At 55.5% G+C, this 56058-nt stretch carries 52 protein-coding genes, 1 tRNA gene and 1 riboswitch (2 of these 54 running past the window's edge); of the genes, 31 read left to right on the top strand and 22 right to left on the bottom strand.

What is annotated here, in order from left to right; genetic code table 11:
- The 5 genes from ELY25_RS15940 to ureG form a co-directional block, all read left to right on the top strand.
- Nucleotides 1-206, top strand: partial view of an urease subunit beta gene (locus ELY25_RS15940; protein WP_126952248.1) — the 3' portion only. 115 nt of this gene lie to the left of the window's left edge; the window shows 206 of its 321 coding nt (coding positions 116-321); its start codon lies off the left edge, out of view; it ends in the stop codon at nucleotides 204-206.
- Nucleotides 203-1918, top strand: a complete 1716-nt coding sequence (gene ureC, locus ELY25_RS15935) for an urease subunit alpha (RefSeq protein ID WP_126952247.1) — start codon at nucleotides 203-205, stop codon at nucleotides 1916-1918. Before ELY25_RS15940 ends, ureC begins: the two co-directional genes overlap by 4 nt.
- Nucleotides 1919-2097: 179 nt before the next feature.
- A complete protein-coding gene (gene ureE, locus ELY25_RS15930) occupies nucleotides 2098-2646 on the top strand; it encodes an urease accessory protein UreE (protein WP_126952246.1) in 549 nt (182 codons plus the stop codon).
- Nucleotides 2636-3325, top strand: coding sequence for an urease accessory protein UreF (locus tag ELY25_RS15925; protein WP_126952245.1), 690 nt, complete (start codon nucleotides 2636-2638; stop codon nucleotides 3323-3325). Before ureE ends, ELY25_RS15925 begins: the two co-directional genes overlap by 11 nt.
- A gap of 12 nt (nucleotides 3326-3337) precedes the next feature.
- Nucleotides 3338-3973 (top strand): urease accessory protein UreG, encoded by a 636-nt coding sequence (gene ureG, locus ELY25_RS15920; protein ID WP_126952244.1) that lies wholly within the window; start codon nucleotides 3338-3340, stop codon nucleotides 3971-3973.
- Nucleotides 3974-4377: 404 nt separating this feature from the next.
- On the opposite strand, the gene ELY25_RS15915 is transcribed toward ureG, so the two are convergent.
- From ELY25_RS15915 to ELY25_RS15895, 5 genes are read right to left on the bottom strand one after another with little or no spacing between them, the layout of a single operon-like run.
- Nucleotides 4378-4629: a formate dehydrogenase subunit delta gene (locus tag ELY25_RS15915; protein WP_126952243.1), complete on the bottom strand. Its 252-nt coding sequence runs from the start codon at nucleotides 4627-4629 to the stop codon at nucleotides 4378-4380.
- An 11-nt stretch (nucleotides 4630-4640) separates the two neighbouring features.
- Nucleotides 4641-5480 carry a formate dehydrogenase accessory sulfurtransferase FdhD gene (fdhD, locus tag ELY25_RS15910; RefSeq protein WP_126952242.1) on the bottom strand — a complete coding sequence of 280 codons (840 nt, stop codon included), beginning with the start codon at nucleotides 5478-5480 and terminating at the stop codon, nucleotides 4641-4643.
- On the bottom strand, nucleotides 5477-8368 hold the full coding sequence (gene fdhF, locus ELY25_RS15905; RefSeq protein WP_126952241.1) for a formate dehydrogenase subunit alpha: 2892 nt from the start codon (nucleotides 8366-8368) through the stop codon (nucleotides 5477-5479). Before fdhF ends, fdhD begins: the two co-directional genes overlap by 4 nt.
- Nucleotides 8365-9921 carry a formate dehydrogenase beta subunit gene (locus tag ELY25_RS15900; RefSeq protein ID WP_126952240.1) on the bottom strand — a complete coding sequence of 519 codons (1557 nt, stop codon included), beginning with the start codon at nucleotides 9919-9921 and terminating at the stop codon, nucleotides 8365-8367. Before ELY25_RS15900 ends, fdhF begins: the two co-directional genes overlap by 4 nt.
- Nucleotides 9918-10412 carry a formate dehydrogenase subunit gamma gene (locus tag ELY25_RS15895; protein WP_126952239.1) on the bottom strand — a complete coding sequence of 165 codons (495 nt, stop codon included), beginning with the start codon at nucleotides 10410-10412 and terminating at the stop codon, nucleotides 9918-9920. The genes ELY25_RS15900 and ELY25_RS15895 overlap by 4 nt, the downstream gene beginning before the upstream one ends.
- Nucleotides 10413-10567: 155 nt before the next feature.
- Here ELY25_RS15895 and ELY25_RS15890 point away from each other — a divergent pair, with 155 nt between their 5' ends.
- Nucleotides 10568-11623: a substrate-binding domain-containing protein gene (locus ELY25_RS15890; protein WP_126952238.1), complete on the top strand. Its 1056-nt coding sequence runs from the start codon at nucleotides 10568-10570 to the stop codon at nucleotides 11621-11623.
- 82 nt (nucleotides 11624-11705) lie between these two features.
- Here ELY25_RS15890 and ELY25_RS15885 read toward each other — a convergent pair whose 3' ends face one another.
- Genes ELY25_RS15885 through ELY25_RS15875 form a run of 3 tightly spaced genes read right to left on the bottom strand, consistent with a single transcriptional unit; the run spans nucleotide 11706 to nucleotide 14476 of the window.
- Nucleotides 11706-12968 carry a TRAP transporter large permease gene (locus ELY25_RS15885; RefSeq protein ID WP_126952237.1) on the bottom strand — a complete coding sequence of 421 codons (1263 nt, stop codon included), beginning with the start codon at nucleotides 12966-12968 and terminating at the stop codon, nucleotides 11706-11708.
- Nucleotides 12965-13492 (bottom strand): TRAP transporter small permease, encoded by a 528-nt coding sequence (locus tag ELY25_RS15880; protein WP_126952236.1) that lies wholly within the window; start codon nucleotides 13490-13492, stop codon nucleotides 12965-12967. The genes ELY25_RS15885 and ELY25_RS15880 overlap by 4 nt, the downstream gene beginning before the upstream one ends.
- Nucleotides 13493-14476, bottom strand: coding sequence for a TRAP transporter substrate-binding protein (locus ELY25_RS15875; RefSeq protein WP_236995765.1), 984 nt, complete (start codon nucleotides 14474-14476; stop codon nucleotides 13493-13495).
- A gap of 302 nt (nucleotides 14477-14778) precedes the next feature.
- Here ELY25_RS15875 and ELY25_RS15870 point away from each other — a divergent pair, with 302 nt between their 5' ends.
- Entirely contained in the window at nucleotides 14779-16164 is a 1386-nt protein-coding gene (locus ELY25_RS15870) for an FAD-binding oxidoreductase (RefSeq protein WP_126952234.1), read from the top strand.
- A 78-nt stretch (nucleotides 16165-16242) separates the two neighbouring features.
- Here the strand turns inward: ELY25_RS15870 and ELY25_RS15865 are convergent, their stop codons facing one another.
- Entirely contained in the window at nucleotides 16243-17241 is a 999-nt protein-coding gene (locus tag ELY25_RS15865; protein WP_126952233.1) for a TRAP transporter substrate-binding protein, read from the bottom strand.
- 141 nt (nucleotides 17242-17382) lie between these two features.
- Between ELY25_RS15865 and ELY25_RS15860 the strand changes: the two genes are divergently transcribed.
- Nucleotides 17383-17459, top strand: a tRNA-Arg gene (locus tag ELY25_RS15860).
- Between the two features lie 156 nt (nucleotides 17460-17615).
- Here ELY25_RS15860 and ELY25_RS17850 read toward each other — a convergent pair.
- Nucleotides 17616-17822, bottom strand: coding sequence for a hypothetical protein (locus ELY25_RS17850; protein ID WP_148113528.1), 207 nt, complete (start codon nucleotides 17820-17822; stop codon nucleotides 17616-17618).
- Nucleotides 17823-18028: 206 nt separating this feature from the next.
- Nucleotides 18029-18811, bottom strand: a complete 783-nt coding sequence (locus ELY25_RS15855) for an alpha/beta fold hydrolase (RefSeq protein ID WP_185856132.1) — start codon at nucleotides 18809-18811, stop codon at nucleotides 18029-18031.
- 313 nt (nucleotides 18812-19124) lie between these two features.
- On the opposite strand from ELY25_RS15855, the gene ELY25_RS18200 reads away from it, so the two are divergent.
- From ELY25_RS18200 to ELY25_RS15840, 3 genes are all read left to right on the top strand, one after another.
- Nucleotides 19125-19340: a S4 domain-containing protein gene (locus tag ELY25_RS18200; RefSeq protein WP_126952589.1), complete on the top strand. Its 216-nt coding sequence runs from the start codon at nucleotides 19125-19127 to the stop codon at nucleotides 19338-19340.
- 124 nt (nucleotides 19341-19464) lie between these two features.
- Nucleotides 19465-19692, top strand: coding sequence for a transposase domain-containing protein (locus ELY25_RS18120; RefSeq protein ID WP_221885426.1), 228 nt, complete (start codon nucleotides 19465-19467; stop codon nucleotides 19690-19692).
- A gap of 336 nt (nucleotides 19693-20028) precedes the next feature.
- Nucleotides 20029-20223, top strand: coding sequence for a hypothetical protein (locus ELY25_RS15840; protein ID WP_126952231.1), 195 nt, complete (start codon nucleotides 20029-20031; stop codon nucleotides 20221-20223).
- Nucleotides 20224-20551: 328 nt separating this feature from the next.
- Here ELY25_RS15840 and ELY25_RS15835 read toward each other — a convergent pair whose 3' ends face one another.
- Nucleotides 20552-20980 (bottom strand): pyrimidine dimer DNA glycosylase/endonuclease V, encoded by a 429-nt coding sequence (locus ELY25_RS15835; protein ID WP_126952230.1) that lies wholly within the window; start codon nucleotides 20978-20980, stop codon nucleotides 20552-20554.
- A gap of 836 nt (nucleotides 20981-21816) precedes the next feature.
- Between ELY25_RS15835 and ELY25_RS15830 the strand changes: the two genes are divergently transcribed.
- Complete coding sequence (locus ELY25_RS15830) at nucleotides 21817-22023, top strand: cold-shock protein (RefSeq protein WP_126952229.1); 207 nt, start codon at nucleotides 21817-21819, stop codon at nucleotides 22021-22023.
- A gap of 810 nt (nucleotides 22024-22833) precedes the next feature.
- On the opposite strand, the gene ELY25_RS15825 is transcribed toward ELY25_RS15830, so the two are convergent.
- Complete coding sequence (locus ELY25_RS15825) at nucleotides 22834-23574, bottom strand: SDR family oxidoreductase (protein ID WP_126952228.1); 741 nt, start codon at nucleotides 23572-23574, stop codon at nucleotides 22834-22836.
- 225 nt (nucleotides 23575-23799) lie between these two features.
- Here ELY25_RS15825 and ELY25_RS15820 point away from each other — a divergent pair, with 225 nt between their 5' ends.
- On the top strand, nucleotides 23800-24744 hold the full coding sequence (locus ELY25_RS15820) for an AraC family transcriptional regulator (RefSeq protein ID WP_126952227.1): 945 nt from the start codon (nucleotides 23800-23802) through the stop codon (nucleotides 24742-24744).
- Nucleotides 24745-24967: 223 nt separating this feature from the next.
- On the opposite strand, the gene ELY25_RS15815 is transcribed toward ELY25_RS15820, so the two are convergent.
- Nucleotides 24968-25888: a YihY/virulence factor BrkB family protein gene (locus ELY25_RS15815; RefSeq protein ID WP_126952226.1), complete on the bottom strand. Its 921-nt coding sequence runs from the start codon at nucleotides 25886-25888 to the stop codon at nucleotides 24968-24970.
- A gap of 178 nt (nucleotides 25889-26066) precedes the next feature.
- On the opposite strand from ELY25_RS15815, the gene ELY25_RS18060 reads away from it, so the two are divergent.
- Nucleotides 26067-26360, top strand: coding sequence for a PepSY domain-containing protein (locus tag ELY25_RS18060; protein ID WP_236995755.1), 294 nt, complete (start codon nucleotides 26067-26069; stop codon nucleotides 26358-26360).
- 405 nt (nucleotides 26361-26765) lie between these two features.
- On the opposite strand, the gene ELY25_RS15805 is transcribed toward ELY25_RS18060, so the two are convergent.
- Entirely contained in the window at nucleotides 26766-27149 is a 384-nt protein-coding gene (locus ELY25_RS15805; protein WP_126952225.1) for a winged helix-turn-helix transcriptional regulator, read from the bottom strand.
- A gap of 151 nt (nucleotides 27150-27300) precedes the next feature.
- Between ELY25_RS15805 and ELY25_RS15800 the strand changes: the two genes are divergently transcribed.
- From ELY25_RS15800 to ELY25_RS15770, 7 genes are all read left to right on the top strand, one after another.
- Nucleotides 27301-27912 (top strand): NAD(P)-dependent oxidoreductase, encoded by a 612-nt coding sequence (locus ELY25_RS15800; RefSeq protein WP_126952224.1) that lies wholly within the window; start codon nucleotides 27301-27303, stop codon nucleotides 27910-27912.
- 27 nt (nucleotides 27913-27939) lie between these two features.
- Nucleotides 27940-28407, top strand: coding sequence for a nuclear transport factor 2 family protein (locus tag ELY25_RS15795; RefSeq protein ID WP_126952223.1), 468 nt, complete (start codon nucleotides 27940-27942; stop codon nucleotides 28405-28407).
- Between the two features lie 177 nt (nucleotides 28408-28584).
- Entirely contained in the window at nucleotides 28585-29187 is a 603-nt protein-coding gene (locus ELY25_RS15790; RefSeq protein WP_185856126.1) for a TetR/AcrR family transcriptional regulator, read from the top strand.
- Nucleotides 29180-30409 (top strand): multidrug effflux MFS transporter, encoded by a 1230-nt coding sequence (locus tag ELY25_RS15785; protein WP_126952221.1) that lies wholly within the window; start codon nucleotides 29180-29182, stop codon nucleotides 30407-30409. The genes ELY25_RS15790 and ELY25_RS15785 overlap by 8 nt, the downstream gene beginning before the upstream one ends.
- A 489-nt stretch (nucleotides 30410-30898) precedes the next feature.
- On the top strand, nucleotides 30899-32008 hold the full coding sequence (locus tag ELY25_RS15780; protein ID WP_126952220.1) for a patatin-like phospholipase family protein: 1110 nt from the start codon (nucleotides 30899-30901) through the stop codon (nucleotides 32006-32008).
- 440 nt (nucleotides 32009-32448) lie between these two features.
- The gene (locus tag ELY25_RS15775; RefSeq protein ID WP_126952219.1) at nucleotides 32449-34188 is read left to right on the top strand and encodes a sensor domain-containing protein; all 1740 of its coding nucleotides are present in this window, start codon (nucleotides 32449-32451) and stop codon (nucleotides 34186-34188) included.
- Nucleotides 34189-34211: 23 nt separating this feature from the next.
- Nucleotides 34212-35021: an alpha/beta fold hydrolase gene (locus tag ELY25_RS15770; RefSeq protein ID WP_126952218.1), complete on the top strand. Its 810-nt coding sequence runs from the start codon at nucleotides 34212-34214 to the stop codon at nucleotides 35019-35021.
- Nucleotides 35022-35097: 76 nt separating this feature from the next.
- Here the strand turns inward: ELY25_RS15770 and ELY25_RS15765 are convergent, their stop codons facing one another.
- Nucleotides 35098-36111: an ABC transporter substrate-binding protein gene (locus ELY25_RS15765; protein ID WP_127041027.1), complete on the bottom strand. Its 1014-nt coding sequence runs from the start codon at nucleotides 36109-36111 to the stop codon at nucleotides 35098-35100.
- A gap of 63 nt (nucleotides 36112-36174) precedes the next feature.
- Nucleotides 36175-36367, bottom strand: a riboswitch (cobalamin riboswitch).
- A 250-nt stretch (nucleotides 36368-36617) separates the two neighbouring features.
- On the opposite strand from ELY25_RS15765, the gene ELY25_RS15760 reads away from it, so the two are divergent.
- Together ELY25_RS15760 and ELY25_RS15755 are read left to right on the top strand one after the other, a co-directional pair.
- Complete coding sequence (locus ELY25_RS15760) at nucleotides 36618-37082, top strand: DUF2243 domain-containing protein (RefSeq protein WP_126952217.1); 465 nt, start codon at nucleotides 36618-36620, stop codon at nucleotides 37080-37082.
- Nucleotides 37083-37084: 2 nt separating this feature from the next.
- Entirely contained in the window at nucleotides 37085-37924 is an 840-nt protein-coding gene (locus ELY25_RS15755; RefSeq protein ID WP_126952216.1) for a cytochrome c oxidase assembly protein, read from the top strand.
- 15 nt (nucleotides 37925-37939) lie between these two features.
- Here ELY25_RS15755 and speB read toward each other — a convergent pair whose 3' ends face one another.
- Entirely contained in the window at nucleotides 37940-38842 is a 903-nt protein-coding gene (speB, locus tag ELY25_RS15750) for an agmatinase (protein WP_126952586.1), read from the bottom strand.
- Nucleotides 38843-39024: 182 nt separating this feature from the next.
- Between speB and ELY25_RS15745 the strand changes: the two genes are divergently transcribed.
- Nucleotides 39025-39969 (top strand): LysR family transcriptional regulator, encoded by a 945-nt coding sequence (locus ELY25_RS15745; RefSeq protein ID WP_126952215.1) that lies wholly within the window; start codon nucleotides 39025-39027, stop codon nucleotides 39967-39969.
- Between the two features lie 165 nt (nucleotides 39970-40134).
- A complete protein-coding gene (gene hpxO / locus ELY25_RS15740; RefSeq protein WP_126952214.1) occupies nucleotides 40135-41337 on the top strand; it encodes an FAD-dependent urate hydroxylase HpxO in 1203 nt (400 codons plus the stop codon).
- A 131-nt stretch (nucleotides 41338-41468) separates the two neighbouring features.
- Here hpxO and ELY25_RS15735 read toward each other — a convergent pair whose 3' ends face one another.
- Complete coding sequence (locus ELY25_RS15735) at nucleotides 41469-42785, bottom strand: NRAMP family divalent metal transporter (protein ID WP_126952213.1); 1317 nt, start codon at nucleotides 42783-42785, stop codon at nucleotides 41469-41471.
- A gap of 332 nt (nucleotides 42786-43117) precedes the next feature.
- Between ELY25_RS15735 and ELY25_RS15730 the strand changes: the two genes are divergently transcribed.
- A complete protein-coding gene (locus ELY25_RS15730) occupies nucleotides 43118-43768 on the top strand; it encodes a hypothetical protein (RefSeq protein WP_126952212.1) in 651 nt (216 codons plus the stop codon).
- Nucleotides 43769-43772: 4 nt separating this feature from the next.
- Here the strand turns inward: ELY25_RS15730 and ELY25_RS15725 are convergent, their stop codons facing one another.
- Both ELY25_RS15725 and fabF read right to left on the bottom strand, forming a co-directional pair.
- Nucleotides 43773-45182, bottom strand: coding sequence for an aminotransferase-like domain-containing protein (locus ELY25_RS15725; RefSeq protein WP_126952211.1), 1410 nt, complete (start codon nucleotides 45180-45182; stop codon nucleotides 43773-43775).
- A 102-nt stretch (nucleotides 45183-45284) separates the two neighbouring features.
- On the bottom strand, nucleotides 45285-46550 hold the full coding sequence (gene fabF / locus ELY25_RS15720; RefSeq protein WP_126952210.1) for a beta-ketoacyl-ACP synthase II: 1266 nt from the start codon (nucleotides 46548-46550) through the stop codon (nucleotides 45285-45287).
- 103 nt (nucleotides 46551-46653) lie between these two features.
- On the opposite strand from fabF, the gene ELY25_RS15715 reads away from it, so the two are divergent.
- The 5 genes from ELY25_RS15715 to katG all read left to right on the top strand — a co-directional run bounded on the left by ELY25_RS15715 (nucleotide 46654) and on the right by katG (nucleotide 53475).
- The gene (locus ELY25_RS15715) at nucleotides 46654-47304 is read left to right on the top strand and encodes a TetR/AcrR family transcriptional regulator (protein WP_126952209.1); all 651 of its coding nucleotides are present in this window, start codon (nucleotides 46654-46656) and stop codon (nucleotides 47302-47304) included.
- Between the two features lie 176 nt (nucleotides 47305-47480).
- Nucleotides 47481-47753, top strand: coding sequence for a DUF2798 domain-containing protein (locus ELY25_RS15710; protein WP_126952208.1), 273 nt, complete (start codon nucleotides 47481-47483; stop codon nucleotides 47751-47753).
- 239 nt (nucleotides 47754-47992) lie between these two features.
- On the top strand, nucleotides 47993-49564 hold the full coding sequence (locus ELY25_RS15705; RefSeq protein ID WP_126952207.1) for a Re/Si-specific NAD(P)(+) transhydrogenase subunit alpha: 1572 nt from the start codon (nucleotides 47993-47995) through the stop codon (nucleotides 49562-49564).
- A 16-nt stretch (nucleotides 49565-49580) separates the two neighbouring features.
- A complete protein-coding gene (locus ELY25_RS15700; protein ID WP_126952206.1) occupies nucleotides 49581-51023 on the top strand; it encodes an NAD(P)(+) transhydrogenase (Re/Si-specific) subunit beta in 1443 nt (480 codons plus the stop codon).
- Nucleotides 51024-51324: 301 nt separating this feature from the next.
- Nucleotides 51325-53475, top strand: coding sequence for a catalase/peroxidase HPI (katG, locus tag ELY25_RS15695; RefSeq protein ID WP_126952205.1), 2151 nt, complete (start codon nucleotides 51325-51327; stop codon nucleotides 53473-53475).
- 103 nt (nucleotides 53476-53578) lie between these two features.
- Here katG and ELY25_RS15690 read toward each other — a convergent pair whose 3' ends face one another.
- Nucleotides 53579-55561: a methyl-accepting chemotaxis protein gene (locus ELY25_RS15690; protein WP_126952204.1), complete on the bottom strand. Its 1983-nt coding sequence runs from the start codon at nucleotides 55559-55561 to the stop codon at nucleotides 53579-53581.
- Nucleotides 55562-55793: 232 nt separating this feature from the next.
- Nucleotides 55794-56058, bottom strand: the end of a protein-coding gene (locus ELY25_RS15685; protein ID WP_126952203.1) for an XdhC family protein. 689 nt of this gene lie beyond the right edge of the window; 265 of the gene's 954 nt are visible here — the last part of the coding sequence; its start codon lies beyond the right edge, outside the window; its stop codon occupies nucleotides 55794-55796.

Genomic DNA, 56058 nt, shown 5'->3' with positions numbered 1-56058 from the left:
ACTACCACTTTGCCGAAGCCAACCCCGCGTTGGTGTTCGACCGCGCCAAGACGCGGGGCTACCGGCTTGACGTGGCCGCAGGCACCGCCATCCGCTTTGAACCCGGCCAGACCCGCGAGGTGACATTGATCCCGTTTGTGGGCAAGCGCGAAATCTACGGGTTTCGTGGCGAAGTAATGGGCGCACTGGAGGGAGACACACAATGAAACCGGTGAATAAGATCAGTCGGCAAGCCTATGCCGATATGTACGGCCCCACGGTAGGCGACCGGGTACGCCTGGGTGATACCGAGCTTTGGATCGAAGTTGAAAAAGACGCCACCCACTATGGTGATGAGGTCAAATTCGGCGGCGGAAAGGTCATCCGCGACGGCATGGGCCAGAGCCAGCGCAATGACGACACGGTAATGGATACCGTGATTACCAACGCCTTGATCCTCGATTGGTGGGGCATCGTTAAAGCCGATGTAGGCCTGCAAGGTGGACGCATTGCCGCCATTGGTAAAGCGGGCAACCCCGACGTACAGCCTGATGTAGATATTGTGATTGGCCCCGGCACCGAAATCATCTCAGGCGAAGGCAAGATCCTGACTGCAGGCGGCATTGATGCGCATATTCACTTTATCTGCCCCCAGCAGGTAGAAGAGGCGCTAATGAGCGGCGTGACCACCATGCTGGGTGGCGGCACTGGCCCTGCCACCGGCTCTAACGCCACGACCTGTACGCCCGGTGCCTGGCATATCGGCAAAATGCTCCAGGCCGTCGACGACCTGCCCATGAACATTGGCCTGCTGGGCAAAGGTAACGCCAGCCTGCCGGAAGCGCTGGAAGCCCAGCTAGACGCAGGCGCCATGGGCCTAAAGCTGCACGAGGATTGGGGCACGACGCCTGCCTCGATTGATACTTGCCTAAGCGTTGCCGAAAAATACGATGTGCAGATTGCCATCCACACCGATACGCTCAACGAGTCAGGCTTTGTAGAGGATACGCTGGCAGCATTTAAAGAGCGTGGCATTCACACTTATCACACCGAAGGGGCGGGTGGCGGTCACGCGCCGGATATCCTCACCGCGTGCTCCAAAGAGTATGTACTGCCTTCTTCTACCAACCCCACGCGGCCCTACACGGTGAACACCATCGACGAGCATTTGGATATGCTGATGGTCTGCCACCACCTGGACCCTAATATTCCGGAAGATGTCGCCTTTGCCGATTCGCGCATACGCCGCGAGACCATCGCCGCTGAAGATATCCTGCACGACTTGGGCGTGATCTCCATGATTGCCTCGGACTCCCAAGCCATGGGCCGGGTGGGCGAAGTGGTCTGCCGCACCTGGCAAACCGCGCATAAAATGAAAACCCAGCGCGGTCTGCTGCCGGAAGACGAAGCACTCGGCGCGGATAACCTGCGCGCCAAGCGCTATATTGCCAAGTACACCATCAACCCGGCAATTACGCACGGTATCGCCCATGAAGTAGGCTCCATTGAGGTGGGCAAGCTGGCAGACCTGGTGCTCTGGAAGCCCGCGTTTTTTGGTGTGAAGCCCTCGCTGATTTTGAAAGGCGGTATGATTGCGGCAGCGCCCATGGGCGATCCCAACGCCTCGATCCCCACCCCCCAGCCGGTGCACTACCGCCATATGTTTGGCGCCTTTGGCCGTGCGGCCAGCCAAACCCGACTTAACTTTGTCAGCCAGGCGGCGATTGATGGGGGCATTAAAGAGCGCTTGGGCCTGCAAAGCACCTTAGTAGCGTGCAAGAACGTGCGAGGCGTACGCAAAAAAGATATGAAGCTCAACGACGCCTGCCCAGAACTGACCGTGGACCCGCAAACCTACGAAGTACGCTGCGACGGCGAACTTTTAACCTGCGAGCCCGCCACCGAGCTACCGTTGGCCCAGCGCTACCACTTGTTCTGATGGAGGCTATTCCATTTGGGAGGCGCTGGGGGTAGGCCTAAGAGAGGGCGTTGTGAATACATCCCTGTACGCTACTTTTGCCATGCCGGAAATGTAAGGAACAATTTTCGGCATGGCAAAAGACTCTCTCTACAGCCTACCCCCTGCACAGCCATACGATTTTCGAAAGGAAGCTAGTCATGCTGAAACTGATTGAACGTCTAGGCCCGGTAGAGGAGAGCGCGGCCACCGATACGCTGACGCTACCCTTTGAACTGCGCATTCGTGGGCGGCTCAAGGCCGAAAGCGATAGCGGCCAGGCGCTGGGCCTGTTTTTAGACCGTGGCCCGGTACTGCGTAGCGGTGAAGGCCTGAAAGCTGAAAGTGGCGAAGTGGTTCGCGTATGCGCCGCCATTGAACCGGTGGTAACCGCGCGAATAAGTGCTGGCTTGCCTCTGGCGCGGCTTGCTTACCATTTGGGCAATCGCCACGTGCAGCTGGCGCTAGGCGAAGATGAAAAAGGCGGCTGGGTGCGCTTTCCGCCAGACCATGTGCTGGAGGAGCTTGCTGTGCTGCTAGGCGCTACGCTTGAGCACCATAACGACACCTTTGACCCGGAACCGGGTGCCTATAACCAGGTCGGTGGGCATGTTCATTCACACGGGCACAGCCATTCTCATGCTCACGACCACGACCACGACCACGACCACGACCACGACCACTCGCATGAGCATTCCCATGCCCACTGAGCATGCAGCGGAAGGGGATTTAGCGCTACTGGGGTTGATGCAGTTAGTCAGCCCTGCGCTACCCATTGGCGCCTTTGCCTTCTCCCAAGGGCTTGAGAGCGCCTTTGAGCTTGGCTGGGTGCACGACGAGTCGAGCCTCGCAGCGTGGCTTTCTGGTGTCTTGGAAGATGGCCTGACTCGCTGTGAACTGCCGCTGATCGCCCGCCTGTACCGTGCTTTTGAACATGCTGACCGTGATGCGATAGCCCAGTGGGATATGTGGCTAACCGCTACAAGAGAAACCGCCGAGCTGGTTGCCGAAGACAGCCGTCTAGGCGCCTCACTCAAGCGTCTACTGGGAAGCCTTGATTTGCTGCCCAATGAAGACTTACTACCGACCCAGCCAGGCTATGTCACGCTCTTTGCCTTTACCGCTCATGCGCGGCGCGTGCCTGTCCGCCAGGCGCTACTTGGGTTTGGTTGGGCATGGCTTGAAAACCAGCTGGCGGTGGCCTGTAAAGCACTTCCCCTTGGCCATACCGCTGCTCAGCGTTTGATTGAGCAGCTACGTCCGGCGCTGGTGACGGCGGTGGATGAAGCATTAGTACTCGACGATCAAGACCTTGGCCCCGTTTTGCCGGGGCTGGCCCTGGCCAGCGCCCTACACGAAACCCAGTATTCACGACTATTTAGAAGTTAGGAGGTATTTACCATGACTCACTGTTTACGCGTTGGTGTGGGAGGCCCGGTCGGCTCCGGTAAAACGGCACTACTCAAGCAGCTCTGCCTGGCCCTGCGGGATCATTACGATATTGCCGTAGTGACCAACGATATCTATACCCGAGAAGACGCCGATTTTCTGCTTAAGCACGATGCCCTGGCGGCTGACCGTATCCTGGGCGTTGAGACCGGTGGCTGCCCGCATACAGCCATCCGAGAGGATGCGTCGATGAATCTCGCGGCCATTGATGAGCTGCATGCGCGCCATCCCAAGCTGGAGCTGGTGCTGGTGGAATCCGGGGGCGATAACCTCTCGGCCACCTTCAGTCCTGAGCTTTCCGATTTGACGCTCTATGTCATCGACGTCTCGGCTGGCGACAAGATTCCGCGTAAAGGCGGGCCAGGGATTACCAAGTCGGATCTGCTGATCATCAACAAGATCGATATTGCCGAGCAGGTACACGCTTCGTTAGAGGTGATGGAGCGGGACTCGAAAAAGATGCGTGGCGAGCGGCCGTTCGTATTTACCAACCTGTACGATGGGGTGGGGCTTGAGGAGATCATCCGCTTTATTCTTGATAAAGGGATGTTGGACGAACGGCGCCCGCAAATCGCTGAGCAGGCGTAAATAAAAAGGCTGCCATGACCAGGCGGAAAAAGGTCAGGGCAGCCAAAAAGAGTGGTTGGCATCTAGCCAAAACGGGCCATCCCTGGCCACCACATCACCACAGTGAACGTTGTGGTCATCTATAGCCTTAACCTAGGTTATAAAAATGAATTTATAATCTGTCTAACCGCGTTATTATCCAAAAAATCAGCATTAATGATGATAATGTTGATCAAAATCAATTTGATAACGGCGATGTCGCCTGCTAGTTAGCGATAGAAAGCGGGCGGCCAAATAGGTAATTTGGCTGTTTAATAAAGCCATCCTCAGTGCATGTTACACACGGTAAGCGGGAAGCGTTCTAACGTAGATATAATAAAGTGTGGATAGAAAAAGGCTTGCCGACTGGTAAGCCTTTTTACGTTCTAGCGAGTAATGCTTTGTTGCTCTGAGAGCTTGGCAGCCAGTAGGGTGGTAGCGCGCCGCGCCAATGGTGAAAACTCAATGCCCTCAAGCGCTAGGTTGGCAACGAGGCGCTGTTTCATTGGCCTCGCCCAGAAAGTTTCCAGGTGGCGGCAGACGGCCGCGGCGGCGGTTTCCTCGTCGCGGCCGCCGCCTAGGTTGGTGGCGATCTGATTGGTCATGCGAATCAGGTTGGCATCGTTGTTGGTCGACATTATATTTCTCCTCAACCTTGAACATTAGCGGGGCGGTGGTAGATCAAATGGCGGCCTGGGCGTGCAAAACCCGCCAGCAGCAGGCCTGCCGCTTGGGCCTGCTCGACAGCCAGGGCCGTTGCCGCCGAGACGGCCACCAGCGCGCCAATACCGGCGCTTGCGCACTTATGCACCATTTCGTAGCTGGCCCGACTGGAAACCAGTACAAAGCCCTTTTCAAGCGGTACGCCGTCTCGTGCTAGTGTGCCAATCAGCTTGTCTAGCGCATTATGGCGGCCCACATCCTCGCGTAGCCGCTGAATGTGGCCCTGCAAATCACACCAGGCAGCGCCATGCACGGCTCCTGTCGCTGCCTTTAAGGGTTGGTAGTTGGCAAGCTCCCCTATGGCGTATTGAATGGCCGTATCATCAAGAGGCGGCGCGGTTACCGTAGGGATCGGCCGAATGGCCTGCTCTAGCGCCTCGGTGCCGCATAGCCCGCAGCCGGTACGTCCGGTCATGCTGCGTCGGCGCTCCTTCAGGGCTATCAGGCGCTGGGTGGCAATGTTCAGATGAACGGCCAGGCCGTTCTTTTCTTCTTTCACCTCCCGGTCGTAGCACTCATGGGGGTGCGCGATAATGCCCTCGGTGAGACTAAAGCCTAGCGCCAGGTCTTCAAGGTCTGCCGGGCTTGCCATCATTACTGCATGGGAGATGCCGTTGTAGACCAGCGCTACCGGCACTTCCATCGCAAGCGTGTCCTCTTGGCTACCGGCAACCCAGCCGTTGGTGCCTTTATGCACCTCAACCGGCAAGCGCGCCAGAGCGGCTGTCGGTTGAGGAAAAGTGTCGCGTTCTCGCGCTACGCTCATGGCGCCTCCTGCTGCGCCTTCGCCAAGTGCTTCTTCTGGGCCTGATCGAAGGCGCTGAAGCGCTGCTGCCAAGCGGAGGGCTGGCTGACTTTTTCTACCTGCACGGCGGTAACCTTGTATTCGGGGCAGTTGGTGGCCCAATCCGAGTTATCGGTAGTGATAACATTAGCGCCACTGCCAGGGTGGTGGAAAGTAGTGTAGACCACCCCCGGCTGCATGCGCTCACTTAGCCGTGCGCGCAGCACTGTCTGGCCCGAGCGGCTGGTAATACCTAACCAGTCGCCGTCATGAACGCCGCGCAGCTCTGCATCACTGGGGTGCAGCTCCAGCACATCTTCGTTGTGCCACTGCTGGTTATCGGTACGACGGGTCTGGGCACCCACATTGTACTGGCTGAGAATCCGCCCAGTGGTGAGCAGCAGCGGGAAGCGGCGGTTGGTGCGCTCTTCGGTGGCCACGTACTCGGTAATCGCGAAACGGCCCAGCCCGATTGGGAAGGTGGTCTCGTGCATGGTCGGCATGCCTTGTGGGTGCTCGTCGTTACATGGCCACTGCAGACTGCCGTACTCCTCAAGCTTCGCGTAGCTCACCCCGGTAAAGCTTGGCGTAAGCGTTGCGATCTCATCCATGATTTCAGAAGGGTGTGTGTAGTGCATCGGGTAGCCCAGCGCATTGGCGAGGTCCTGAGTGATTTCCCAATCCTGTTTGCCAGCCACCGCCGGCATGACTTTGCGCACCCGGTTGATGCGCCGCTCGGCGTTGGTGAAGGTGCCGTCCTTCTCCAGAAAGCTGGAACCCGGTAGCAGCACATGGGCGAACTTGGCTGTCTCGTTGAGGAAAATATCCTGAACGATCAGACAGTCCAGCGAGCGCAGCGCCGCCTCAACGTGCTGAGTGTTAGGGTCGGATTGCGCGATATCCTCCCCCTGCACGTAGAGCGCCTTGAAGCTGCCTTCGATCGCGGCATCGAACATGTTGGGAATGCGCAGCCCCGGCTCGTTGTCCAGGGTCACACCCCAGGCAGCCTCGAAACGGCCACGGGCTATTGGGTCGGCGACGTGCTGATACCCCGGAAGCTCGTGGGGAAAGGAGCCCATGTCACAGGAGCCCTGCACATTGTTCTGGCCGCGTAGCGGGTTGACGCCCACGCCCTCGCGACCAATATTGCCAGTGGCCAAGGCCAAGTTAGCGATCCCCATCACCATGGTGGAACCCTGACTGTGCTCGGTCACGCCCAGGCCGTAGTAGATGGCGCCGTTGCCAGCCGTGGCGTAGGTGCGTGCCGCTTGGCGCACGGCCTCGGCGGGCACCCCGGTAATCATTTCGCTAGCCTCGGGGGAGTGGCGCGGATCAGCGATAAAGTCGCGCCAGCTCTGATACGCCTCAGTATCACAGCGTTTGGTCACAAACGCCTTGTCTTCCAAGCCTTCGGTGACCACCACATGTCCAAGCGCGTTGATTAAGGCCACGTTGGTGCCGGGGCGAAGCGGTAGGTGCTGGGCCTCGCTCAAGTGCGGCGTCTTGAGCAGGTCGATATAGCGCGGGTCGGCGACGATTAGCTTCGCTCCCTGGCGCAGACGCTTACGCATCAGCGAGCCGAATACCGGGTGGGCGTCGGTGGGATTAGCGCCAATCACGATAATCGCGTCAGCCTTCATCACCGAATCAAAGGTCTGGGTACCTGCAGATTCGCCTAGCGTGGTCTTCAGGCCATAGCCGGTAGGCGAGTGGCAGACCCGAGCGCAGGTGTCGGTGTTGTTGTTGCCAAATGCCGCGCGGATCAACTTCTGCACCAGGTAGGTCTCTTCGTTGGTACAGCGCGATGAGGTGATGCCGCCGATGCTCTCGCGGCCGTGCTCGGCCTGGATCGCTTTCAGGCGGCTGGCGGCAAAGCCGATGGCTTCTTCCCAGCTAGCCTCGCGCCAGGGCTGGTCGATGCTCTCGCGGATCATCGGCGTGGTCAGGCGGTCTGGATGAGTGGCGTAGCCAAACGCAAAGCGCCCCTTCACGCAGGAGTGGCCATGGTTGGCGTCGCCGCCTTTGTAGGGCACCATGCGCACGAGCTTATCGCCTTTCATCTGGGCCTCGAACGAGCAGCCCACGCCGCAATAGGCGCAGGTGGTCACCACGCTTCTATCCGGCACGCCATGATCGATCACGCTGTTTTCCATTAGCGTGGCCGTGGGGCAGGCTTGAACGCAGGCGCCACAGGAGACGCAGTCCGAATCCATAAACGCCTCGTCCTGCCCCGCCGACACCTTGGAGTCGAACCCGCGGCCGTCGATGGTCAGGGCAAAGGTGCCCTGCACTTCCTCGCAGGCGCGCACACAGCGCGAACAGACGATGCACTTGCTGGGGTCAAAGCTGAAGTAGGGGTTGGATTCATCTTTGGCGGCTTCAAGATGGTTCTCGCCCTCAAAGCCGTAGCGTACTTCGCGAAGGCCTACGCTGCCTGCCATATCCTGCAGCTCGCAGTCGCCGTTGGCCGGGCAGGTCAAACAGTCCAACGGATGGTCGGAGATGTACAGCTCCATCACGTTGCGGCGCAGCTTGGCCAGCCGCTCGTTCTGGGTGGTCACCTTCATACCTTCAGCCACTGGCGTGGTGCAGGAGGCAGGTAGCCCGCGCCGCCCCTCTACCTGCACCGCGCACAGCCGACAGGAGCCAAAAGGCTCCAGACTGTCTGTGGCGCACAGCTTGGGAATATTGATATCGGCCAGCGCCGCTGCACGTAGCACTGACGTTCCTTCCGGCACGCTGATGGTGACGCCGTCAATTTCTAGATTCACCAGGGCCGTGCCGAGCGCCTGAGGCGGGAAGGGGGTGCCAAGATCTTTGCCATGAGCGGCGTTTTTGGCGTGCTGTTTGGGGTCAAAGTGTCCGATCATGATCTGTCTCCGTTCGCTGCCCGCTGGAAATCATCGGGGAAGTGTTTGAGCGCGCTTTGCACCGGGAAGGGGGTCATGCCACCCATGGCGCAGAGCGAGCCATCCACCATCGTTTCGCAGAGGTCATGGAGCAGGGCGAGGTTGGCCTCGCGGTTTTGGTTGGCGCGGATGCGGTCAATCACCTCCACGCCACGGGTCGAGCCTATACGACAGGGCGTACATTTACCGCAGGACTCCACCTTGCAGAATTCCATTGAGAAGCGCGCCTGTTCGGCCATGTCCACGCTCTCGTCAAACATTACTACGCCACCGTGGCCCAGCACCGCGCTTTCCGCGGCAAAGGCTTCGTAATCCAGCGGCAGGTCCCACTGGGATTCCGGTAGGTAAGCACCCAGCGGGCCGCCCACCTGTACGGCGCGCAGCGGTTTGCCGCTTAGCGTGCCGCCGCCGAATTCTTCCATCAGGGTGCGCAGAGTAGTGCCGAAGGCTAGCTCTACTAGCCCGCCGCGTTTGACGTTGCCCGCCAGCTGAAGCGCCAACGTGCCCCGGGAGCGGCCCATGCCGTGGGTGGCATAGGCCTCGGCACCTTCGGCAAGAATAAACGGCACGGCGGCCAGCGAGAGCACGTTGTTAACCACTGTAGGGCGGCCAAACAGGCCCTCAATGGCGGGTAGCGGTGGCTTAAAGCGCACCAGGCCACGCTTTCCTTCCAGGCTTTCGAGAAGCGATGTTTCCTCACCGCAGATATACGCCCCAGCGCCCAGGCGCACTTCAAGATGAAAGGCGCGGCCGCTACCGCATAGATTGTCGCCCAGGTAGCCAGCCTGTTCGGCGCGGGCAATTGCTTCGTCAAGAATTTCTTTGGCCAGCGGGTATTCCGAGCGCAGGTAGATGTAGCCCTGAGTCGCTTTCACTGCGAGCCCGGCAATCGCCATGCCCTCGATGAGCATGTAGGGGTCGCACTCCATCACTAGCCGGTCGGCGAAGGTGCCGGAGTCGCCTTCATCGGCGTTGCACACGATGTACTTCTGGTCGGCGGGCGTATCGAGCACCGTCTGCCACTTGATACCGGTGGGGAACGCCGCCCCGCCGCGCCCGCGCAGCCCGGAGGCTTTTACCTCTTCAACGATATCCTGGGGCTCGCGTTGTAGCGCGGCCTCAAGGCCGTAGAAACCGGTATGGGCGCGGTAGTCTTCAATGGATAGCGGATCGGTGATGCCGATGCGGGCAAAGGTCAAGCGCTGCTGGCGAGCGAGGTAGCCAATCTCCTCTGTTAGCCCCAGCGCCAGCGGATGGGCAACGCTGCCTTCCAGCAGGCCGCTGGCGAGCAGGGTGGTGACATCGTTAGGCGCAACTGGACCGTAGGCAAACCGGCCGATGGGAGTTTCCACCTCGACCAGTGGCTCTAGCCAGGCAAGCCCGCGGGAGCCGTTACGCACCAGAGTGATCGAATGGCCACGAGCGGCGGCTTCTCTTGCCAGCCGGTTGGCGACGGCATCGGCGCCCAGTGCCAGCGCTGTAGTATCGCGGGGTACAAAAACGCGAATGCTCATCCCATTACCTCCAGCGGCCGGGTTTGCAGCTCATCTGTCAGCGCATCGAAGGCCTCGGGGGTTACCCGCCCGCGCACGCTGTCGTCCACACGGATGGACGGCCCACAGGCGCAGTTGCCTAGGCAATAAACCGCCTCCAGTGTGATTTCACGGTCGCTGGTCGTCTGATGGTAGTCAATCCCAAGACGCGCCTTGGCGTGGGCTTCCAGCTGGCGGGCGCCTACCGCCTGACAGGCCTCGGCACGGCAAATCTGCACTACGTGGCGACCTGGTGGCGTGGTTCGAAAGTGATGATAGAAGCTGATGACCCCATGCACTTCGGCACGGGTCTGCTGCAGCGACTCGGCGATAAGAGGGACGGCATCCGAGGGAATAAAGCCGAAGCGGTCCTGGAGGGCATGAAGAATCGGCAACAACGCGCCCGGCTTGTGTTTAAGAGCGTTGATCTCGGCCTGAATCGACTGCGACGACCATTCTCGAGACTCATTCATCAGGTCTCTCCTGGTGCTGATTATTATCTAGTAAATATGCACAGCTCTGCCTGTTTAAAATTGCTTTTTAAAAAGAGCGTGCACCACGGTTATTGCAACGCTAGCATCAACCCAATAAGGACAAAATATGAAAGATACTGCCTATGAAAAAAACCATGCAAAAAATTAGCGTCATCCCCTCCTGGTGCTTTCGCGATGAGGCGGGCAATCAGCTTGATTTACATCTACTTCGCCTGCTCGAAGCGGTCTATCGGCGGGGAAAACTCACCCTCGCCGCAAGTGACGTTGGTATTTCCTATCGCCATGCCTGGAATCTTTTGCGTCAGGGCGGGGAGTTTTTTGGTGTGCCGCTGGTCGAGTTGCAGCGTGGGAGAGGGGCGCAACTTTCGCTGCTGGGTGAAAAACTCTTGTGGGCCGAGCAGCGTGCCATCGCCCGCCTGGGTCCACAGCTGGAAAGCCTGGGTTCCGAGCTCAATCTCGCCATTCAGCAACAACAGCAAGGGGCGCTATCGGTTCTACGCCTGCACGCAAGCCATGGCTTTGCCGTGGAACTGCTTCCCAAACACCTGCACGAAATACCGCTGGATTTACAGTACTGTAGCCCGCAGGAGTCGCTGGCAGCGCTCAACCGGGGCAATTGTGATGTGGCGGGCTTTCACCTGCCGCGCGGCAAGGTCGGTGAGCGCGTTCGCATCGCCTACCAAGGCCTGCTAAAACCCCGACAGCATAAAGTGATCGGTTTTATCGCCAGAACCCAGGGGCTGATGGTGGCGCCGGGCAACCCGCTAGGCATCACGGGCGTTGAATCGCTTGTCGATAAATCCGTGCGCTTCGTTAACCGTCAAGCCTCCTCGGGCACGCGCTCGCTGCTGGATTGCCTACTAAAAGAGGCGGAGGTTTCAAGCAAGAAGATTCGCGGATTTGAAATCGAGGAGTTTACCCACTCCGCCGTGGCAGCCTATGTGGCCGCTGGTATGGCGGATACCGGCTTTGGCGTAGAGGCCGCCGCGCAGAAGTTCGGGCTCGATTTTATTCCGCTGGCGGTTGAAGACTACCTACTGGCTTGCCACCATCGCTCTCTAAAAGAGCCTCGGTTTCGCGCCTTTCTTGAGATATTGCAAGGTGAACCCTTTCAAGAAGCGGTCGAACGCTTGCCGGGTTATAGCCCAAGCCAGTGTGGCAACCTTATTGAAGTGGCAAACCTTCTATAGAAGTAAGGGGCTTAAAACGCTATGGGGCGTGTCAAACGGCACGCCCCATAGCGTTAATCTGTGCAAAGTGCTTTATACGTCGTTAATTACCCGACCAGCCCATTAATATCGGCACGTACACTACCAGAAGTAGCACGCCAATCAGCCCCAGCAGGTAAGGCACGATGGCCCGTGTAATACGCTCGAGCGGCAGCTGGGTCACCGACGATGCTACATATAGGTTAATCGCCACCGGCGGCGTGATCATGCCAATGGAGAGCCCCACTACGATAATCAGGCCGAAGTGGATCGGGTCGATTCCCAGCTGCAGCACCAGAGGCAGCAGTACCGGCGTGAGAATGATCAGGGCGCTGGCCGTTTCGATAAACACCCCGGTGAGCAGAATGACGGCGACTACTAGCAGCATGATAATTAATGGATTGGTGGAGAGCGAGAGCACCGATTGAGCGATCGCGCCGGGTACCTGCCAGCTGGAGAGCGTCCAGCTCAGCACGGCCGACATGGCAATTACCAGCATGATGACTGCGGTGGTCATGGCCGAGCGAATCAACAGCCGGTACACCTGGGGCAGGGTCAAATCACGGTAGACGAACAGCGAAACGAGTAGCGCATAGTTGACGGCGACCACTGCCGCCTCGGATGGTGTGAAAATACCCGTGAAGATACCGCCCAGAATGATCACCGGCGTCATCAGACCCCAGCTGGCATTCTTCAGCGTGCGCCAGATGGTGGCGAGTGACAGCGGCGTACCCTTGGGATATTGGCGTTTATACGCCTGAACAATGGCAATAGCCATCAACCCTAGCCCCATGGCCAAGCCAGGCAAAAATCCGCTCAAGAACAGCTTGGAAACCGACTGCTGGGCGATTACCGCGTAGATGATCATGGGCACCGAGGGCGGAATCACCACCCCGATCGTGCCGCTTGCCGCGATCAGGCTGGCTGCCGAAGCGGGGTCATAGCCCTTGCGCTTGAGCTCGGGCACCAGGCTTGAACCTACCGCTGCCGTGGTGGCCGCCCCCGAGCCTGAAATGGCAGCAAAGAACATACCTGCCATGACCGACACGATCGAAAGCCCCCCGCGCATGAAACCTACCAGCGAATCAGCAAAGCTCACCAACCGCTCACTCACCTTGCCCTGGGCCATCAAGTCGCCGGCAAGAATAAACATGGGAATGGCGACCAGCGCGAAGGAGTTGATACCCTGAAACATCTGCTGGGTAACCACCATCAGCGGCACGCCCGATTGGTACAGGGCATACAACGTGCTTGCGCCAATCGCGAAGGCAATCGGCACGCCCAGCAGCATGAACAGGAAGAACAGGCCAAATAGCAGCATGGTCATGGCGTCTGTTCTCCCATCGGCTGTTCAGGTTTGCCTTCAAATACCAGTTCAAGAAAATCGACCACAGCATACCAGGCCATAATGGCCGCACTGATCGGCATCACGGCATACACATACGACATGGGAAGGCGCAGCGAGGCAGATTTCTGGAAACTCTGCACCTGCATGTAGCGATGACCAATCACCACCAGCGTGATCATGAAGGCGATCACCGCCAACACCGCCAGCATCTGTGCTAGCTGGCGTAACCGGGCGGGGAGCGCATCCACGGCAAAGGTGACGGCAATATGGTGGCCGCGCTGAAAGGCGAGTGTACCGGCCAGAAAGGTAATCCAGATCAGCAGAAAGCGAGCCACCTCTTCGGTCCAGCCCACTGCCGTGAACAGCACGCGCGAGACGATCTGCAGCGTGATCACCCCGATCAGGGCCGCCATGCCGATAAACACGACAGGCTGGATGATGGCATCCAGCCCGCGCTCCACCCACCGCAGCGGTGTTAACAACGTTTGAGACAAAGTGGCCACTTACTGCAACGCCTCCTGGATACGCGGTAGATAATCGCCAAACTGCTGGCCGTACTTCTCATACACGGGGGTAACGGCTGCCTGGAAGGCTTCAATGTCTGGAGATTCGTTGATCTCCATGCCGGCTTCGCCAAGCTCGGCAAGCTGCTCGGCTTCCATCACCGCGTTCTGCTCACGGGCGTAGGTCGAGGCTTCCTGGGCGGCTTCCAGCACGGCTACCTGAGCCTCTTCCTGCAGGCCGCTCCACTTGGGCAGGCTCATGATGAAGATGGCCGGGGCATAAATATGCCGCGTCATGGTCAGGTAATCCTGGGTTTCTGCTAGGTTAAACGCATGGATCGCGTTCACCGGGTTTTCCTGACCATCAATGGTGCCCTGCTGAAGGGCGGTTAAGGCTTCTGTCCAGGCCATGGGAACCGCATTGGCGCCCAGCGTGCGGAAGGTATCCACATAGACTTCGTTTTCAATGACGCGCAGCCTCAAGCCATCCAGGTCGGCAGGCGTGTTGATGGCGTTGCGGCTGTTGGTGATATTACGAAAGCCGCGCTCGGCATAGGCCAGCCCCTTGAGGTTGACGCCTTCGAGCTTATCGAGAATCTCCTGGCCAACCTCGCCGTCGAGTACGGAATACGCCGCCTCATGGGAAGGAAACAGGAACGGCAGCTCAAACACCGAGAACTCATCGACAAAGTTGGCCACCGGGCCGTTGGTAATCACGCCCATATCCACGGTACCGATCTGCATGCCTTCTAAAAGCGTGCGCTCGTCGCCCAGGCTGGCGTTGGGGTAGATATCCACCGTGACCGCACCATTGGTTTTCTCGCTCACCAGTTCTTGAAAGCGTGCCGCGGCGATATGATAGGTATCTTCGGTATTGACCACGTGGGCAAGGCGCAGCGTGGTGGGCGTAATCTCAGCGGCTTGGCTTACGAGTGAGGCACTAAGCAGGCCCAGGCAGGCAGCAAAGCCGGTAAGACGCTTCAATAATACAGGGGTAAAAAGGCTGGCGAGGTTATTCACAATATCTCCTGGGTGGGTTCGGTTGTTATTATGGTGGTGAAGGTGGACGATCAGGCTTCATCTATACCACATCGGCCTTGGCGCACAAATGCCTTAATGTTACCCAACTATTTAGCTTAAAAATAAAAATACTTTATAAAACGTAGGTTTGAATCGAGCATAGGTTAACAATGGGTTGGCGATACTTGCTAAAGAATAAGCAGGCAAGTAGTGAGAGCGGCCGCCAACCTGCTTGCAACCGCCGCATTAATGAATACAGGAACCTTATGAACTCTTTGATTAGCGATCTGATAGCGGTAGTGGGCGAAAGCGGCGTACTGCTGGGCGAAGACGTTGCTCAGCGCAGCGTTGACTGGTTTACCGGCGCACCGTGTCAGGCCAAGGCCATCGTACGCCCACAAACTACCGAGCAGCTCAGCAAGGTTATGGCGCTTTGCTATCAGGCCGACCAGCCGGTGGTGACCCACGGCGGCCTGACCGGCGTGGTGCATGGCGGCATTGCAAGCCCCGATGAGCTGGTGGTGTCGCTTGAGCTGATGAACCAGATCGAAGAGATCGACGTGGTGGGTTCCACCATGCAGGTGCAGGCAGGCGTCACGCTTCAGCGCGTTCAGGAGGCGGCACAAGAGATCGATATGCAGTTCCCGCTCGACCTGGGGGCTCGGGGTTCTTGCACCATTGGCGGCAACATTGCCACCAACGCAGGCGGCATTCGGGTCATTCGCTACGGCATGATGCGCCAGCAGGTGCTGGGCCTGGAAGCCGTGCTGAGCGATGGTACTGTGGTCAGCTCGCTCAACAAGATGCTGAAAAACAACGCCGGTTACGACGTGAAGCAGCTGTTTATCGGCAGCGAAGGTACGCTGGGCGTGGTCACCCGCGCCGTGCTGCGCCTGCAGCCCTATATGCCCAGTGAACAGACGGCGTTGGTGGCGGTGCCTTCCTTTGATGCTCTGACCGCACTGCTGAACCTGGTTTCCAAGGAGCTTGCCAATAGCCTGAGCGCCTTTGAAGCGTTGTGGAACAACCACTACAGGCTGATGACCATGGAAGGCAGCAAGCACGCGTCTTTGCTGTCCACCGACTCGCCCTTCTACGCGATTATCGAAACCCTGGGCCTGGATGAAGAGCAGGATGCCGAAGCCTTCGCCAAGGTGCTGGAAGCCGCCATGGAAAAAGAGCTGATCACCGATGCAGTGCTGGCCAACTCCAGCACACAGCGCGAAGGCATCTGGGCGGTGCGCGAAGACATCGAGTGGCTGGTCAGATCGCTAAAGCCGATGTTCTCCTACGATATTAGCCTGCCCATTCCGCATATGGATGAGTACGTCAATAACCTGGAGAAGGGGCTTAACGAGCAGTTCCCGGAAAGCGGTCAGATCGTGGTGTTCGGCCACCTGGGCGACGGCAACCTGCACATCATGATTACGGTGCGCGACGACAGCCTAGAAAGCCGCCGCCGGGTGGAAGCGCTGGTGTACGGTTCACTGGTGAAATACAACGGCTCGATTTCCGCCGAACATGGCGTGGGGCTGGAGAAGAAAGAGTATCTGAATATCTCCCGCTCGCCCGAAGAGATCGACTTGATGAAGCGCATGAAGCAGGCGCTGGACCCCAAGGGGCTATTAAACCCCGGCAAGGTTCTGGGCTAAGCGCTACTCAACAGCTCAACAAAGTAAAAGGCCACCGCAGGGTGGCCTTTCTTGTTACGCAAAGCGGTAAAGCTTCGGTCATTCCGCCAGTGCTTCACGAATGCGCGGCAGGTAATCGCCAAACTGCTGACCGTACTGGTCATAGATGGGGGCGACCGCTTCCTGGAAGGCTTCAATATCCGGCGTTTCGTTGATCTCCATACCGGCTTCTTTGAGTGAGGCCAACTGCTCGGCTTCCATTTCGGCGTTCATCTGGCGCTCGTACTCGGCGGCTTCCTGAGCGGCTTCTTCGATCACGGCCTGGGCGTTTTCCGGCAGCTTGTTCCAGGCGGGCATGCCCATCACGAAAATGGCTGGCGCGTAGGTATGGCGCGAGAGCGTCATGTAGGTCTGGGTTTCGTCCAGTTTAAACGAGTGCACCACGTTCACCGGGTTTTCCTGGCCATCGATAGTACCCTGCTGCATCGCGGTCAGCGCTTCGTTCCAGGCCATGGGAATGGCGTTGGCACCCAGCGCGCGGAACGTATCGGTGTACACCGGGTTTTCCATGACGCGGATGCGCAGGCCATCCATATCGTCTGGCGTGTTAACGGCGCGCTCGCTGTTGGTCAGGTTGCGAAAACCGCGCTCGGCGTAAGCCAAGCCTTTCAGGTTAACCTCGGAAAGCTTGTCCAGAAGCTCCTGGCCAATTTCGCCATCCAGCACGCCGTAGGCAGCTTCCGGCGAGGGGAACAGGAAGGGCAGTTCGAACACCGCCATCTCTTCCACAAAGTTGGCCACCGGACCGTTGGTGATCACGCCCATATCCACGGTGCCGATCTGCATGCCTTCCAACAGCGTGCGCTCATCGCCAAGGCTGGCGTTGGGGTAAATCTCAATGCTGACCTTGCCATCGGTGCGCGCTTCCACCAGCTCCTCGAACTTGGTGGCCGCCAAATGAAAGCCGTCCTGCTCATTCACCACGTGCGCCAGGCGCAGGGTAACCGGGTCCATATCGTCAAAATCAGCCGCGTTGGCAGCGCCTGCCAGCGCCAGAGAGATACCGAGTGCCAGCGTATTCAGCGTAAATGTTTTCATTTTTATGTGTTCCCGATGCGTAAAAAAAGAAAGTGCCTGCAAAGCATGCCCCACACGGGGGAAAACGGTCAATCGGGATACGCAGTAAACCGCCGCGCGGCTGGACACGGCGCGCCCACACAGGTACGATACGCACCCAATGCGCCCGTAGCTCAGTTGGATAGAGTGTCGGCCTCCGAAGCCGAAGGTCGTAGGTTCAATTCCTACCGGGCGCGCCAGAATTTCAAGGGCTTACGTTAACGCGTAGGCCCTTATTTTTTGCGTGTGTCAAATCTGTGTCCTCAGTGTGCCAAACCCATCAACATTTGAGCTAATACCGTTACCAATCTAATGACCTTTAGCTGTTACCTGACACAAGGTGGGGCGCAGGCTTGTCAGCGCACTCCTATCCATTCCGTAGGTTGCTGGTTCGCCTTCAATCGTTTGCGTTGTAGTAATGCGCTGATAAAAATTCCATCCAGAGAAGACGTTGGCGTGGCAAGAGGTAGTGCTATGGCAGCTTCATCACGAAACTGCTGACAGGCCGTACTGGCATCGAGATATTGCCACCAGTGCAAAATGTTCTGTTTAGCCTTTTGCATTACTTGAGCTGCAGGCAATCGACCCGATTTGGATTGATTAGCTTTTTCTGTCGCTGGTAGCAAATTCCATAGATCATTGTTGTTCCAGCGCGACTAGGGAAAGCAGTGGTCGATAGCAGTCCTGTTTTTTCCAGAATCAACACCTGGATGCCGGAGTGGGTGCTTCACCGCCTTGATCGCTAAGCGGAGGCCGAAAGAGGTAGCCTCTAACCCAAGAATGACCATAGCTCAGCCACTACCGCATCAGGCGCACTGTAGATGACATTATGACCCCAGTTAGGGATGGTCACTACCCGCTCCGCGCCAGTCATTTGGCTCGCTTGGTCGAGCCAGCGTTGTGGCGCGATCTTATCCCGCTGGCCACGAACCAGTAACACAGGCTGCTCAATGCAAGAAAGCTTCTCTTCGATAGGATAATTGAGCATGGCGATCGCTTCGGGCCAGAGCCGCGTTCCCATGCGCCAATAATCAGCTATGACATGCAGGAGGAACCCGGGGTGCTCGAAGGTACAGGCGTAAAGCGCCCGAAGCAGCTGAGCGCGGATGTTGCGATGAGAAGGGTCGACTGTCGGCCCTATCAGGGCCAAGCGTCTTACCCGAGTGGGGAAACGAACAGACACATCAGCTGCTATCTGACAGCCCATTGAATGCCCCACCAGGTCGGCTTGTGCAATGTCCATGGCATCCAGCCAATCGATCAGGGCATTAGCCAAGCCGAGCATGTTCAAGGGCGATTCGGGCGTATCACTTTTGCCATGGCCGGGTAGATCGGGCACGTAAACGGCGGCACCCTTTGCGGCGAGTCGCTTTGCAGTGGGCATTAAATAGTCGCCGGACATTCCCAAGCCATGTACCAGCACGATCGGATTTATCCCCGGCGCTGAGGCAGTAAGACTGCGTCTGGTGTGGTAAGTCATACCTCCCACATCAAAAAAGAGGCTTTCCCATTGCGCTTCGTCTCGCAGAACATATTCTGGCAGGCTGGTCATGCAAACGTTCCTTATCGACATGGTCCATAGGTAATCGTGACGCACTAACCTAGTCGTGTTCTTCGAACTCCCGATGAGTCAATTGCTAGGATCTTCTGCCCCCTTCGTGCAGTAACCCTTTATTAGCTGCGAGGAATTTGCGGAAATTGAAGCAAGCGATGCGCTTCCCCCGGGTAAGCCCACGCGCAGCGAATTCTTGCTGAGTCGGTGATCCATTTTGTGCATGGGAGAGGGCTTGGAAGCGGCACAGCGCATCTCATAAGCGCTATTTAGCGGTGAAGTTACTACACTCACGCTTGATGAGCTAGAGCAACTGGCTTGGGATGGGTTGCCCTGCGTAGAGGTCTCTCCCGAGGATGAAATCGACACCGTATTGGTAAGAGGGAAGTTTGTAGGTTCCAAACGCCAAGCACGAGAACTGTTTGAGCAAGGTGCTGTGCATCTCAACGGTGAGCATGACCAGCTGAGTTACTTAGGAAAAAGCTTCGTATTATTCGACACCTACTGGGTTGTTCAAAAAGGTAAATAACACCTTTGCCTTTTTAAGCGGGGGATATAAGGAGTAAAGCTCTTCGTGGCAGTGAAGGGGACTTATCGGACATGCTGGCTACCTCTTCCAATGGGCTGTAATCGCCGCGCTGGCCTGGGCGCTGTTGTGGGCCTGGCTGTTCGCTCATACCACCCGCAGTGCTCACACAAGCGCGACCTGCTACTCATTGATCGAAACAGCCAAGGCCAATGGCTTGGAGTCTGACGCGTATATCCATCACATACTGGAGCACATTGCCCCGGCGGATATGCTGGAGACACTGAAAGCTCTATTGCCCAGGCACGTGGATTTTGAGGCCATCACAAAAAAAAGCGGCGTAATACACGGTTAGATCAAGTGTGTCAATTTAAGGGCAATTACGAGCAAACTTCATTAGCTATGAGCGAGATACCCCGTAATTCAAGTGCGAGGTAACTCGCGTTTAACTGATGAGATTAGCTTGAGTTTTTATTAGCCTTTTTAAATTACTTTACATATACTTTTAGTTTCATTCTGTTACATTATGGTAACGTAAAGGGTGGCCTCAGAGCGGCTGGCATAGAATTTGACGGGTATGAATCAGGCAAGCAAACCCGAAGCCGCTCTAATAATAAGCACTATGTATAAACGAAATGATTCGTGAAGCCATGACGAAAAAATTAAAAATTAAGTAAAGGAGGGGATAGTAATGATTAACCACTTTGAACAGCAACAGGGACATTTTGAGCGAATTTTGGCGTTACTTGAAAATATTCGTCGATATGAAGGCGACAGAATGAATCCCGTGACCAGCGCATTAATTGAAGAAGCACTTTCTGAAGCCACATTAGGCGGTGAATATGCGCAGCTAATGTTAGACAGCACTGCCGAAAAAGCAGCTTAATTTAGAAAGCCCTCGTACCGGGGGCAACGGCACCGAGGTATGACATCGAACCTGAGGAGATCACGAGACAATTCTCTATTGCCCAGCGCTGTCGAACTGACGGTAAGATTACGGCTTAGTCACGATAATCTGTTATTGAGACCTTTTCATGTTTCTTCTTGCCGTTTGTCTCGTGTTCTGGAACGAGGACTGCCTCGCGCCCAAGGTTTGACTGAACAACCGATCCCAGTGAACGCTGATATAATGTTTAACGTAATCAGTTAAAGCTGTAGAGCGTAGCGGCGCAAATTCGGACAGCCTGAAGTGACACGATTACTGAACGCCCTTTTTACTGACGTTCCCATGACTCAACTTCGCCGGGACACACGTTGAAAATCGGGTGTACCTCTGGCAGTTCGATAGCTTGCCACTTCTGGTATGTTAAAGGGTTACGTACCTTGAGCTTCGCTAGAAGATGTTCCCATTCGTATTTCATTTGACCGGTGGTGACGGTAAGTGCAACTGGTTGCTGGGCTGGTTCAATTTTACTTTTGTCAAAGGAATAGCCACGCGCCATAGCCTCCGAATGAATACCTATCAAATACAGCGAAATGGCTGCAAGAGGTGCTGTATGGTCTTTGAATCGATCCAATTGTGGATGGTTGCGGTAGCCACGTGTTTTTCCGTGCAGAACAGCCTGTGCCAATAGAGCCTCCCGCCACAGGGCGACTAAGCCAAGGCGATCAAGATACTGAGGATGTAACGACCAGAGGCGCATTTTTATAGTGCCCGACAGGTATTTAACCGCACGTTCTGATATTGCATGACCGAGAATGCGCGTTCGATAATATTATACTGCACGCCAACCTCCTCTTAATCTATTGAATTATAAAACATTATCTTTTATGTCCCCAGCAGCATGATACCAATCAACATACATCCTGCATAACAAGTATGAACACGCATGCAGCATTGACCAGCACATCCGCGTTAGCTAATCCATTACGGCTATTTCATCTGCTTTTTTAAGCAGGCCAACGTAGCCTTCTGAGCCAAACAAAGGTTGTAGGGTCAATTCCTGCCGGGCGCGCCAAAATTTACAAATAAGGGCCTGCGAGAAACCGCAGGCCCTTATTATCTTGGTAGCTCAAATGGAATTAACGCTCTGTTATTTGCATTTTTAGCTTTATTTCTACAGCAGGGTCGATCAGCAGGGCGGGAAACGTCTTGCTGTTACTTGCTTTGATCGTTTGGAATTAAATATTTTATTTATTGCTTTAATAGATGGTTGGCTAATATGTCATTTAATTTCATTATAAGGTGCTGTTATAAAAGGCGTAATCTTTTTAAAAGAGTATGGCTTAATCTGCTGCTTGAAATAAGGGCATTCTTATCGATGCCGATGCCTTTATTGACCTTATCCAAACATAATTCATACAAGCTGTTGACGTAAGCAATATATAAGCGCAGACTACTTGCAGTTGGTTAGCAAGTCGAACGTTGTCAGCAGTATCGAAGCATCTTTAGCGTTGAGCCTGGTGAAAGTTTCTTGTCCTGCCCTCTGTAATTCGGGTATTTCCCCGGCATAAATTCGCTAAATCGAGGATTTCGATCATGGCAACTGGTACTGTAAAGTGGTTTAACGACACTAAAGGCTTCGGCTTTATTTCTCCTGAAGTTAGCGGCGACGACTTGTTCGCACACTTCTCTGAAATTCAAGCGGAAGGCTTTAAATCCCTGCAAGACGGTCAGAAGGTTTCTTTTGACGTCACTCAGGGCCAAAAAGGCCTTCAGGCTTCCAATATCAAGGTTATAGATTAAGCTCTATACCTTAATGTTGGCTACCGTCTAGAACGGTAAGCTTAAAAACCCCGCCCAGTGCGGGGTTTTTGCATTTTTATGCTTTTATTTTACGCAAGCGTCCAGCTTAATCCTGTCGATACTCAAACAAACCAGAGGCCGTTTTCCTTTTCAGGGCTATGTCGTGGAAGTGGTATATGTAAGGTGGTCTTTTAAAAGTATCTGCTGATATTTATCTTGAACGCAAAGTTTCAACAGAATGCCTATATTAAATGCGGCAATAGAGGGATGTGTTATAACTGGCTGGCTAAGTGTCGCTTTAGCAACATTAAAACAGCTCAAAACCACGCTACTCGTAGGCTACGATGATGAGTGTCTAGCTATAATGGCCTGAGGTACACTTAAGAATTCGAGAGGTTAACTGATCAGCACAAAACTTCTGCTAGCTTATCTGATTGAATAAAAGAACCCAAGGAGATAATACCGAATATCTAATGCTGGTTCGCTGGCTCTATACAGTCGAGCTTGCGTAGGCGCCCGGTGAAGTGGGGCTGTTCGGTAATCAGAACGCTGTGTGTAAATTTACTGCACCGAAATGGCCGTATATGATCAATCAGCTTAAGTAGGTGTGGCAGTTAGATGCTCATACACCAACTTGATGTTAATCCCATACCATCAGTGAGTCTTTCCTATAACCATTATTGATGGTCATTGTCACATTTTTGGCTGAAGTTCCCTTACCTCGTATTCATGCCCCTTTGGCAAGCGCTTCCACGCTTACCAGAGGGGCATAGCTGAAGAACTCAGGCACGCTTTTTTATTGCAGATAGGCTACTGACTCTTAGTAGGTCGCACCACAATATCGCTGGTGTCGACATCGTCAGGCTGGTTGATGGCGTGAGCGATGGCGGCGGCAATGGCCTCGGGTTTAAGCGCAATCTGGCGATAAGCTGCCATGGCCTCGGCGGCTTCCTTGTCGGTGATGGTATTGGCTAGCTCAGATTCCACAACGCCGGGGTAAACGCAGGTGACGCGCAGGCAGTTGGTTTCCTGACGTAGGCCATCGGAAATGGCGCGCACGGCGTATTTGGTTGCGCAGTAAACCGCGGCGGTGGGCACCACACTCAGCCCGCCGATGGAGGAGATGTTGATGACTTGCCCCGCCTGTTGCGCCTGCATGGTGGGAAGAACGGCGGCGATCCCGTTCAGTACGCCGCGAATGTTCACATCGATCATGCGGTTCCACTCATCTACCTTGAGCGCTGCCAGCGGGGAAAGCGGCATGATGCCCGCATTATTGATGATGACATCGATGCGGCCATGGGTTGTGATCGCAAACTCGGCAAACGCCTGCATATCTTCAAGGCTAGTGACATCCAGGGCCTGGTAATCAACCGTGCCGCCGTTGGCACGTAGGTCGCGTGTCAATGCTTCCAGGCGGTCGGTACGCCGCGCGCCAATAATCAAGCGATGGCCTTGCTTAGCCAGTTCGCGGGCCGTGGCTTCACCAATACCGCTGCTGGCGCCGGTCAATAAAACAACTTTAGATGGGGCGTTCGATAGGCTGGTCATATGTTTTTCCTGTTGTGGGAAAGTACAGGGAAAGCGTAGGGGATGCCCACGAACGGCAATATGAAAGATCCTCTTGCATGCTTGCCTAAAACTATTAATTAGCGCTCTGGAAGCAGGAAACTGACCCGGCAACCTATAATATTGCTCTTAGATTGGTTCAGGCACTGGCAGTGTCAGCGGCGGAAAGCGATGGCGAATATTGAAAAGCATTGAGCGAGGTTGCCCATGGTAGCGAGTAGCGATGCGGTAGTGCAGCGTCGGATAATCGAGCGGTTATATCAACTCGCCCCGCACGAGGGGTATACCCAGTCGCTAGTGGATGATGTGCGCCTGATGCGTTCGAATCGGACGCTCAAAAATACCCCGGTTCTGTATGAGCCGAGCATCGTCATCATTTGCCAGGGGCGTAAGCGGGGCTATCTGGGCGGTGAAGTGTATCTTTATGATGCGCATCACTATCTGGTACTGGCGGTTCCTCTGCCGTTTATTTCAGAGACAGAGGCGAGCCCTGACGTGCCGATGCTGGGGATTGCGATCCGCCTTGATGCCGCGGTCATTGCAGAGCTTGTCACCCAGCTGGATGAAACGGATGATTATCAGCCAATCCCACCCAGGGGCATGCTTTCCACACCGCTTGATCAGTCACTTGCCGGTGCAACGCTACGCTTGCTGGATGCGCTGGCAACGCCTGCGGATGCGCGCATTTTGGCACCGTCCATCGTGAGAGAGATCTGCTATCGGGTACTGACCGGCGAGCAGGGCGGAAGCGTTCGCTCGGCGTTATCCCACTATGGGCAGTTCGGTAAGATAGCCAAGGCGCTGCGCCGCATCCATGTGCATTTCGCTGCCCCGCTGGAAGTCAGCACGCTTGCCCATGAGGTGGGCATGAGCGCTCCATCGTTTCATGCGCACTTCAAATCCGTCACGCAAACCTCGCCTATCCAGTACATCAAGTCGACGCGCTTGCACCATGCGCGGCTAATGATGATTCGTGATGGGCTGACCGCGGCGGCCGCGGCGAGCCGGGTGGGTTACGAGAGCCCTTCCCAGTTCAGTAGGGAATTCAAGCGGCTATTTGGTCAACCTCCGGCAGAAGAAGTGCGCGCCATGAAATTGAGCTTGGCGCTATCTCCGCCTGCATCAATCACCGGTATCGCTGTGCCGCATTGATAGCGCCAAGTACTGCGGCAGTGAAAACAGCGTCCGCCGCTCAATTGAATGGAGTGCATGCTTCCAAAGCCGAAGATTCAATACCTATCGGGCGTCCAGAATATGAGCAGTCGCGCGAAAGATGCGACTTTTCCATTCTAAAGCGTAATCTGTAGCGCAAGAGAGGCACTATTTAGTGTGGCGTAGCCTGCTTAGTTGGCAGATGGGCTTCGATGATGCCCCTTTAATCAATCCGGCTGATCGGCTTGCGGTCGGGGTCGACATGCCAGGGGAGCCCAAGGCGCGAGTTACGCTCCAGCTCAGCGATGACCTGAGCGCCCAGCAATAAAATGATGGCGCCTATTTCCAGGCTGAGCAGCACGATCACCAAGGCTGCCAGAGAGCCGTAGATAGCGTTGACGAAAGAGAGGTGGGTAAAGTAGTAGATCAGCAGCAGCCGTACGCCTTCCCACAGTAGAGCCGCCACGAAGCCGCCGACGACTGCCCGGCGCAGGGCGATCCTGACGACCGGAAGCACCTTGTAAATGGCGCTGAAGAGCAGGAATACACCGAGGAAACTGATCAGGTTGAGCACCGATCCGGAGAGCCCTGCCAGCGGTAGCTCCTGGGCGAAGAGGGCCAGCGCCAGCGCATTGAGCGAACTTGCCAGCGTGACGACCAAGGTCAATGCCATTAGCCCGGCGCCCAGCACCAGCATGAAGGCGTAGGGCAACAGCATCGATATCCAAAGGTGGCGCTGGGGTGTCTCAGAGGTATGAAAGATCAGCGCCATGGCGTCTTCAAGCATGCGAAAGGCGAAGGAGCTCAATAGCAGCAAGATGGGCACGCTGAGAATGCCGATCACGTCGCGGGAATCCAGCAGCCCTCGGACGGCGTCCATCACGACCTCGGCGTGGGCTGGGGCGAGATGGCGCGCCTGCACTGCCAGCACCTCTAGCAGGTGTTGCTCGTCCACCACGCGCGTCAACATCACCCCTAGCAAGGCAAAGAGCGGCACGACCGAGAGCAAAATGTTGTAGCCCACGCCACCAGCCAGCAGAATACCGCGGTTTTTCAGAAAGTGGCTCAGTACCCGCCAGGCAAAGGCGGTAAGCCTTGGCAGCAGTAATAAGACGCTGTTGAGCAGTGTGCGATTGCGAGCCATAGCGTGCCACGATCCTTGTGCATCAATGCATGGTTGAACGAACATGAACGAAGTATGAATGAACGTATCATGCTTGGGTAAGGTGGGCTTGAGTAGAGTGAGTGCCACTGGATGACATCGCCTCACCTTGAGGTATTTCATTCATCGAAGCGTCACTTCATCGAAAAGGGATATTGCCATGAAAAAGACATCGATCGCACTCGCCTTCGCCGCCGCCACGCTAGGACTCAGCCAAGGCGCTATGGCCGACCGTAACGACTATCAAGAGGCGCTCGACCAAGCGGCCTTCTCCGATATGATCGGTCAAGCTGCCAGTGCAGGCGTCACGTCGTTTCGCGAACTGCAGATAGACGAAGAGCGCGGCACATTAGAATTCGAGGTTGAAGGCTGGAACGGCGAGGGTCAAGCGTATGAATTGACGTTGAACGGCGAGAGCGGAGAAGTCATCCGCGAGTCGAGCAACGACACTTAGGCCGCGCCCTGGGGGCTTGATCAGCAACAGCTCAACAGTCTGCTCGACCGGGCCAGCGGCGACGGCTTCGACCGCTTCGAAGATATCGATCTTGATGAGGACGGTACGGTCGAGGTCAGCGGCTTCGACAGCGACCAGCGTGAAATGGAACGCAGCTACGGCATCGCTGAGTTCAACGCCGGTCAATAACCACTAGGCCTCGATACCGTCATGCCACGCTCCGCCGGTCTACGCCGGCGGGGTGTTGTCGTTTTAGCCTCAGCGATCAGTACCTATTGTGGCGCTGGGCACCATAAAGGCATTTTATGCCTATCAAGAGCCCACCATGAACATACTTGATACCCATTATTCAGACTCATCCAGGGCTTTTTACCGCCTAGTGTTGTTAATTCTCGCGTGCAGGCATCAGGTCTTCGTCTGAGCGGCCTCATAGCGAATACGAGCAGCCACAATGGTGCGGTGATGTGTATCGGCCCACGCCACCAGCTGTTGCATCGGCTCAAGAAAGGAGAGCCCCAGCGGGGTGAGTGTATATTCCACCCGTGGCGGGACTTCCGGGTAGAGCGTGCGCGTGATAAAGCCGTCCTGCTCCAGCTGCTTGAGAGTGCGGGAAAGCATTTGCTTTGAGATATCGCCAATCTCACGCATCAGGGCGTTAAAGCGTAGCGTGCCCGGGGCCAGGGCTTCCAGAATCAGCAAGCTCCACTGGTCGCCGATGCGGTCAAGCACATCACGAATCGGGCAGGGCTGTTCAAGAACGATCTTGTCGCTCGCGGTAATGGCAGTCATTGCGGCTCCATGGATGGGTATGCAGTGGGCATATGGATGTAACCGGGTCAGGTAAATGTGACTTCTTGTGCGGCTACAGAAACTACTTTAAGTTTATCTGAAGGTCTACATTTTAGACCGTATATGGCATAGAAGCTCAAGGAGGTTTCTCATGGCACAGGTTGCACTTATTGGCGCATCGGGTGATGCAGGCTCACGTATTCTCGCGGAATTATCACGCCGAGGGCATCAGGTAACCGCCATTGCTCGCCATACGGACAAGATCGCCGCATTGCCGGGTGTTAAACCAAAGCAAGGCGATGCCAACGACCAACAGGCGCTGAGCGCATTGCTCAAGGGACATGATGCGGTCATCAGCGCCGTGCCTTTCTCGGCCAGCGATGTCAAAAAACTGGTGGGTGCGGTACGCGATAGTGGCGTTGCCCGCTATCTGGTGGTTGGCGGGGCAGGCAGCCTTGAAGTTGCTCCGGGTGAGAAGGTAATTGATCAGCCGGATTTCCCTGAGGCCTACAAGCCTGAAGCGAGTGCCGGTGGTGAGTTTCTGGATTTTTTACGCGGCGTTAATGACCTTGAGTGGACGTTCCTGTCGCCTTCGGCAGAGTTCGTACCCGGCGAGCGTACCGGCGTATTCCGTCTCGGCCAGGATGAATTGCTGACCCATGACGGGGGCTCGAGCATCTCCTTTGAAGATTATGCCGTAGCACTAGTGGATGAGCTGGAGAAGCCTCGCCACGTGAATCAACGTTTTACCGTTGGCTATTGATCCATCTAACCAAACAGGAGTGTTTACATGTCGATACTGAAATCTTTGAGCGTTGCCACGTCGGTGCTGATGCTATCCCTACCCGCCGTATCTTTTGCGCAAGCCGAACGTGATATCGAGGCCGAGGAAGCAAACCGGGCATTGGTCATCCAGTTCTATAACCAGTTCTTCAACGAGCATGAAACAGAGCAGAGCTCATTGGTGCTGGCGGAAGATTACATTCAGCACAATCCGGAAGTACCGGATGGCAAGGCGCCTTTCGTGGATTACTTTGCAGCCTACTTCAAGGAAAACCCGGACTACAAGAGCGAGATCGTACGTAGTGCCACCGATGGCGATCTGGTCTGGCTGCATGTTCACTCCACCAACGGTGATGAGGATCGCGGTGAGGCCGTTGTGGATATCTTCCGTGTTGAAAATGAAATGATCGTTGAGCACTGGGATGTCATCCAGTCTGTGCCGGAAGAAGCGGCCAACGACAACACTATGTTTTAAATTAGATAGCTATGTTTTAAATCGGATAGCAGTAGATTTTATTTGGCCCGAAAGGGCCTTTTTTATAAGCTACAAAAACTACCTACCGGTCGGTAGTTTTTGGGTATGATACGTCGATTGGGCTTTGACATGTTTGAGGCATGCGCCTTTAAGAACGTTATATTGGGAGAGCAAGAAATGTTATCCACAACGACACCCGCATTGCGTCGGGTGCTCAACGCAGCCGTTGCCCAGTTTGCCCGGCATGGTTATGAGGGCGCCTCACTGGCGGGAATTGCTGCCTACGCCGGTATTCGCAAAGCGTCGCTGTATTCGCATATCAAAAATAAGGACGCGCTGTTTTTGGCGGTGTTTGAAGATGCCTTGAAAATTGAATCGCAATTTGCCCATGAGTGCTTTGAGCATTCCAATACTGGGCTGCCAGGCCAATACTATTGCGAATCGTTGTTGGCACGCTACGCCGACTCTGAGCACTTTCGGTTTCTGCTACGCACCTCCTATATCCCGCCTGAGTCGCTTTTCCACGAGCTTCAGGAAGGCTACGAAACTTACATGCAACAGCTGTTAGCAGATTTTACGGCAGCGTTGCGTCGCCATGTTGGGGAGGCGTTTTCCGACCAGGATGCCTTGACGCTAGGGCATGCCTACATGGGCATGGTGGATAGCCTCCACGTGGCGCTTATCTATATTGGCCCGTCGCGTTTTGAAGCACGTCTCAATGCGCTTGAACGCCTTATGGGCGACAGCATCGCAAGGCTTGTAGGAGAGCGTCATGACTGAACAGGCCATCCGTGATAATACTCACCAAACGACAGTGGGCATGGCGCTGGTGATTCTGCTGGCGCTTTTGACCGCACTCGATGCCATGGCGATCGATATGTATCTGCCCGGTATGCCGATGATTGCACAGACTTATGAGGTCTCGGCGGGCAGCGTGCAGCAAACGCTGTCGGTCTTTTTGGCAGGGCTGGCGCTGGGGCAGTGCCTTTATGGCCCGCTGCTGGAGCGTTTTGGGCGGAGGATGCCGCTTTTGGTGGGGCTTGTGATCTTTGTGGCAGGCTCGGTGGTTGCAGCCATGGCGCCTACTCTTGAGTGGTTGCTCGCCGCGCGCTTTTTGCAGGCCATCGGCGCGGCCGCAGGCTTGGTCGCGCCGCGTGCCATCGTGGCCGATCTTTGCGATGTGAAAAGCTCCGCCAAAATCTTTTCTCTATTGATGCAGGTCATGATGATCGCTCCCGTAGTGGCCCCCATGATGGGAGGCTTTCTGCTTGAGCACGGCGGCTGGCGCGTTATCTTCTGGACACTGGCCGTCTTGGGTGTCATCGGATTGGCATGGAGCCTGGCAGCCATTCCCGAGACGCTTGACGTTAGGCAGCGCACAGCGCTTAGCGTAGGCAGTGTCGTGCGTGGGTATCTGGCTCAGTCGCGTCGTCGGGTGTTTATGGCTTATACGGCGGCCGGTGGCTTTGTTCTGGGGTCACTTTTCACCTATATCAGCGCCGCGGCCTTTGTGTTTACCGACCATTTTGGCATGACCCCGACCCATTTCAGCTATCTGTTTGCCGCCAATTCGGTCGGGCTGATTATTGGTGGCATGCTGTCCAATGGGTTGTCTGCACGCGGTATGACGCCTGCCGGGGTGACTTATATCGGGCTTGGCATGCACACACTGGCCGGTGCACTTTTATATCTGGTCGTCACGACGGATATGGTCACGTTCGAAATTTACGTGGCGCTGCTGGCGGTCGCAATCGGCGCGCTCGGGCTGGTGTTTGGTAATTTGACCGCGCTGACCATGAACGCTGGTGGGGCGAAAGCCGGTGTAGCCTCGGCGCTGATGGGTACCCTGCACTATGTGATAGCGGCGGCCGTTGGCTACATTGTCAGCTTGGTTACTCAGGGGCCGCACCTGATGCCGTTGACGATTGCGCTGTGTGGCGTAGCCGCTTTGCTACTATGCCGCCTTGCAGGCGCCATGACGAAAAAAGCACAAGGCACTTAGGTGGTGGGTCGCGTAGTGAATAGTGTGCCTTAAGGTTAAATAAACGGAGGCATCCAAGACCGAAACGAGAAAAAGCCGCGCAAATGCGCGGCTTTTTCATCTGCTCTACACGCTCTAGAACATAGTCCACAAATTAAGCGACGCACTGTGCGGGTCGCCACAGATGACGCTAGCGTATATGAAACCTTAAGTACATGGCGAGGCGTCAACGCTATCAAGTGCCACCGGGTAAGGCCTGAGGCTGAGCATTACTCAGGGAATCGTGAAGGCACATCGCGGCAGGCTGGCGCTCAATAAGCGAGCCGGCAAGGCGCTGTGGAAAATTCTTCTCGATGGGCTAACGTTAATCACACTGAATACGAAGTAATACGGCTGTTGCCGGTCACTTTGATGGGTCGCTTATATTTAGCTATTCAGCGGGCAAAACGCCCGTTTGTCGGTTAATGCCCGCGTCTGTTATGAATATTGTTGATCCTATTTGGAGGTCCAATGGCTGAGCAAAGCATACTCATTCTGTCTGGCGGGAACGCACTGGGGGCCTATCAGGGCGGGGCTTATGAAACGCTGCACGAACAGGGCTTTCATCCTGACCAAATCTTCGCCGTCTCCGTTGGCGCGGTCAATGCCGCTTTAATCGCCGGTAATCCTCCAGAAAAACGTATTGATGCTCTGCATCACTTTTGGAATACCGCCGTACAGGACGGGGCTTGGGCTTTTAGCCCTGCCTGGACGACCACATGGGACAGTAAGCGCAGTCGCGCCATGCAAAGCCTGCTTCTTGGTAGCCCTGCTGTCTATCACACGCGTTTTCCAGGCGGTTTATCCATGCTACCGGCAATGCCTACCGATACCGGCCTCTACGATCTCGCTTTCTTGCGTGAAAGCTTGGAACGGCTGGTTGATTGGGACCGGCTGAATAACGGTGAGATCAGATTGGTCATCGTCGCGGTGGATGCCAATAGCGGAGAGGAAATACGTTTCGATACTGCCAAATCGACTATCAACGCCGATCATCTGCTGGCGAGTTGCGGGTTTATTCCCTTTTTCCCGCCAACGCAGATTGATGACCAGCTAGTGGTGGATGGGGGGATGACCTCAAACCTCCCCTTGGAAGCTGCTTTGGATGAAGCTGGCACAGAAGATCGGCTGTGTATTGCTCTGGACTTATTCCGCCACGGCGGGCCTGACTTCAAGACAGTAGGACAGGCGATGGACCGGCAGTTGGAGCTGCTTCTTTCAAACCAGAGCAGGCGGGCCCTGAGTAACCTGCGCCAACGTCATGAGTTGCGTCGCCAGTTGCAGCTACTGGCCAACCAGATTCCCGAACAGCAGCGCAAAGACCCAACCTTGGCATCAGCCTTGGCAGAAGGGGCGCACACCGACAGGGCCACCACGCTACTTATGCTCAGCCATGCGGGCGTGCCCCACGACACCGAAATGCGAGCCTTTGATTTTTCACGCCCCTCGCTAACCGAACGATGGGAGGCAGGTCGCTTGGATATGAGCCATGCCTTGGAGGCGCTAGGCACCCGACGCGCCGCCCCTGGTGAGTTTACCGTGCATGGGTTTAATGGAAGTGAGCCTAGAGCACTGGTATAGGGACGGCTCAGCGGCGTTGGTTTCAGCGTGTTTCATTTTTTCTTAATGATTTAGCTTCAGAGTATTTATTGTTTACGGTTTTGCGGTTGTTAATGACCATAATAGAGAGGCGAGGGCCACCTATCGGACACGAATTAATCCTTAGCTACCACCCTAACCAGCTCCTAACGCTGGAGCAGTAGGCTTATATACTGGCAAGCGCTTTTCTCTGCAAAGGTCGGTAATTCACTAAAGAGGGCACTGGTTCAAGCGGCCTACTGCTCCTTGATGTTTAAGTTGGCGATCATTTCTTACCAACACGTGCTTAGTGCCAGTACTTTTGTTATTATCTGTATTAATTTGTTACATTATATCAACATCAAATTTGATCATTATAAGAGACTATACGAAAAGTAAAGGTCGATTACGCAGAAGTCATTTATCATCATCCAAGGTACGTCATGTCCATTCCTACTCTGTTTTCACTCGATGATTTCCCAGTAGGATGCATGGTTACCGACAATAAACGACATGTTGTGTATAGCAATCGCTATATTGAGGAGTATTTCGGCTACTCACCCCATGAGCTGCTAGATGCCGATCTATTTTCCTTATTGAGCAAAGCGTCGCAGATTATATATGAAGCATATATTGTGCCCCTGATTGCAAGGGAGGGATACTGTGACGAAATTCGCCTCACACTGGTAACATCAGCAGAAAGCTTGGCGCCTATCGTGGTTAGTGCACGTCACGATAGCGTCTATGATCGTATTTTTTGGAGTATCAGTAGCGTTAGCCGGTCTAACCAATTATTTGAGAAATTAACGGAAACTAAAAGTCTACTTGAACAGAAGGTTTCCTTACTGCGTACTTTAAAAGATACAGATCCATTGACGGGCTTACCTAATCGGGCTGCCTTAACCAAATATCTTGACCAGGAAATGCTGAGCCGAAAGCGTAACGGTATGGCGTTCGCCGTGGCGTTTGTTGATCTTGATGGGTTCAAGGAGATTAATGACCGCCATGGGCATCATGTCGGCGATAAGACGCTTCAGCTAATGGCCGAGCGGCTGACCGGTAATCTTAAAAGTGATGATATGGTTGCTCGTTTTGGAGGCGATGAGTTCGTAATTTTTTTAAAAGGTTGTTTCAGCGCAAGCTTGGTAGAAGAGTCGCTGACTCGGCTGGTTAGTAAACTTGCCGAACCTTTTAAAGTGGATGCTCTCCCGTTAAATCTCTCTGCCAGCATCGGCGTTACCCTTTATCCCCAGGCGAAAGACGTAGAGCCAGGCCAGCTTATTCGCCAGGCCGACCAGGCCATGTATCAAGCAAAACTTTCCGGAAAGAACCAGGTTTGCCTATTTAATACAGATAATGAAGTTGTCCAGAAGGAAAAGCATTCAGAGCTGTTAGCGATTAAAGCCGCGATGGAGTTCGACCAGTTTGAGCTTTACTACCAACCCAAGATCAATATGCGTACGGGTAAGGTGTTTGGCGTTGAGGCCTTAATACGTTGGAACCATCCGGTAGAAGGGCTAAAAGGGCCTGCCACTTTCCTGCCTGTACTCAGTAATACGCCCACCGGATTGGCGCTGGGACGGTGGGTAATCACGACAGCTCTCTGCCAACAACAAATATGGGTACAGAAGGGTCTGAAGCTACAGGTCAGCGTCAACATTGATGGTTACCACTTGCAGCACCCGCAATTTCTGCGCGATTTAAGCGCCATCCTTTCTGACTTCCCCAACCTGCCTAAACAGCTATTTGAGATTGAAGTGCTTGAAACCAGTACTATTGAGGATGTAAGTCATGTGTCTTCAGTGCTCAATGCCTGTCGGCTAATGGGTATTCGCATCTCACTGGACGACTTTGGAACCGGTTACTCCTCTTTGAGCCACCTCAGGGATTTGCCGGTAGATACCCTTAAAATTGACCGTAGTTTTGTCAAGAACATGCTGACCAGTAGCAATGATTTGGCCATTCTAAAGGGCGTTATCGGCTTTGCCCATGCGTTTGGATATGGCTTGGTCGCGGAGGGGGTTGAGACATTACAGCATAGCCAACGGCTGGTTGAACTTGGCTGTGAGTGTGGCCAAGGGTACTACATAGCAAAGCCGATGCCCGCTCGCGCCTTTCCAACATGGATCGATGAGTGGTATCAGCAAGCGTGTCAGGAGAAATATAAAAACTCATTCGTTTAAAAAGGGAAAGGGAGTAAAACTGCGTGTTAACTAAAGAACAGGTCGTGGCGCGTAATAATGTGACTATCGTCGGATCTGGCGAAAAAACACTGATGCTTGCTCATGGTTTCGGCTGTGATCAGCAAATGTGGCGGCACCTGATTCCTCACCTGAAAGAGCGCTACACGCTGGTGCTTTTTGATTATGTGGGGTCTGGTCAGTCGCAGATATCGGCGTTTAGCGAATCGCGTTACCGTGCCTTGGAAGGCTATGCCAAGGATGTAACGGAGATCTGCCAAGCTCTAAATTTAACGCAGGTGCATCTTATAGGTCATTCTGTGAGCGGCACGATAGGCCTGCTGGCCTCCATTGCCCACCCTGAGCTTTTTGCAAGTCAGGTGATGATTTGCCCCTCGCCCTGCTTTTTAAATATGCCGCCAGACTATTATGGCGGGTTCGAGTGCGCTGATATTGAAGAGCTTCTGGGTTTAATGGATCGCAATTATATTGGCTGGGCTAACTATTTGGCGCCGCTGGTAATGGGGCTTGAGAATTCTGAGTTGCTGACGAGCGAGCTATCGGACAGCTTCTGCTCGACTGACCCGGTGGTCGCCAAGGCATTCGCTAAAGCGACCTTCTTCTCGGATTATCGTCATCTATTGCCGCAAGCCAAGCATGAGGCGTTGCTACTGCAAAGCCAGCAAGACTCCCTGGCCAGCCCTGATGTCGGCCATTATATGCATGCTCATATGCCGGGCAGCACGCTGCGACTGCTTGCAAGCGAAGGGCACTGCCTTCATATGACGCACCCAGAGCTCGTCGCTCAAGAAATCAATACCTGGCTGCGTTACTAAAGCGCCATATTACGATCAATCCTAACATTAAAAAGCGCGCCCCGTAGACGGGGCGCTGCATGGCGTGGCCGGCGTATTAATGGGACAGCTTGAACTCGGCAAGCCGGTCGGCGAGTTCTTCTAGCGCAAAAATCGCTCGAACCGAGGGATCCAGTGCGTGCGCGTCAATCTCGATAATGCGGCCTTGTTGTACGGCTTCGGTCTCGCGGGTAACGGCGTCGGATATCAGGAACTCGCGTTTGGCCGCTATATTATCAGCCGGAAAGCGCCGTCGATTCATTTGTGCGGCCGCAATAAAGGTCGGGTTGCTTCTGGCAATCGTTTCCCAGCCAACAGTCGGCCATTCTTCTTTTGCGGTCACGACGTTGGTGATCCCCAGCCGGCTCATCAGCCAGTCGGGTACACTGTTCGCGCCCGCTACATAAGGGTCAATGGCCAAGTCGGCGGAGGAGTACCAGAAAACGCCGGTGATGTCGTCGGGCAAGTCCAGAGACCCGGCTTTCGCGACGGCAGCGGCTTCCCGCGCCTTGAGGTCCGCGATCAGCTGGTCGCCACGCTCCGTAACATCAAAGATTTCAGCGAGTGTGGCAATGCTGTCGTAAACAAGCTCGGTATCGAACAACGCCGTGCGAGCGCCGTCCATGCTGTGCTGGTTGCTTTTACCCATGCACTCCGTAGGTAGAGTCCAGCTGGGGATGCCAATATCGGCAAACATCGTCGGAGTGCCCACCACGCCTGCCGGTCCAATCATCCATTCGTACGCTGAAACCACCAAGTCAGGTTTTTTGGCTACCACGCTCTCATAGCTTGGGGCGTTGTCTGAAAGGCGCTCGATGTTTGCATCCACCGCTTCAAACTCTTCAAGCACCGGGTTGATCCAGAGAGCGGTGCCAGCCACCTTATCGGCAAGGCCCAACATGTAAAGGATCTCGGTGGGGGCCTGACCGATGCTCACTACACGCTCTGGAGGCTGCTCCAGGGTAATGCCATGGCCGCAACTTTCAAGCGTTAAGGGGTAGTCAGTAGCGGCGCAGGCCGTTTTGCCCAGTAACAGGCTGGCGGCAATCGCCGTGGTCAATCTCAACATCATGTACACTCCCGTGCATGATGAACGGGCCACCCAAACCGGCAGTAGGCCGAGCTGGCCCGCTCGATGATTTTACATGAGTCGGCAGGTCTCCTGACTGACGGGTCATGGCTAGCTCACCTTCCCAGACGTTACGTCCAGTGGCATCATCGAGCGTCGCTCACCGCCTACAGTTGCGGGGGCAGTTCCGGTTGGCGGGCAAGCCGCGGCGGATTCTCTATTAAGTTCCCGAGGGAACACCGACCTGGCTATTCTAGGCGGGGGAAGTAAACAATACAGCCTCTTAACGTAAGTGAGCGTTGGAAGGCGTATGCATAGCGCGGATGCCATGCTGATAAGCGTTCGCTAATACAAAGCGTTTTTTTACTCAATATTGATTCATGCTTGGTAGCCCTCTGCCTGGGATGCCAGCGCAATCGGTATGAAGAGCAACACAGCCGCAGCCGCCGTGTTGCGCCTAACGCTTGGCGTGCCTAACCTGAAGAAGAGTCTTCAGGAGCAAGGATGCCATGGCGAACGATCCCACCTCTTCAAATATTGATACGAAACGCTCGTTATGGGCGGCGTTACTGCTGGGTATTGGCGTAATGGCGGCCGTCGATGAAATAGTCTTTCACCAGTTGCTTCAATGGCACCATTTCTTTGATTTTGGTACGCCAACGTTTGGGATTATTTCGGATGGGCTACTGCATGCCTTCGAGTTACTCGCCATTGTGATCGGCGTGTTTATGCTACTCGACCTTTCCCAGCGCAAGCGCCTGGCGATCCCCTGGGCCAAGGCGGGCTTCTTTTTAGGCATGGGCGGTTTTCAGCTATTTGATGGCTTGATCAACCACAAGATTTTACGCCTGCATCAGATTCGTTACGGGGTCGATCCACTACTTTACGACGTGGTCTGGAACGGCGCCGCGATAGTACTGCTGCTGGTCGGTGTCTGGTTCTATCGCCGTGCCAAGCGTCTCGGGTATCGCTAGACATGCACGTTCATGATCATGCCCATGCAGCGCAAGGGACGTTGCTTAATTGGCTACCGCTGGCGCTGATTGTTTTAATCACGCTGGCGTATCTAGCGGCGGCTAATGCCCAGCGTTATAAAGCGGCCGGTTGGAGCGGTTGGCGAAGTGTCTTTTTTACCTTAGGCAGTCTGCTGCTTGCCGTCGCCGTGGCGCCCCCTTTGATGGCCTGGGCGCACCATGATCTGGTGGGCCATATGGCCCTGCATTTATTGATCGGCATGCTGGCGCCGCTTGCCTGGGTCCTGGCCGCCCCCATCACTTTACTACTAAGCACGTTGCCGCAGGCAGGTGGCAGGCGTGTAGCCGCCTTACTGCAGAGCCGGTTTGTGCGCTTTGTTTCCCATCCCGTCAGCGCGCTTATACTCAATATCGGCGGCATGTACGTGCTGTATCTCACGCCTCTGTATAGCGCATCGCTAGATAATCAAGCACTTCACTATTGGATACATGTCCATTTTCTGGTGGCGGGCTATCTGTTCTGCTGGGCGATTCTGGCCGAGCCCGATGTGTCGCCCCATCGGCTTAGTCTGCGTTTTCGATTAGGCGTACTGTTTGCGTCTATCGCCACCCATAGTCTGCTGGGCAAACTGATGTACGGCTACGCTTGGCCGCGTGGCACCGGCCACTCGCTTGAGGAAGTCCAGGCCGCCGCCCAGTTGATGTATTACGGCGGCGACCTGGCGGAAGTGCTGCTGGCCGTTGTGCTGTTAACTCTTTGGTTGCGCAGGCCTGTCGAGCGGCGGGAGGGGTTATTCAAAAGTGCCGAACGCGACATAAGTCGCGTTCGAGTCAACATCTAGGTGCGTACGATGCAATTAGTAGCGCTTGGACGCCGCCAGCACATACAAAAACTCAAGCCCCAGCGTCGCCGCGGCAAGTGAGGTAATATCGCCGTGATCGTAAGCCGGGTTAACCTCGACAACATCCATGCCCACCAGGTCCATACCCACCAGGCCGCGGACGACTTTCAACAGCAGATCAGTGGACATGCCGCCACACACCGGCGTGCCGGTGCCCGGTGCAAAAGCAGGGTCCAGGCCGTCGATATCCAGACTGACGTAGGCCGGGTGGTGGCCCACGCGGGCGCGGATCTTTTCGAGCACCGCTTTGGGTCCGTTATCGTTCACCCAATCGGCATCCAGCACTTCATAAGGGTGATTGTGGCGGTCGTAGCTTGTGCGAATACCGATTTGCAGCGAGTGCTCGGGCACAACCAGCCCCTCTTTAAGAGCGTGGTGGAAAATGGTGCCATGATCAAAGCGTGTGCCTTGCTCGTAGGTGTCGGTGTGGGCATCAAAGTGGATCAGTGCCACCGGGCCATGCTCACGGGCATGGGCACGTAACAGGGGCAGGCTGATGTAATGATCGCCGCCCAACGTCAGCATCTTTTTACCCGCACTGAGCCAGCGGTTGGCATGGTTTTCCAGATTATCCACTAGGCTTTCCGGCTCGCCGTAAGCATAATCAAGGTTACCCGCATCGCACACGCGTAAGCGCTCTTCCAGGGCAAAATCCCATGGCCAGCGTTTGCCTTCCCAGATCAGGTTGGCGGTGGCCTGACGAATCGCATTCGGCCCCATGCGAGTACCCGCACGCCCAGAGCACGCCAGGTCAAACGGTACGCCGCTGACCACTACCTCGGCGTCGGTTGCCTTGGGGTCGGTGGCTTTGTCCACGCCCATAAAGGTAGAGATAACATCAGCAAACAGGCTGGGCATGATTTGTGAGTTGCTCACCGTGGGGCGTCTCCTGGGGTTGAGCCTGCATTGAGAAACAAAGGGCTTAAGTGCATCGCACTGGGCGAAAGGAGGCCGACAATAAATAATTTTCAGTGATACATTAAATGAATGTTTAGAATTAAATCATTCGTGATATGAATGGTGCTTTGTAGTGGGAGTTTATGAACATTTTTCGCCACTTTGATTTAAATCTGCTGCGGGTATTCGTGACACTGATGCATGAGCGTCACGTAACGCGGGCAGCGGAAAAGCTGCATCTAAGCCAGCCTGCCATCAGCCATGCGCTCAAGCGTCTGCGTGATGCATTGGGTGACCCGTTGCTGGTGCGCACCGATCAGGGCATGCAGCCCACGCCTCGAGCGCTTGCCTTGTTGCCGGTGGTTCAACAGGCGTTGGCCATGTTGCAGGAGGGCCTGGCGCCTCCGGCAGCGTTCTCGCCTGAAAGCAGCACGCGCCGCTTTACTCTGGCCACCACGGACTACTTTGAAGAAGTCATGTACCCGACGTTTCTCAGCCAGCTCTTGACCTACGCGCCGGGAATCAGTTTTTCCATCGAGCTGATTACCCCCGAGGTATTGAGCGAAGGGCTGGAGCAGCGCCAAGTCGATATGGTGGTGGGGCTGGATAGCCAGATCGAGCTGCCTGGCGGCGTGCTGAAAACCCCCTGGATGCAGGAAGAGCTTGTGTGTCTGGCGGCGTTGAACAATAGCCATGTCGGCGATGCCCTGACGATTGCCCAGTTTGCCGGCGCGCTGCATGTCGAGCTTGCCGATATCAGCGGGCTGGGGCCGAGTAATATTGATAACTGTCTGGTTCGGCATGGATTAACTCGACGGGTGATTTCCAAAAATCTTAACTATATCGCCGCGGCGAGGGTAGTGGCGCTAACCGGAGCGATCATGACATTGCCCCGACAAATGGCCCAGCGCTTTAGCGCCATGTTGCCGGTGCGCTTGGTTGAGCCGCCCAAGGAGCTACCCGCGCTGAATATGACACTGATTGAGCATGGGCTGTATGCCAATGAGCCCTCCACGGTTTGGCTCCATCAGCAGCTAACCGCGTTTGCCAAGGCATTTAGCGAGCAGACATTCAGTGAGCAGGCATAGCGCGAACGCGTATCACATGCGCAGTGTTGGAACTGTACGATAAGGCTGGCACCTATCTTGCTCAATAATTCGAGTATCTTGGAGACGTTGTTCGTATCACGACTCACCGGATTACACTGAACGCATTTACTATCATCTTTTATAACAACAGCAAGGAGTTCGCCAATGTCACTAAATGTTCTGGTCATTGGGGCAGGCATGGGAGGTTTGAGCGCTGCGCTGGCGTTTCAGCAGCACGGCCATCGCGTTACCGTTATGGAGCGTGTCGAAGATATTCGGCCCATCGGGGCGGCCATTTCGCTCTGGTCCAATGGCGTCAAGGTGATGCACCAGTTGGGGCTGGGCACCACGATCGAGCGTTTGAGTGGTGATATGCAGCGAATGCGCTATCTGCGCCACGACGGTGAACTGCTTAGCGATTTTTCCTTAACGCCCCTGTATGAAGACGTAGAGCAGCGCGCTTGCCCCATTGCGCGGGCAGCACTCCAGCAAACCCTGTTTGACGCCGTGGGTGCCGAGCATATCGAGCTTGGCCAGCACTGCGTGGATTATGTGAGTAATGCCGATGGCGTAACCGCTTTTTTCGCCGATGGCCGGCAGGTAACGGCGGATCTGCTGGTGGTGGCCGATGGCACGCACTCCAAACTGCGCAACAAGATAATCGGGCGCCCCGTTGAACGCCAGTACGTGGGCTATGTGAACTGGAACGTACGCGTGCAGGCCACCGCTGAGCTTGCCCCGCTGGATAGCTGGGATCAGTATGTCGGCGAGAGTAAGCGCGTCTCACTGATGCCCATGGGCACCGGTGGCAATGCCGACGCTGAGCAGGAATTTTACTGCTTCTTTGACGTTCCCCTGCCCGCCAACACGCCCAACGAGCCAGCGCGCTACCGGGAGGAGCTGCGCGAGCATTTTTCGGGCTGGAGTGACGCCGTACAGACCCTGATCGAACATTTTGACTCGGCGCGCATGGCACGGGTTGAGATCCATGACATCGAGCCGCTGGAGACCCTGATCGATACCCGCGTGGCCTTACTGGGCGATGCTGCCCACGGCATGGCGCCCGATTTGGGCCAGGGCGGTTGCCAGGCCATGGAAGACGCCTGGGTATTGGCTCAAGTGGTTCAAAAGGCCCTTGAGGATGTGCCAACGCCGAATGAGGCGCTGCGCCAGGCGTTGGATAATTACAATACGGCGCGCGTTAAGCGGGTAGGGGAGATTGTGGCAAGAGCGCGAACGCGTGCACAAATGATCCATGGCCACACCCCGGCGCTAACCCAAAACTGGTATGACGAATTAAGCCGTGAAGATGGCCAGGGCGTGCGCGAAGGGATCAAAAAGACCATTCTGGGCGGCCCTTTAGGCTAAAACGATAGGCTAAAAACAAAAGAGTCATACAAAAAAATGGCGTGCTGTTATCCAGCACGCCATTAATATGAACGCCTAACGCCTAACGCCTAACGCCTAACGCCTAACGCCTAACGCCTAACGCCTGAAGATCAGTAGATAAAGCGTACGTAAATATAGCCCAGCGAAAGCAGCGTTAAGGTGGCGATCGCCAGCCAGCTCCACGCATTGATCAGGCGTGAAGGGCGCAGCGCCAACGGCACGGTAGAACCGTTGGCCGTTAGATGGTTAAGGGTGGCAAGAATCGGGCTTATCAAGAATGCCACAACCATCACAAAGTCCATAAACAGGCGGAAGCTGCCCATTAGGGTATACAGAATTACAATCGCCAACAGCGATAGGCCTACCATGCACACCAAAAATGCCCGGCCGCCCTCAAGCGTGCGGGTCTCTTCCGTATCGGCTTCGCGCGTAAACGTATAGTAAGAGGCGGTGATCATGCGCGGAAAGCCGTCTAGCACGGTCAAAAGCGTGGTGAGCATGACGGTAAACGCGGATATGCCCACGACCACGCCGCTCCACTCGCCTAAGGTGCTGGTGTAAAGACTAATCACCTGGCTTGCAAACCCCACCGCGCCATCGGCAGGCGTAATACCCTGGCTGTGCATGACCCCCGCGCCCATGATCACAAAACAGGCGGCGAGTACTGCTGCACCGATATAGCCAATGTTGAAATCGATCTTTTCAGCGGCGGTATCGCTGCGCACACCCTGGTTTTTATTGCGCGCTTCTGACCAAAGCGAGTTCATGATCGCCAGCGTAATGTCCGAAGGCATCAGGCCCAGTACGGCCACCAGCGTAATAAACGTGGCGGTGCTGAACAGCGGAGAGACCGCAGTTGCCGGATAAAGCGTCCAATCGACCAAGGGCACGGCAGCCATGGCTGCAAACACGGTGGTAACGCTCAGGATGACGATAAAGACCTTGTTGACCCAGTCGAGCAGCTTGTAACCGCCGGCAAAGGTCAGCACGCAGCACAGCGCAATCAATATTACTGCCACCGTGGGCGGGCTTAGCGTCAAGGGCACAATACTGCCCGCCAGACCCGCAGTGGTAATCGCAATGGCGGCAATAATGATCGCCGTGACGGGAATCTGAACCAACGCAAACAGGGCTACCACCGATTTGCCAAACGTCTGACGGTACCCTTCCACCAGCGACTTGCCCGTCACGCTGACATAAAAAGGCCCAAAGAAGAAAGACGGATACTTAAGCAATACTGCCAGCAGGATAAAGCCCAAAAGTCCAATGCCGTACTCAGCGCCAGCACGCGTTGACTGAACAACGTGAGAGGTACCAATGGCCGCACCTGCAAATAAAAAACCGGGCCCGAGAGCCGCTAGGTACTTGGCATATACTGACTTGGCCGGTGGGGAGACCGTCAGCGTACTCGATTCTTGTGGGGGCATGGCAGGTTCCTTGTGAGCTGGATTTTGTTTAACTCTAATTATTGTTCTTGCGCGAGCAGGGTCGTGGGAGCGCTATGTTAGCCTAGTCGGGGGCCGCTTTCCTATTGCGTGGGGTTATCCTTAGTGACTAAAACCGCTAAAGGCACCACCTGCCTGCCAAGCCTACATTGCTTGCGCCAGGTCAGCCTCTAGACTGATATGTATTTATTGTGCCTTTCTGAGTCTGTACTGGATAAGCGGGGCAGGGCATAGTCGTACTGGTCTGGCTTAGCATACCGAAGTTGCTGGTTGGGCCACGCGGGTAGGATGATAGAACGTTCAAGGGGCTGACAATGCTAACTGTTTTTATCTATTTCATGATTTTCGTGGGTGTGACCGCCGCTCTGTATCAAGTCTACGAGGTTAATTACAATATTAACTTCGCCAATGACTTGAAGCTTTCAAACGCCAATAAAGAGCATTTGAGCGAGTTAACCCAGAAGGCCAGTGTCACTAAGCAAACCAATGACACTAGCGCTTTTAATCAGGCGGTCACGCGTATCTTTGGCCCTGGGCTTGATCCTGAACTGGCGCTATTGGCTTTTACTGAAGAGAAGCCGGGCACCTACGCCATTCCTCTTCTGCGTCGCAGGAAGCAGCTCGATTTCAACGAAGAGATAAACGTTCGCCACCTGCCGTTCTGGAAAGCCCGCCTGCCTAAATGGGATATCCGCGTGCTGATGATCTCACTGGTGATTATCAACAGCATGCTGGCGCAGTTTTTGGGTGGCATGAGTATCTATACGTTGCTGTATCCGTTCACCTCAGCGGCGTTTGCTTGGCTGAACGAGCCGGTGATTCTGATGCTCTTAACCTTTGTATTGATCGTGATCTCCCACGGCATTTTTCGGCTGGATATGTATCTGCACGATCTGTATCAAATTGGAAAACTTTCCCGGCAGACACCGGCAGGCAATCATCGTCTGCATAGCCAAAACGCTTAAGCGCCTAAAACAATGCCAGCTGTTCTCCCAACACAGCCATCGCCTCTTCGCTACGCGGCGTCCAGGGGTGGCCATAGCTTAAGCGAGCGCAGTTTCGATACCCCTGCGTGGCAGAGAAGATAGGCCCGGGGGCAATACTGATCCCTTGCGCCTGGGCCATTTGAAACAGGCGCAGCGAGTCCACCCGTTTGGGAAATTCAAACCACAGAAAGTAGCCGCCTGCCGGACGGGTTGCTCGGGTCTCTGCTGGGAAATAGCGTGCCGCCGCCGCAAGTATTTGCCCTTGCTGGGTTTTAAGAGCTAGGCGCAGCTTGCGCAAGTGCCGGTCGTAACTACCATGCTGAAGGTAGTCGGCAATCGCCACCTGGGCTGGTACCGATGGCGAAATAGTCGTCATCAGCTTTAGGCGGGAGATGCTTTCCGCATAGCGCCCGCCGGCTACCCAGCCGACTCGATAGCCGGGCGCCAGGCACTTTGAAAACGAACCGCAGTGAATCACCAAGCCATCATCGTCAAAGTGCTTAACCGGCGTGGGTGGCTTGTCACCAAAATAGAGTTCCGCATACACATCATCTTCAATCAACGGTACCTGATGCCTTTTTAATAGCGCATACAGCGCCTGCTTTTTTGCATCACTCAGGCTTGCACCCAGCGGATTCTGCAAATGGCTCATCAACCAGCAGGCCTTAATGGGATACTTGGCAAGGCTATCGGCTAGCTTGTCCAGATCGATCCCTTCCCGCGGGTGCACCGGAATTTCGACCGCTCTCAGCTTTAAGCGCTCCAATACCTGAAGGCTGGCGTAAAAGGCTGGGGATTCGATCGCGACAAGATCGCCGGGCTGGGTCACGCACTGAAACCCCAGATTGAGCGCTTCCATGGCGCCATTGGTGATTACCAGCTCCTGGGGTGGCAAATGCACGCCTGCCAGCCGATAGCGCAGGGCAATCTGGCGGCGCAGTCCCGCATCGCCTGCGGTCATATCGGTGATGATGGCGTTGGAGGAGAGCTCACGTAGCCCCTTGGTCATGCTGCGCGCCAGGCGTTGTAGCGGGAACAGTTCGGGGCTGGGAAAGGCCGAGCCAAAGGGCACTGTATCCACATCTTGAAGTGACCCGAGTACCGAGAAAACCAGCTCGCTTACCGCAATATCCGCCGTTTCAGGGTGTCCCTGGGTCATTTCGGGTTCGTTGAGAAAAAGCTTTGCCTGTTCGCGGACAAAATAGCCAGAGCGCGGGCGCGCAACAATTAACCCCTGTTTTTCCAGCAGGTAGTACGCCTGGAACACCGTCGAAGGGCTAATGGCATAGTGGCGACTTGCCTGACGAACGGAGGGCACGCGCTCGCCCGGCGTCAGGACGCCACTGCGAATAAGTTCGGATATTTCTTCGGCAAATCGTTCGTAGCGCTTCATGTCTCTTCGCCGCAAAAAAGCAGGCTAAGAGGATACGCTAACCGCAGGCAAAAACCGATTGGCAGGCGATTCCGCCAACCGATGAGCGCATCAAGCCTGACGTTACACGCGACTGACAATCAGTGCTGCATTGACGCCGCCAAAACCAAACCCGTTGCACAGCACATGCTGAGTGGGCTGGGTACGTGATTTTAGCGGGATAAAGTCCAAATCCTGCATGCTTTCATCACAATGGGTCAGGTTAAGTGTGGGCGGCAGGTGGCCGGTAGTAGCCGAAAGCGCGGAAAAGATACTCTCAACGCCGCCTGCTGCGCCCAACAAGTGGCCCGTTGCCGACTTGGTCGAAGAGATCGGGATGCTGGGCAGGGCGCTACCGAAAACGCGCCGCAAGGCGGCAATTTCTGCCCGGTCGCCTACCGGGGTCGAGGTAGCGTGGGCATTGATATAACCGATTTCTTCGGCGGAGATTCCCGCCATTTTAAGCGCTGAATGAATCGCCGCGGCGGCACCGTTGCCGTCGTCAGGTCCGGCAGTCATATGGTAAGCGTCAGCACTGGTGCCATAGCCGCTAATGATTGCCAGGGGTGTGGCGCCGCGCGCTTTGGCATGCTCCAGGGTTTCGATTACCAGCAGCCCCGCACCTTCGCCCATGACAAAGCCGTTGCGGGTACTGTCGAAGGGGCGCGATGCGCTTTCAGGCTGCTCATGCTCGGTGGAGAGCGCTTTGAGCGCATTGAAACTTGCCAAAGATAACGGGTCGATACACGCCTCGGCGCCGCCCACTAAGGCAACGTCGGCCTCCCCGCTGCGAATCAGGCGCATGCCATCACCAATTGCTTGAAGGCCTGCCGCACACGCCGTGACTGGGCAGCCCAACGGGCCCTGAAAGCCATAGCGAATCGACAGGTTACCTGCGGCCATATTGGCCAGAAATGCAGGCACGGTAAACGGCGACAACCGGCGGTAGCCCTTATGCTGTAGCGTTTGCTGGGCTTCGGTAATCGTCGGGAACCCACCAATGCCGGAACCGATAATGGTTGCCGTGGCACGGCGTTGGGCTTCATCCGTTGGCTGCCAACCTGCCTGCTCAAGGGCTTCTTTTGCCGCCGCCATGGCGTAAAGGCTGAATAGATCCATCTTGCGGCGCTCTTTAACGTCCGCTATATCATCCAGGCACAGCCCCGCGACCGGGTCATCTGTCGAGTGGGGGACCGCACCGGCAATCTTGATAGGGGTTTGCGCGGTATCAAAGCGGGTAATCTGACGAATGCCCGAGCGGCCTTCCAGAAGGCCTTCCCAGCTTGCCTTGACGTTGCATCCCAGTGGGCTGACCATACCCATGCCGGTGATAACAATAGGTGAGTGCATAGCGGCTCCTCGATGCTTCAAATACGGCTACGCTAGCAGTACGTATTATATGATCAAGATAATATTCAGCGGCACCCTTTAGCCGTACCACAACGAGGTAAATATGCCTTATCCCAAAAGCCACAAGGCGAAAACCCGAGAGCGTATTCTGGCCTCAGCCACTGAACTGTTCAGTCGTTACGGGTTTAACAAGGTCTCCATTGGCCAGGTAATGAAGCTTTCCAAGATGACCCATGGCGCTTTTTATGCCCACTTCGCCTCCAAAGAAGCGCTTTATGACGCTTCAGTACGCAAGACGCTGGATAGCAGCCGCGCGGCAAGGCTGGTCAAAGGGCCGCTCTCTTTGCAGCATTTAACCGAGCTGGTGTCCAACTACTGGAACCTTCAGGAGCTTGAGCGTAAGCAGCAGCCAGGACCTGAAGCGGTGCTGTTTAACGAGATAGGCAGCGAGAAGGCCGAAATCCGCACCATGTTTGAAGCTTCTTACCTGAGCATGAAAAAGATGCTCGAAACGCGACTTCTCGCGTTAAGCCGATTGAAAAAACTGCCCTTCGCCAGCGACCGCCGTGTTATTGCTGATAAATCACGGGTGATTTTAGCCTCCCTGGTGGGCGCCGTCGCGATTGCCAAAAGTTTGCCTGGTGAAGAGGAGCGTCAGTATGTACTGCTGGCCACCCAGCGCCAGATTCTTTTAATGCTCGGGGTAAGTGAGGGCGATGCAGAGGGAATGTTACAGAGCGTTATGGCGACCTGAAGTGTTGATAAATAACATGAGATTATTTTATTACGTAACTTGTAACGACGGGTGTATTTTTAGTTATTTCGGCGCTTTTAATGACGATATTCTGCGCGACAACTTCTCTGCAGTTTGGGGGCATTGTAAAGTAGCTCGCTAACTAACTATTCATGACCAAGCGATAGGTACTTTATATGACGCAACGACAGTTCCCGGAGCAGCGCATGCTGGCGGCGCGCAAGCTGCACCCCCGCTTTACGCCGGTCGTATTTGCTTTCTATATGTCGACGATTATGGCGTTTTTGATGACGCTGCTGATTACTGCCGTCAACGCGGGAATCAATGAACACTATTTCAGCCAGGTTTGGCAGGCTTACCGCGTCGCCATGCCTTGCGCATTTCTATGTATTTTGATGGTACGCCCCCTGGTAGCCCGCCTTGTTCAGCTAACTATCAGGTCGCATTGAGATAATTACCCCGCCTATTTTTTGCCCATACTGCTCCTCCCGTGTAATGACTTTTTGAAAAGCCCAGGCCATCACCTATCAAAGGTTGAATGGCTTTTCTTAAAAGCATCATGAGAATCTAAAACGTTTGAAGAAAGGTGGGGCGGTGAGAATCAACCGCCTTTTTAGCGGGCTGTGCTTTAAATTAAAACAGATAATTAAGGCCCATCGTCCACTTCTAAACCGTAGGGAGTACCCGTGTGAGAATAGGCGCACCTAAGGAAACTAGCCGGGGCGAAGCGCGTGTGGCGCTCACCCCTGAAAGTGCCAAACAGATTCAGAAGCTGGGTCATGAGTGCCTGATTGAAACAGGCGCTGGCCTGGCGGCGGGCTTTAATGACGACACTTACCGTGACGCTGGCGTGACCGTGGTGGATGACGCGGACATGCTCTGGCAGGACGCTGAGGTGGTCATTAAAGTCCGCGAGCCCTCTGATACAGAAGCCGCGCGATTACGCCAAGGCCAAACGCTAATTGCTTTTTTTTGGCCGGCGCAGAACGAAGCGCTGCTGGAAAAGTGCAGGGCACAAGGCGCCAGCGTGATCGCCATGGACATGGTGCCGCGTATCTCCCGGGCCCAGAAGATGGACGCGCTCTCCTCCATGGCCAATATCGCCGGTTACCGCGCGGTGATAGAGGCGGGCAACAACTTTGGCCGTTTCTTTACCGGCCAGGTAACTGCCGCAGGTAAAGTTCCCCCTGCTAAAGTGCTGGTAATTGGCGCAGGCGTTGCCGGGCTAGCTGCCATTGGCACCGCCACAAGCTTGGGTGCCGTGGTGCGCGCCTTTGATGTACGCCCCGAAGTCTCCGAGCAGATCGAGTCCATGGGTGCGGAGTTCCTGTTTCTCGATTTCGAAGATAGCCAGGATGGTTCTGAAAGCGGCGGCTACGCGTCGCCCTCAAGCCCCGAGTTTCGTGAAAAGCAGCTTGAGTGCTTCCGCGAACAGGCGCCCGACGTGGACATCGTCATCACCACCGCTCTGATTCCCGGACGCCCGGCGCCCAAGCTGTGGCTTGAGGATATGGTTGCGGCCATGAAACCCGGCTCGGTGATCGTCGATCTGGCGGCTGAAAAAGGCGGCAACTGCGATTTAACCCAGCCCGATGAGCGCATCGTCTCCGATAACGGCGTGATTGTGGTCGGCTATACCGACTTCCCCTCGCGCATGGCGACCCAGTCATCCTTACTCTATGCCACCAATATTCGCCATATGCTGACCGATCTGACGCCTGGGAAAGACGGCGTGATCAATCACAATATGGACGATGACGTGATTCGTGGCGCGACAGTGGCCCATCAGGGCGAAGTGACCTTTCCGCCACCGCCGCCCAAAGTAAAAGCGATTGCCGCGGCCAAGCCGAAGAAGAAAGAAAAAGAGCCGACGCCTGAAGAGAAAAAAGCCGCAGAGGCAACAGCGTTTAAAGCTCAGACCAAGCGCCAGGTCGGCATACTGGCTATTGGCGGCGCGCTGATGCTGCTGCTCGGCCAGGTCGCGCCTGCCTCCTTTATGCAGCACTTTATTGTGTTCGTGTTGGCCTGCTTCATCGGCTTCCAGGTGATCTGGAAAGTCAGCCACTCGCTGCATACGCCGCTGATGGCGGTGACCAACGCGATTTCCGGCATCATCATACTGGGGGCGATTTTGCAGATCGGCTCGGGCAGTGCGGTGGTCAGTGTACTGGCGGCGATTTCGGTACTGATCGCGACCATTAATATCGTGGGTGGCTTCCTGGTGACACGCCGGATGCTGGCCATGTTCCAGAAATCATAAGCGGCGGAGAGACGATATGTTGGGTCAAGGATTCGTATCTGCCGCGGCAATTGCGGCAAGCGTACTGTTTATTTTATCGCTGGGCGGGCTGAGCAATCAGGAAAAAGCCAAGCGCGCCGTGTGGTACGGCATCGTAGGCATGGCGGTCGCGGTGTTTTTTACCGCCTTCGGGCCGGGCATTGGCGGCTACTGGTGGCTGATCCCGATGATGATTATCGGGGCGGCTATCGGTACCTATATGGCGGGCAAGGTCGGGATGACCGAAATGCCCCAGCTGGTCGCCGCACTGCATAGTTTTGTGGGTTTGGCCGCCGTGTTTGTTGCCTGGAGTGCGGACCTGGAACGCCGCCGGGTGCTGGCAGCGCGCGCCGCTGATGGTGTCATGCATGAGTTTTCGGCGTTTGCCGCCCTGGTGGCCACCAAGGCACCGGATGAGCTGACGTTCCTGCAGATCGAGGTGGTGCTGGGCATCTTTATTGGCGCAGTGACGTTCACGGGCTCTGTGGTCGCCTTCGGCAAGCTCGCTGGCAAGGTCGACGGCAAGCCGCGTCAATTGCCCGGCGGCCATCTGCTCAACGCAGGCGCCGCGGTGCTTTCACTGCTGTTGGCGGTGCTGTACCTCAACGGCGCAGGCTTCTGGACGCTAATTGTGCTCGCCGCGCTTGCCTTCTTTATCGGCTACCACCTGATCATGGGAATTGGCGGCGCCGATATGCCGGTCGTGGTCTCAATGCTTAACAGCTATTCGGGCTGGGCGGCGGCGGCCATCGGCTTCACGCTCGGAAACGATCTCTTGATCGTGACCGGGGCGCTGGTGGGCTCGTCCGGGGCGATTCTCTCCTACATCATGTGCAAGGCAATGAACCGCAACTTCGTCAACGTGATCTTGGGCGGCTTTGGTGGAAGCCAAGGGCCTGCGGCGGAGATTGAAGGCGAACAGGTAGCCATTGATGCCAGCGGCGTGGCCAGTGCTCTGAACGATGCCGACAGCGTGGTGATCGTGCCGGGTTACGGCATGGCCGTGGCCCAGGCCCAGAGCGCAGTGAGTGACTTGGTGCGTAAGCTGCGCGCGGCAGGCAAGACTGTGCGCTTTGGCATTCACCCCGTAGCAGGGCGCTTGCCCGGCCACATGAACGTGCTGCTGGCCGAGGCCAAGGTGCCTTACGATATCGTGTTAGAGATGGACGAAATTAACGACGATTTCACCAGCACCGACGTGGTGATCGTGATCGGCTCCAACGATATCGTTAACCCGGCCGCTGAAGAAGATCCTAATAGCCCTATCGCGGGTATGCCGGTACTCAAGGTATGGGAGGCCAAGCAGGTATTTATCTGCAAGCGAGGGCAGGGCACCGGTTACTCGGGTATCGAAAACCCGCTGTTCTTTAAAGAGAACAGCCGGATGTTTTACGGCGATGCCCGCGATAGTCTGAATGCATTGCTGCCGCTGGTGGATTAAGCCTGCCAAGACTGATGTAACTTCCAGCAGGGCGCCGAGGCGCCCTGCTGGCTTTTCAGACCCCTGCTTCTATCCCCATTTTTGCCCACCATAGTTATTTTTATGGATACCGCTTTTCTTTAATTGTAAATTCCTATCAATTTAGTCGTTAAATGCAAATTGTTGCTATCGCCAAAGTGCTTTAAAAATACGCCATGTCAGTGAGGCGCCAGCCTGCCAGGGTTCAGGCTTTCGGGTTCAGCGGCGCTCACCGTGGTTCCTTGGCGATGCCAAGGTAAAGAACGATAAGGGGAAATGCAGCATGAGTGGTAAATGTCCGGTAATGCACGGCGGTAACACAGCGGCCAGCAAGTCCAACACCGACTGGTGGCCTAACGCCCTGAACCTAGATATCCTGCACCAGCACGATACAAAAACGAACCCACTGGGTGAAGATTTTAACTATCGTGAGGCGCTGGAAAAACTGGACGTCGAGGCCCTGAAAGCAGACCTTCGCCAATTGATTACCCAAAGCCAGGCGTGGTGGCCAGCGGACTGGGGCAGCTATGTAGGCATGTTTGCTCGAGTGGCTTGGCACGCGGCGGGTTCCTATCGCCTGGCCGATGGTCGTGGTGGTGGTGGTACCGGCAACCAGCGCTTTGCGCCGCTGAACTCTTGGCCGGATAACGCCAATACCGATAAAGGCCGCCGTCTGCTGTGGCCGATCAAGAAGAAGTACGGTAACAAGATCTCCTGGGCCGATTTGATGATCCTCTCCGGCACCATGGCCTATGAAGTCGCGGGCTTGAAAACCTTCGGCTTCGCGTTTGGCCGCGAGGATATCTGGCACCCGGAAAAGGACACCTACTGGGGCGCTGAAAAAGAGTGGCTGGCGCCCTCTGACGGTCGCTATGGCGACATGGCAAAGCCCGAAACCATGCAAAACCCGCTGGCCGCCGTGCAGATGGGTCTGATCTACGTGAACCCGGAAGGCGTGAACGGCCAGCCCGACCCGCTCAAGACCGCCGCCCAGGTGCGCGAAACCTTCAAGCGCATGGCGATGAACGATGAAGAGACGGTGGCCCTGACCGCCGGCGGCCATACCATTGGCAAGTGCCATGGCAACGGCACCCCCGCCGACCTGAGCCCGGAACCCGAAGCGGCAGGCCCCGAGCTTCAGGGCCTTGGCTGGATGAAAACCAAGGGCCGCGGCATTGGCCGTGACACCCTGGTAAGCGGTATTGAAGGCGCCTGGACCAAGAACCCGACACAGTGGGACATGGGCTACTTCGAGATGCTGTTTGGCCACGAATGGGAACTGAAAAAATCCCCCGCCGGTGCCTGGCAGTGGGAACCTATCGACATTAAAGAAGAGGATATGCCGGTCGACGTGGAAGACCCTTCCATCCGCTGCATGCCGATCATGACCGATGCCGATATGGCCATGAAGGTCGACCCGATTTACAACGAGATCTGCCAGCGCTTCATGGCGGACCCGGCGTACTTTGATGATGTCTTCGCGCGGGCCTGGTTCAAGCTGACCCACCGCGACATGGGCCCGAAAGTGCGCTACCTAGGCCCGGATGTGCCCCAGGAAGACCTGATCTGGCAGGACCCGGTACCGGCAGGCCGTACCGACTACGACGTTGACGCCCTGAAAGCCCGCATCACCGCCAGCGGCCTGAGCATCAGCGATATGGTCAGCACCGCCTGGGACAGCGCGCGCACCTACCGCGGCTCCGACATGCGCGGCGGCGCCAACGGTGCCCGCATTCGCTTAGCGCCCCAAAACCAGTGGGCAGGCAACGAGCCCGAGCGCCTCGCTCGTGTACTGGCCGTGCTTGAACCCATCGCCCAGCAAAGTGGCGCCAGCCTTGCCGATACCATCGTGCTGGCGGGCAATGTGGGTATCGAACAGGCGATAAAAGCCGCCGGCATCAACGCCACGGTGCCCTTTGCTCCCGGCCGCGGTGATGCAACGGATGAGATGACCGACGCCGAGTCGTTTGAGGCGCTCGAGCCCCTGGTCGATGGCTACCGCAACTGGCAGAAAGACACCTATGTGGTCAGCCCCGAAGAGATGCTGCTGGACCGCACCCAACTGCTTGGCCTGACTGCTGCAGAAATGACCGTACTGATAGGCGGTATGCGCGTACTGGGCACCAACCACGCGGGTACCAAGCACGGTGTATTTACCGAGCGTGAAGGCGTATTGACCAACGACTTCTTCGTGAATCTGGTGGATATGGCCAATACTTGGCACCCGGCAGGCGACTACTATGAAATTCGTGATCGCAAAACTGGCAAGGTGAAGTGGACGGCCAGCCGCGTGGATCTGGTGTTTGGCTCCAACTCGATCCTGCGCGCCTACGCTGAAATCTACGCCCAGGATGACCACGCCGAAAAGTTTGCCAGCGACTTTATCGCCGCGTGGACAAAAGTGATGAACGCCGACCGCTTTGATTTAGCGTAACGTCACGCGCCCCAGAAGGGGCGCGTGAGCAGTAACGACTATTAATGTACCCAGTCTTGCCCGCATCGAAAGATGCGGGCTTTTTTAGGGCATAAGGAACGGCTTAAAACTCTTCCCATTCGTGTTCGACAACGGCCTTTCTAGGTTTGGGCGCTGAAGGCGTAGAGGATGCGGCCGGTAAACGTGGGCTGGGAGCTAGCGAGGTAGTATTTGCAGAGAGGGGCAGCGGCTGGGAATCGCCCAGCACAAACTCGCTCATCAATTGATCCAGTTGCTGGGCATTCTCGCGCATTTTCGCGGCAAGAGAAGCATTCTGGCTCACCATGGAGGCATTCTGCTGCGTCATGGTATCCATTTCGGCAACAGCGGTATTGACCTGTTCGATACCGGCGGTTTGCTCGCGGGCGCCGGCGGTGATTTCACCAATCACATCAGACACCTGGGTGATGCTGCGATGAATTTCCTGCATCTGCTGGGCGGCGGATTTAACGATATGGTTACCTTCCTTGGCATGATTGACCGAGACATCAATCAGCGCACGAATATCCTGTGCAGCGGTTGCCGAGCGGCTGGCCAGCGTACGAACTTCGTTGGCAACCACCGCAAACCCACGCCCTTGCTCACCGGCTCTGGCGGCTTCGACCGATGCGTTAAGTGCCAGAATATTGGTTTGAAAGGCGATGGAGTCAATCAGGCCGATAATATCGCTGATCTTGTTGGACGATTCACTGATGGCGCCCATCTTGCTTTCCATTTGCGTCATGGATTCAGTGCCGCGTTTGGAGGCACCAGCGGCTTCAATCGCCAGGCCATTGGCCTGTTCAGACGCTTGTGACGTATGCGCCACCGTTGAGTGGATCTCCTCCATGGACGCGGAAGTTTCCTGAAGGTTAGCTGCCGCCTGCTCGGTGCGCGATGAGAGTTCGTGGGTACCATCCGCCATGTCGCTGGCACCGGCAAGTACCGTCTGAGCGTTATGGCGCACTTCCTGAAGGGTAGCCTGCATACGTTCAACGAACGCATTGAAACCGCGCGCAAGATCCCCGATCTCGTCCTGGGATTTGACCTCCAGCCGACGAGTCAGGTCACCCTTGCCCTGAGCAATATCGGCCATGGCGTTAGCCGTATGCTTGATAGGCGCAAGCGAGCGGCGCGTCGCATAAGCAACTGCTACCAGGAGCAATATCAGCAGCAAACCGCCTGCCAGTAAAAGAGACTTCAGCAAGCTGTTGGTCACGGCGGTAAAAGCGGTCATGGGTACGGTCACGCCAACAACCCAGGAGGTACCTTCCACAGGACTCCACATAAGCCGGGTACGTTCGCCACTGGGCATGGTGATTTCACCGGAACCGGGGGTGCCGCTGAGAATAGACTGACTTAGCGCATCCAGCCCCTGATATCCCTGGGTACGGTCGGCGTTGGTATAGTTCAGCGACATGCGATACTCTTCCACCGGGTGGGCAATCACCTGACCCTGGCTGTCAATTAGCCATCCGTAACTCCCCTCACCGACATTGATTGCCGAGGTAATATCAGACACCGCCGCCATGGAAACAGTGATGCCTAGAAGCCCTGCACGATTGCCGCGTTCATCGAAAACGGTATCGACCACTAATGCCGTCGGCAGTCCGCTGACCATGGAGGTAACCGGGTCGACAAGTAGGCTATCTTGACTACCTTCAGTAACAACTGTCTTGAAGTAGGAACGTTCCGAGATATCTAGCGGCACGCCAGCATGGGTTATCGTGTCACCCGAGGCATTGGAGAAGAACAGTGACTCGATGGTGCCGCCCGGCGGATAGCGCTTTGCAAGCCAATCAAGATGGGTCGCAACAGGCAGATCTTCGGCGAGACGCTCATCCTCCGCCAGCACCGCATTCCAGTTACGATAGCCGTTGATCCAGCGGCCTATCTCGTCAGCACGTGCCTCAACCTGCCGTGTGCCAGCATTGTCGATCAGGCCAGGAATGGCTCGATTGAGCTGCTGATTGACAATAACGCCGAGAACGACGGCAACAATCAGTAAAGGGAGAGCGACTGCGCTCAGCAATTTTTGTGTTAACGACAGACGAGAGAACTTGCTCATTGAAGGCCTCGGTAAGTGAGAGGTTGGTCATTACTGACCAGTCATGATCTACGCAATTTTTTAATTTAAGGCGCAGAGATCGTTTTTATTGCTGGCGCAGAGATTAATAACGGCCATTTTGCGATTAACTTAAGTGAAATTGTCATTGTTATAGTTCAGTAAACGTTGAGGGCGTTTTCATCCAAAGCGCTGGATATGTTACTGACCACCGATGTTGTTACCGCTTGTGATGTCATTTTCCCCGATAGACACGCAGGATATCGGCCATGGTCGCCAAGGCGATCTCGGCCGGTGTTTTACTCCCCAGGTCTAGACCGATCGGCATGACGATCCGCGCGATATCGATGTCGGTCAAACCGCCTGAGCGCCGTAAGCGTTCGGCACGTTGGGCTGAGGTTTTCTTCGATCCCATGACGCCGATATAAAAAGCGTCCGTGCGTACCGCCTCGATCATCGTCAAGTCATCAATACGCGGGTCGTGGGTAAGGGCGACAATC

The sequence above is a fragment of the Vreelandella populi genome, from assembly GCF_003989825.1.
Classification (GTDB): domain Bacteria; phylum Pseudomonadota; class Gammaproteobacteria; order Pseudomonadales; family Halomonadaceae; genus Vreelandella; species Vreelandella populi.
Note: the sequence above shows the minus strand (reverse complement) of the source record. Positions and strands in the feature narration are given on the sequence as shown.

What these genes read in the sequence shown, in the direction of transcription:
- ureC (WP_126952247.1), top strand. Translation starts at nt 203, where the DNA reads ATGAAACCGGTGAATAAGATCAGTCGGCAAGCCTATGCCGATATGTAC.
- ureE (WP_126952246.1), top strand. Translation starts at nt 2,098, where the DNA reads ATGCTGAAACTGATTGAACGTCTAGGCCCGGTAGAGGAGAGCGCGGCC.
- ELY25_RS15925 (WP_126952245.1), top strand. Translation starts at nt 2,636, where the DNA reads ATGCCCACTGAGCATGCAGCGGAAGGGGATTTAGCGCTACTGGGGTTG.
- ureG (WP_126952244.1), top strand. Translation starts at nt 3,338, where the DNA reads ATGACTCACTGTTTACGCGTTGGTGTGGGAGGCCCGGTCGGCTCCGGT.
- ELY25_RS15915 (WP_126952243.1), bottom strand. Translation starts at nt 4,629, where the DNA reads ATGTCGACCAACAACGATGCCAACCTGATTCGCATGACCAATCAGATC.
- fdhD (WP_126952242.1), bottom strand. Translation starts at nt 5,480, where the DNA reads ATGAGCGTAGCGCGAGAACGCGACACTTTTCCTCAACCGACAGCCGCT.
- fdhF (WP_126952241.1), bottom strand. Translation starts at nt 8,368, where the DNA reads ATGATCGGACACTTTGACCCCAAACAGCACGCCAAAAACGCCGCTCAT.
- ELY25_RS15900 (WP_126952240.1), bottom strand. Translation starts at nt 9,921, where the DNA reads ATGAGCATTCGCGTTTTTGTACCCCGCGATACTACAGCGCTGGCACTG.
- ELY25_RS15895 (WP_126952239.1), bottom strand. Translation starts at nt 10,412, where the DNA reads ATGAATGAGTCTCGAGAATGGTCGTCGCAGTCGATTCAGGCCGAGATC.
- ELY25_RS15890 (WP_126952238.1), top strand. Translation starts at nt 10,568, where the DNA reads ATGCAAAAAATTAGCGTCATCCCCTCCTGGTGCTTTCGCGATGAGGCG.
- ELY25_RS15885 (WP_126952237.1), bottom strand. Translation starts at nt 12,968, where the DNA reads ATGACCATGCTGCTATTTGGCCTGTTCTTCCTGTTCATGCTGCTGGGC.
- ELY25_RS15870 (WP_126952234.1), top strand. Translation starts at nt 14,779, where the DNA reads ATGAACTCTTTGATTAGCGATCTGATAGCGGTAGTGGGCGAAAGCGGC.
- ELY25_RS15865 (WP_126952233.1), bottom strand. Translation starts at nt 17,241, where the DNA reads ATGAAAACATTTACGCTGAATACGCTGGCACTCGGTATCTCTCTGGCG.
- ELY25_RS17850 (WP_148113528.1), bottom strand. Translation starts at nt 17,822, where the DNA reads ATGCAAAAGGCTAAACAGAACATTTTGCACTGGTGGCAATATCTCGAT.
- ELY25_RS15855 (WP_185856132.1), bottom strand. Translation starts at nt 18,811, where the DNA reads ATGACCAGCCTGCCAGAATATGTTCTGCGAGACGAAGCGCAATGGGAA.
- ELY25_RS15840 (WP_126952231.1), top strand. Translation starts at nt 20,029, where the DNA reads ATGATTAACCACTTTGAACAGCAACAGGGACATTTTGAGCGAATTTTG.
- ELY25_RS15835 (WP_126952230.1), bottom strand. Translation starts at nt 20,980, where the DNA reads ATGCGCCTCTGGTCGTTACATCCTCAGTATCTTGATCGCCTTGGCTTA.
- ELY25_RS15830 (WP_126952229.1), top strand. Translation starts at nt 21,817, where the DNA reads ATGGCAACTGGTACTGTAAAGTGGTTTAACGACACTAAAGGCTTCGGC.
- ELY25_RS15825 (WP_126952228.1), bottom strand. Translation starts at nt 23,574, where the DNA reads ATGACCAGCCTATCGAACGCCCCATCTAAAGTTGTTTTATTGACCGGC.
- ELY25_RS15820 (WP_126952227.1), top strand. Translation starts at nt 23,800, where the DNA reads ATGGTAGCGAGTAGCGATGCGGTAGTGCAGCGTCGGATAATCGAGCGG.
- ELY25_RS15815 (WP_126952226.1), bottom strand. Translation starts at nt 25,888, where the DNA reads ATGGCTCGCAATCGCACACTGCTCAACAGCGTCTTATTACTGCTGCCA.
- ELY25_RS18060 (WP_236995755.1), top strand. Translation starts at nt 26,067, where the DNA reads ATGAAAAAGACATCGATCGCACTCGCCTTCGCCGCCGCCACGCTAGGA.
- ELY25_RS15805 (WP_126952225.1), bottom strand. Translation starts at nt 27,149, where the DNA reads ATGACTGCCATTACCGCGAGCGACAAGATCGTTCTTGAACAGCCCTGC.
- ELY25_RS15800 (WP_126952224.1), top strand. Translation starts at nt 27,301, where the DNA reads ATGGCACAGGTTGCACTTATTGGCGCATCGGGTGATGCAGGCTCACGT.
- ELY25_RS15795 (WP_126952223.1), top strand. Translation starts at nt 27,940, where the DNA reads ATGTCGATACTGAAATCTTTGAGCGTTGCCACGTCGGTGCTGATGCTA.
- ELY25_RS15790 (WP_185856126.1), top strand. Translation starts at nt 28,585, where the DNA reads ATGTTATCCACAACGACACCCGCATTGCGTCGGGTGCTCAACGCAGCC.
- ELY25_RS15785 (WP_126952221.1), top strand. Translation starts at nt 29,180, where the DNA reads ATGACTGAACAGGCCATCCGTGATAATACTCACCAAACGACAGTGGGC.
- ELY25_RS15780 (WP_126952220.1), top strand. Translation starts at nt 30,899, where the DNA reads ATGGCTGAGCAAAGCATACTCATTCTGTCTGGCGGGAACGCACTGGGG.
- ELY25_RS15775 (WP_126952219.1), top strand. Translation starts at nt 32,449, where the DNA reads ATGTCCATTCCTACTCTGTTTTCACTCGATGATTTCCCAGTAGGATGC.
- ELY25_RS15765 (WP_127041027.1), bottom strand. Translation starts at nt 36,111, where the DNA reads ATGATGTTGAGATTGACCACGGCGATTGCCGCCAGCCTGTTACTGGGC.
- ELY25_RS15760 (WP_126952217.1), top strand. Translation starts at nt 36,618, where the DNA reads ATGGCGAACGATCCCACCTCTTCAAATATTGATACGAAACGCTCGTTA.
- ELY25_RS15755 (WP_126952216.1), top strand. Translation starts at nt 37,085, where the DNA reads ATGCACGTTCATGATCATGCCCATGCAGCGCAAGGGACGTTGCTTAAT.
- speB (WP_126952586.1), bottom strand. Translation starts at nt 38,842, where the DNA reads ATGCCCAGCCTGTTTGCTGATGTTATCTCTACCTTTATGGGCGTGGAC.
- ELY25_RS15745 (WP_126952215.1), top strand. Translation starts at nt 39,025, where the DNA reads ATGAACATTTTTCGCCACTTTGATTTAAATCTGCTGCGGGTATTCGTG.
- hpxO (WP_126952214.1), top strand. Translation starts at nt 40,135, where the DNA reads ATGTCACTAAATGTTCTGGTCATTGGGGCAGGCATGGGAGGTTTGAGC.
- ELY25_RS15735 (WP_126952213.1), bottom strand. Translation starts at nt 42,785, where the DNA reads ATGCCCCCACAAGAATCGAGTACGCTGACGGTCTCCCCACCGGCCAAG.
- ELY25_RS15730 (WP_126952212.1), top strand. Translation starts at nt 43,118, where the DNA reads ATGCTAACTGTTTTTATCTATTTCATGATTTTCGTGGGTGTGACCGCC.
- ELY25_RS15725 (WP_126952211.1), bottom strand. Translation starts at nt 45,182, where the DNA reads ATGAAGCGCTACGAACGATTTGCCGAAGAAATATCCGAACTTATTCGC.
- fabF (WP_126952210.1), bottom strand. Translation starts at nt 46,550, where the DNA reads ATGCACTCACCTATTGTTATCACCGGCATGGGTATGGTCAGCCCACTG.
- ELY25_RS15715 (WP_126952209.1), top strand. Translation starts at nt 46,654, where the DNA reads ATGCCTTATCCCAAAAGCCACAAGGCGAAAACCCGAGAGCGTATTCTG.
- ELY25_RS15710 (WP_126952208.1), top strand. Translation starts at nt 47,481, where the DNA reads ATGACGCAACGACAGTTCCCGGAGCAGCGCATGCTGGCGGCGCGCAAG.
- ELY25_RS15700 (WP_126952206.1), top strand. Translation starts at nt 49,581, where the DNA reads ATGTTGGGTCAAGGATTCGTATCTGCCGCGGCAATTGCGGCAAGCGTA.
- katG (WP_126952205.1), top strand. Translation starts at nt 51,325, where the DNA reads ATGAGTGGTAAATGTCCGGTAATGCACGGCGGTAACACAGCGGCCAGC.
- ELY25_RS15690 (WP_126952204.1), bottom strand. Translation starts at nt 55,561, where the DNA reads ATGAGCAAGTTCTCTCGTCTGTCGTTAACACAAAAATTGCTGAGCGCA.